Origin of the sequence: Spongiactinospora sp. TRM90649 (assembly GCF_029382225.1) — a bacterium.
In the GTDB taxonomy this organism is placed as follows: Bacteria; Actinomycetota; Actinomycetes; order Streptosporangiales; family Streptosporangiaceae; genus Spongiactinospora.
The window spans coordinates 1-55,922 of record NZ_JARLTC010000025.1 but is presented as its reverse complement, the minus strand read 5'-3'; the positions used below and the strand labels follow the sequence as shown (position 1 = coordinate 55,922).

The following is a 55,922-nucleotide window of genomic DNA, read 5'->3' as shown; positions in this document are numbered from 1 at the left end:
CATCGTGTCCCGGACCGCTGGGCCTCGAACCGTCGCGCGCATCGTGCCGCGATCCGTTGGGCATCGGACCGTTGGGGCCGGGGTGTGCCGCCGAGGGTGGGGCGGGGGGCCCGGGAGTGGGGGTGGTCCTCCTGCGGTGGGTCACTTTGTGTTTGTAACACATCACGTAATGCGATGCTCCGGGTTCTTGGGAAATCCTTGGGGCACTGCCTTCGCCGGAACCGCGAAGGGCCTGCCGGGCGTTATGTCAAGGAGCGGCGGGGTAAATCGCCGGGGGACTCTCTGGAGGTGTCACGATGGCGAAAGTCGCGCGCGGGGCGGCGTTACTGCGGGCCTATCGGGAGGGCAGCCGGGCCGGGTCGGTGGGGCCGCTGACGCGGCTGCGGGCCGTTCCGAGGCTGGTCGGGAGCGTGCTGCGGGGCACCTACCCCGGGATGGCCAAGGGGAAGCTGGCCATGATGGGCCTGGGCGTGGTCTACATGATCTCGCCGATCGACGTCATCCCCGACTTCCTGCTGCTGATCGGCGTGGCCGACGACTTCGGGGTCTTCCTGTGGCTGATGACCTCGCTGCTCGGTGAGAGCGGCCGGTTCGTCGACTGGGAGCGCACCCGGCACGGGGTGCCGGTGAATCAGATCAGGACGCCATGACCGCCGACGCCGGCCGACGCCGACAGCGGCTCCGGACCGTTCCCGGCCGGAGCCCCGGTGCCGCGCGGGCTCAGAGTTCCTCCATGCGCAGCCAGGCCCGGGAGGGCAGGGGGTGCCCGAACAGGCGGGCGGCGTTGCCGTAGGCGACCCGGGCGATGTCGGCGGGCGGCAGGGTGCCGAGGTTGCGCGCGACGGCCCGCTGGGTGTCGGGCCAGGTGGAGTCGGAGTGCGGGTAGCCGCTTTCCAGCAACACATGGTCGAGGCCGACCGCGAGGCGGACCCCCGACAGCGCGTGGTCGTTGAGCGTGCCGAAGTAGAAGTTGCGGCGCAGCACCTCGCTCGGCTTGAGCCCGCCCTCCCAGGAGGTCTCGCCCGCCACGGGGTGGTCGAGCGCGTAGTCGGCGCGCTCGGCGAGCATCGGCAGCCATCCGACGCCGCCCTCGACGATCAGGATGCGCAGCGCGGGGAAGCGCAGCGGCACGCCGGACCACAGCCAGTCGGCGCAGGCGAACATGGCGCTCGTCGGCATCAGGGTGGTGATCGCCTCGATCGGGGTGTCGGGCGACGGCACGGGCGCCCAGGACGCGGCGCCGGTGTGCAGGCACACCACGGTGCCGGTCTCCTCGCAGGCCGCGAGCAGGGGGTCCCAGTGGCCGGAGTGGATCGACGGCAGGCGCAACCGGGTCGGGAACTCGGGGAAGACCACGCCCTTGAAGCCGCGGGCGGCGTTGGCGCGGATCTCCTTGGCGGCGATCTCGGGGTCGGACAGCCAGGGGAGCTGGAGGGCGATCATCCGCTCGGGGTAGGTGCCCGCCCAGACCTCGACGTGCCAGTCGTTCCACGCCTGCAGCACGGCCAGTCCGAGGTCCTGGTCGCGGGTCTTGGAGAACACCATTCCGGCCTGTCCGGCGAGCATGCCGGGGAAGCAGAGCGCGGCCCAGATACCGGCGCGGTCCATGTCCTCGACCCGGGCCTCGATGTCGTGGCAGCCGAGGCGCATGTGCTCGAACCGTACGGGGTCGAGGGTCCACTGCTCACGCGGAAGCCCCGCGCCGACGTCGAGCCCGGCGCAGGGGTAGGTGGCTCCGCCGTAGCGCCACACCTGATGGCCCGCCTCGGTCTCGACGACCTTAGGGGCCAGTTCGGCGTATTTCTCGGGCAGCCTGTCCTCGAACATGTCGGGCGGCTCGATAAGGTGATCGTCGGCCGAGACGATCACGTAGTCGCGCCGCCTCGGCTCCGGGTCGGGAAGCAGCGGCGAAGTCACATGGGAAACCGTATGACGCTGGCATCACACAGAACAAGCTGGGAGGTCTCCGGTTGGTATCCGTTCCTTCACCACTGGGGCCCGATCGCGGCCGGTGAGGGCCCGGACGACCAGGCCTCACGTGATGGGAATCACCGACCGGAGCGGGCTTTGCGCGCTGTGTCGCGGCGCGCGCCCGCCGTCGCGCTGTGGGGGCTGCTGGCGTCGCTCTGTATCGCGTTCTTCGCGGTGACGGTGAACGGGTCACCGGCGCCCGCGCCGATCGGGCGGCTGGAGGCGGACCTCCGGGCGGGCGCCGTGGAGACGTTGGTGGTGTCGGGGGTGTGGCCCGCTTACGGGGATCTGGTCTGGTCCACGGGGCCCACGTCGTGGTGGCGGGTGTTCGGTGAGCCGGAGCCGGAAGTGTGGCGGCCGGAGACGTCGGGGCTGGACGACGCGCGGCTGGACGCGGTCCGCGCGGGGTACTTCGGCCCGCTGGTCGCGGCGGCCGAGGCGGGCGGGCGTCCCTTCCGGGTGGCGGACGAGGCCGCGGGCCGTCCCGGCCCGGATTCGAACGGACGGCTGGCGCAGGAACTCGGCGCGCGAGGCTCACTCCCCGGGGAGGCGGCTCAGGGAGCCGCAGGCGGGGCCGTACGCCCCGTGGAGGTCGTGGAGCGGGCGCCCGGGGGTTCGTGGGCCACGGCGGAGTTGTGGCGCCTCTGGCCGCCGCTCGCGCCGTTCGGGACGGCCGCCGCCGGGGTGACCCTCATGCTGATGCTGTTCGCGCCCGGCGGCCCGCCCCACGCGACCCGCTGGGCGTGGCTGTGGCTGTTCCTGAGCGGCTACGGCATGCCGCTCTACGTCGCGGCCCTGCTGGCGCGGCTGCCGCGCTCAGCCCGGCCGCTCGACGGACGCCAGGGGTTCGTCCTCGCGTTCCTCGCCGTCGTGCCCACCCTCCTGCTGTGAGCGGCGGTCGGCGACCTCGCGGCGGATCAGCAGGAGCCAGCCGCCGATGGCGATGGCGATGAACAGCCACCACTGCACGCCGTACGCGAGGTTGAGGCCGCCGCCCGCGCCGACGTCGGGCGCGGGCACCGGGGCGGGGGCCTTGGCGGGGGCCGGGCTCTGCTCGGTCAGCTCGACGTAGCCGTCCATGATCCGGTACGGCAGGCCCGCCCCGATCGCCGCCGTGTCGATCAGCAGCACCTGGCCGGGCGGCAGGCCGGGCCGGTTGCGCAGGCCGGAGCGTTCTTCGGTCTCGCCGAGCCGGAGGCGTCCGGTGACGGTGACCTGCCCGGTGGGCGGCGGTGGCACCTGGGGCTGGGTGTCGGCGGTCTCGCCCGCCGGAACCCAGCCACGGTTGACGATCACGGCCTGGCCCTGCCCGGTGACGAGCGGGGTGAGCACGTAGAAGCCGGTCATGCCGTCCTGCGGGCGGCGGCGTACCAGGAGCCCGTGGGACGCGTCGAAGGTGCCGGACACCCGCACCGTGCGGTGCTGGTCGGCCTCGCGTACGGCGGGTCCGCCGGGTGCGGCCAGCTCTGCCAGCGGCACGGGGGGCGCGGCGAGGTTGGCGGTGATCCGGTGACTCGAATCGGAGCGCTCCTCGTAGCGTCCGAACTGCCACTGCCCCAGGAACACGAAGGACGGGATGACCAGCAGCACCACCAGGTGCAACACCAGCCATCTAGGGGTCAGCAGGAACCGGTACACGAAATCAGGGTAGGCGCCGGGCCCCTCGCCCCCGGCGTGGGGTCACCTGGCGCGGCGACTCGACCTCGTGGCCGGCGGAGCAGCGCATGCGCAGGTCGACGGGCGCGCCGCAGTCGCGGTGGGTCAGCACCACGGAGGGCTCGCGGCCCTCGATGGCGTAGTGGTCGCCCCACTTCATCAGGGCGATGAGGATGGGGTAGAGGTCGAGGCCCTTCTGGGTGAGCCGGTATTCGTGGCGCACCCGTTGCCCGGGGTCCTGGTAGGGGACCTTGCGCAGCAGGCCCTCCTCGACCAGGCGGGCCAGGCGGGCGCTGAGCACCTGGCGCGGGGCGCCGGTGCCGGTCAGCATGTCGGCGAACCGGCGGACGCCCGCGAACGCCTCGCGCAGGACGAGGAAGGTCCACTTCTCCCCGACGACGGCCAGGGTGGCCTCGATGGAGCATTCGCCCTGGCGGAAGGGCACGTCAGAGGTCGTGGTCGGTGCCATGCCCGCATCGTAGGTCGTCACGCGGCCCGCTCCAATCTCTCTGGGTCTACTTGACATACTCAGATGGTTCGGGCGAGGCTGAGTCAGTGAACGAAACTCAGGTGCGGCCCGTGGCGCCAGGCGACGAGGAGAGGGTCCGCGCGTTCGTCGCGGGACTGTCGGCGGACACCGCGGCGGGGCGGTTCTTCGCGCCGATCTCTCCGACCGGCCCGACCGCGGACGCGCTGGTGCGCGTGATGTGCGCCGTGGACGGCCGATGTGACGCGCTTCTGGCCGTCCGGCCGCGCACCGGGGAGGTGGTCGGCCACGCCATGGGCTTCCGCGAGTCGCCGGACGCGCCGCTGGAGATCGCCGCCGTGGTGGCCGACGCCTGGCAGGGACGCGGCCACGGCACGAGGCTCGTCGAGGAACTGCTCGCCCGCGCGGACGGCGTGACGGGGCTCCGGATGGACGTACGCGCCGACGCCCGCCGGGTGCTCGCGGTGATCCACGCCCGCTGGCCGGACGCGACCACGCGGATGTCGGGCGGCGTGATCGAGATCGCCGTGCGGTTCGCCCCCGTGGAGACCGCCGAACCCGGAGCCGTGCTGGTGAGGGTATAGGTCGGGTCGCGACTGCGGCGTTTGCGGAGCAACCTTCTGCTACTTCACCATTGTGCTCGTGAAGAGTGTCAAGAGCGGACGCGACGGCCGTACCCGGATCATCGACGGCGCGTTGCGCCGTTTCAGCCAGGACGGCGTGTCGGCCACCACGCTCGCCAGCCTCCGGGAGGAGAGCGGCGTCAGCGTCGGTAGCTTCTACCACCACTTCGCCAGCAAAGAGCACGTCTTCGGAGTGCTCTACGCCGAGATCCTGACGATGTACCAGGACGCCTTCCTCGGCGAGCTGATGCGGCACGACGACGCCAGGGCCGGCATCGAGGCCATCGTGACCTTTCACATGACCTGGTGCGGCGACCACCCGGATCGGGCCCGCCTGCTGATCAGCGAGCGTCCGCCGCGCCGCGAGGAGCCGGGGGGCGCGGAGGTGGGCGACGCCCGCCGCGCGTTCTTCCGCAAGGTCGCCGAGTGGTGGCGTCCGCACATGAAGGCGGGGCTGCTCCAGCCGGTGCCCCCGACCATGTGCTACGTGCTGTGGCTCGGGCCGGCCCAGGAGATGTGCCGGCTGTGGTTCGCCGGGGCGCACCACCCGACCGCCGAGGAGATCGCCGCGCTGTGCGGGGCGGCCTGGCACAGCCTGCGGCAGCCGTCCGCCGAGCTCACCTGAAGCGGCACCCGAAGAGACCGGGGCTCAGAAGGAGCACCGTGCCCCGGCCGGTCGCCGCGACCTGGTCGGCACCCGCCAGACCTTCTGGTCCAGCGAGATGTCGAGCCGGAGGTCCTGGCGCCGGCGACGCAGGCCGGGCACGCGAACCCGGTCGTGGACGTCGAAACGCCCGTGACCGGTATATCCGAATCCCAGCTCACCCGGTAGAACACGAAGGTCATCCTGGTTCCCACAGTGCGGACAGGTCCACGCGACGAGGTCTGTCCCACGGTGGTAGTCGTGGCAGGCGCGGAAGTACTCATCGGGCAGGAACCGGGAGTCGCAAGCCAGGCAGGGGATCATCATCTGGGATCCACTCCAAGGTCGTACGGGTGAGATGCGGCCACCGGACCACATGTACAGCGGTCCGCTTGCCGACGGCTTGCAGGCCGCTTTCGCCGTAGTGTGACAGGACCGGCGCTCCCGGTGAAACATGAGCGCGCGAACGCGTTGGCGCGGAGATGAGGGAAAGTGCCAGAGCAGGCGTCCGATGAGGCGTTGGCACGGTTGCGCGACATGCTGACCGGCCACGGATACACCCTCGACGGCGTGCGCGACCGCCTCGGCGACACCGCCGCCGCCGCGCTCGCCAGGGAAGAGCTCATACCGGCCCTGAGGGCCACGCGTGACGGCGATCCGCTCGCCGCCCTGATCCGGCTGTGGTGGCTGGGCACGGCCGTCCCGGAGGGCGCGCTGCCCGCCTCGGACGGGCTGTGGCGCGAACTGGCCGGGGCGGGGCTGGTGGCGGCGGGCGAGGGCGGCGCGCTGCGCGCGACCGTCCATCTCCAGCCGTGGGAGACCGGCGGATACGTCGTGTCCGACCGCAAGGTACGGCCGGGCGATCCGCCGCTGCGGCCCGACCACGTGGTGGGCGCGGGCGGGGCGTCGGCCAACCTGGCCCAGCTCGTCTCGCGGCGGCCCGCCGGGCGCGCGCTCGACCTGGGCACCGGCTGCGGCGTCCAGGTCCTGCATCTGGCGAATGGCCGGGCCGGGCAGGTCGTGGCGACCGACGTCAACCCGCGCGCCCTGGCCATGGCCCGGCTGAGCTGGCGGCTGTCCGGCATCACCACGGGGGTCGAGGCCCGCGAGGGGTCGATGTTCGACCCGGTCGAGGACGAGCGGTTCGACCTGGTGGTGTCCAACCCGCCGTTCGTCATCGCCCCGGCCGACGGCCTGACCTACCGGGCCGCGCGCGCCGACGCCGACGCCTTCTGCCGCGATCTCGTCCGCCGCGCCCCGCGTCACCTCGCGCCGGGCGGGCGCTGCCACCTGCTGGCCAACTGGTTGCACGTCAAGGGCGAGGACTGGCGTGACCGCGTCGGCGGCTGGCTGGCCGAGACCGGCTGCGACGGCTGGGCCGTCCAGCGCGACGCGCAGGACCCCGCCGAGTACGTCGAGCTGTGGCTGCGCGACTCCGCCGAGCAGGGCGGCCCCGGCTACCGCGCGCGCTACGACGCCTGGCTCGACCGCCTCGCCGCGATGGACGTCACCGGCATCGGCTTCGGCTGGATCACCCTGCACGCCTCGGGCACCCTCGATCCCGTGGTGCGGGTGGAGGAGCTGACCCAGCGGGTGGAGCTGCCGGTGGGCGGCTACGTGGACGACGTCCTCGGCTCGATCGCCGCCGCGCACCGGATCGGCGACGACGAACTGCTCGCGGCCCGGCTCACGGTCGCCGACGGCGTCGTCGAGGAGCGGATCGGCCCGCCCGGGGCCGAGGATCCGGCGCGTATCCTGTTGCGTCAGACGCGCGGGCTGTGCCGGGTCGCCCCGGTCGGTACGGCAGAGGCCGCACTCGCCGGCGTCTGCGACGGCGATCTGCCCCTGGGCCCGCTGCTCGGCGCGATCGCCGAGCTGACCGGCACCGAGACGCCCGCCGGAGTGCCCGAAGCGGTCAGGTCACTGGTCGCCGAAGGCTTCCTCCGCGTCCCCTGACCGCGCTCGTATCGGCCGCGAAGGGTGCTCTGACCCGCTGTTTCATCGGCTGTTGATTCGACGTTGACCCTTGCCAGCGACGCTTTCGCCATGGGTACGGACCTTGGGGGGTTCGAGGGCCGTACCTGGGTCCGGCCGGCCGCCGGAGTGAGGCGGCTAGCCGTCGTATGGCGCATCCGGTAATCCGGGCCCCCTAGCGGCATGCGGCGGTAAGGCGGCTGGTCGGGCCGCCTTGCGAGAAAGGGATACGGAGTGACGACGGCCCGGCGGCAACGGGGTGGAACGCAGCCGCCGGGCCCGCGCCGGAAGACCGGAAGATCGGCGAACCGGGAGACAGGACGGGAGCATCGTGATCAACCACGTGCGGATGACACGTCTCGACGACGACCTGTTCGCCGGGCTGGACGACGCTCGCTGCTCAGGTGCCGGCGGTCCCCATGCTCCCGACGGTTCCGGCCTGGTCGACCTGGTTGAGTTCGAGCAGGACGCGCAGGTCACCGGCCTCGGGTGCGCCGAGACGGACGAAGATGTCGTAGCCGCGGCGCAGGCACTCCCGGCTGCGGGAGGCGTCGCCGAGACCGGCGAGGGCCTTGCCGAGGACCGCGAGTGACAGCGCCTCGCCGTACGGGTGGCCGATCTCCCGGCTGACCGTCAGCGCCTGCTCGGCGTGCCGTACGGCGTCGCCGAACCGGCGCGCGGCGATGAACGTCTCCGCGAGCCGGCAGCACACCCGCTGCTCCCAGACCCGCTGGTTACTGGCACGGAAGAAGGCGAGGCACTCGGCATGGTGATGGACCGCCTCGTTCAGCCTGCCGACCTTGGACAGCACGATGCCCAGGTGGTAGCGGGCGCGCGCGGTGCCCGCCCCGCTGCCGATCTCGGTGAAGATGGCCAGGCCCCGCTCGGCGGCGGCGATGGCGTCGTCGGCGTGGCCGAGCCCGAGGTGGTCGCGCACGGAGTAGCTGAGCACCAGGGCCTCACCGGCGGGCGCGTCCATCTCGCGGTAGACCTTCATCGCCGCCTCGAAGTGGGCCAGCGCCTCGTGGTGGCGGCGCTGCCGTCCGGCCACGACGGCCAGGGCGTTCAGGGTCTCGCCGTACACGATCCGTTCGCCGGTCGATTCGGCCAGGTCGAGAGCGGTGCGGAACTGCTCCTCGGAGTCGCCGAGGCGGTCGCCGCCGAACAGCACCCGGCCGAGGATGTAGCGGGCGCGGACCTCGCTGCGGGCGTCGCCCGCCCGGTTCGCGGCGGCGAGCGCCTGGCGGGTGTGGCGCTCCAGCTCCCTGCCGTGGGTGCCGGACTCCAGCAGCGGTTCCATGGCAAGCAGCAGGTCGGCGGCGGGCAGCATCGGACGGCCCGGCGTCGCCGCGGCCTGGGCGATCACCGCGAACAGCGCGTCGGCCTCGACCGTCAGCCAGGCGACCGCCTCGTCGGCGGAGGCGAACGCCCGCCCGGTGGCCGAGACCGTGAAGCCGTCGGAGACCCGGCTGCCCTCGTAGCCGAGCCGGTGGGCCTCCTTGGCGGTGGCCAGGTAGAAGTCGAGCAGCCTGGCGAGGGCCTGCTCGCGGGCCTCGGGGTGCTCGCTGCTCTCCGCCTCGCGCCGCGCGTACAGGCGCAGCAGGTCGTGGAAGCGGTACCGGCCGGGGGCGGGGGCCTCCAGCAGGCTGGCGTCGACCAGCGACTCCAGCAGGTCCTCGGCCTCCATCGGCGCGCGGTCCAGCAGCGCGGCGGCGGCCGCGGCCGAGATGTCGGGGCCGGTGGTCAGCGACAGCAGCCGGAACGCGCGCGCCTGTGCGGGGTCGAGCTGGTTGTAGCCGAGGGCGAAGGTGGCGTCCACGGCCAGCGTGCCCACCCGCAGCTCGTCCAGGCGGCGGCGCTGGTCGGCCAGGCGGGGCACCAGCGAGGCGACCGTCCAGGAGGGGCGGGCGGCCAGCCGGGCCGCCACGATCCGGACGGCCAGCGGCAGGAACCCGCACGCCGCCACGACGTCCATGGCGGCGGCGCGCTCGGCCGCCACCCGCTCGGCCCCGGCGACGGCGGCGAACAGCGACAGCGCCTCGGTCGGCTCCATCACGTCGAGGTCGATCAGCCGGGCGCCCGGCAGGTCGGCCAGCTTGGCCCGGCTGGTGACGATCGCGGCGCAGCCGGGGGCGCCCGGCAGCAGCGGGCTGACCTGCCCGGTGCTGTGCGCGTTGTCGAGCAGGACGAGCATCCGGCGGTCGGCCAGCAGCGAGCGGTACAGCGCGGAGCGTTCGGCGGTGCCCTCGGGGATGATGTCGGGCGGCATGCCGAGGGCGCGCAGGAAGGCGGCCAGCGCGGTGTGCGGGGTGGTGCGCTCGGCGCCGTGGCCGCGCATGTCCACGTAGAGCTGGCCGTCGGGGAACAGGTCGCCGGCGGCGTGCGCGACGTGCACGGCGAGCGCGGTCTTGCCCACACCCCCTATTCCGCAGACGGCCGCCACGGCGACGCCGCCTTCGGGGACGGCCTCGCCCGGTTCGCCCTCACCGGCCAGCAGCGCGCGCAGCCGGTTCACCACCTGGCGGCGGCCGGTGAAATCGCTCACCGCGGCGGGAAGCTGGGCGGGGCGGGGGAGTTCCTCCTCGTCGGCCGGGTCGGCGGGCTCCCCGGCGTCGGCGGCCTCGGCGGGGCGTGCCGCCTCGGCGTGCCCGGCCGTGGGCGGGGCGAGCAGCGTGGGGTCGGCGGCCAGGATGCGCTGGTGCAGGGCGGTCAGCTCGGGGCCGGGGTCCACGCCCAGCTCCTCGATGAGCGCCTCGCGGGTGTCGGTGAAGACGGAGAGGGCGTCGGCCTGCCGTCCGCAGCGGTAGAAGGCCAGCATGAGGTGGGCGCGCAGCCGTTCGCGCAGCGGGTGGTCGGCGGTGAGCGCGATCAGCTCGGAGACGACCTCGTCGTGGCGGCCGAGGCGCAGGTCGAGGTCCATCAGCGTCTCGACGACGGTCATCCGGCGCTCGGCCAGCCGGTCGCGCTGGTGCTCGGCGTACGGGCCGACGGCCCCGGCCAGCGGCTCGCCGCCGGACAGCTCAAGCGCGTCGCGCAGCAGCCCGGCGGCCTCCTCCAGGCGCCCGGCCCGGCGGGCCGTCTCGGCCTGGGCGATGTGCCGGCCGAAGACCGTGAGGTCGAGCGTGCCCTCCGGAAGTCGCAGAGCGTAACCCTTGCCGACCGACGTGAGCAGCTCCGGACGGCTGCGCGGGGAACGATCCGGCTCCAGCACCGCACGCAGCCGCGACACGTACGTGCGCAGCGCGCCGAGCGCCCGGGGTGGCGCGTCCTCGCCCCAGACCGCGTCGATCATTTCCGTCGGGGTGACCGCGCGACCTTCTCTGAGCAGCAGCATCGCCAGAATGGAGCGCTGCAGAGGCGTGCCCAGATCGAGTTCTTCCGCGTCGCGCCACGCCCGCACAGGACCGAGTACGGCGAAGCGCAACCCGGCTTCTGTGCTTTGAACCGCCATGTTGCACGTCCCCGCCGCTAATGGGAAGTTTTACGGCCAAATGATAGATCCTCGCGTGCACAGGCCAAAGGATCGGCCTGGAGCGCGCCCGTGGGATCGGTGTCACTCTTCGTTGATCGGCTGTTGATCTGCCGTTGAACCGGCCGGGTGAAGCTGAGTGCGAAGTCGAGGACATGGCCCCGTTCGACGGGGGCGGTCGTGTTCCCGCATATGCCCTTCATAGACGACGGGGCCCGCAAAACCATGCGGGTCCCGTTCCCGTTTTCCAGGGGGTTCGACCCTCCGGCGAAGGCTTGCAAGTCATATTCAACCGGCCGATAGCGCACTGCAGGTGACCGTCAACGGGGTGTAAGCGCGGTGCAGGCGGGCGGGGTTACCAATATCTCAGCACCCCGGCGACGGGGACGACCGCAAGACAGCCTCTCCCGTCCTCTCTAGGAGATCACGATGCGCCGCACCACCCGCAACCTGCTCGGCCTCGCCGCCGTCACCGCGACCGCCCTGGCGATCGCCCTCCCCGCGACCACCTCCGCCTCCGCCGCCGTCACCGCGGCGCCGGCCTCGGCCACGACCGCCACGAGCTCGTTCGACGACTTCTGGGGCTACTACTACTCGAAGCGGTACGACGGCGACTCGCGCGCCAAGGCCCGTGGCCGCGTCTGGACCGGCGGCGACGACCGCGTGCACGTCTCCGGCAAGCTCTACGACAAGGGCTCGCCGTGGTGGCTGTGCGGCTACGTGCAGGTCAAGTTCGAGAACGCCGACGGCGACGAGTGGATCAGGTGGGCCCGCAAGTGCGGTTCCTCCGGCTACACCAGCTTCCACTTCGCGGGTGAGGACGTCGACAACGCCGCCGTCCGGGTCTGCTACTGGAACACCAAGCAGCACGCCAAGAAGTACTGCGGCCGCTGGGACTACGTCTACGAGGCCGACGAGCACGAGGACGACGAGGTCTGATCCAGGCCCGGCCCGTCAGAAGACCGATCCATCGAATCGGAACGCTCCATCCGATTGAGAAAGGCCCCGCCCGGCGCGCCACGGGCGGGGCCTTTCCGCGTCACCAGAACGTGGCGGGGATCAGCCCGCCCCGGCCACTGCCGGAACGAGGGACGGAACCGGGGTCCGCACGATCTCCGGCTTCCCGGCGAGCGCGTGCAGCGCCTCGGAGAGGTGGTCGAGCGAGGCGGCGATCCACGGCAGCACCACCGGGTCGGTGGAGCGCAGCGCGGCGAGCCGGTGCTCGGTGGTGTCGCCGTAGAGCAGGCTGGTGGCCACTCGGACGCGCAGCGCCCCCGGGTCGTCGCCGAAGGCGTCGCCGGGCAGCACGCCCACGCCGTGCCGGTCGAGCAGCAGCGCGCAGAACTCCCGGACGGTCGAGACGCCCAGGCGGTCGCGCAGGTGGGTGAGGTCCGGGTAGAGGTAGAAGCCGCCCGCGGGCTGGGCGGCCGGCACGCCGGCCCCGGCGAAGCGGGCGTGCACCGCGCGGGCCACGGCCCCGTGCAGCCGGCGGCTGTCGGCCACCCGCTGGACCACGTCGTCGGGCTCGGTGAAGGCGTAGGCGGCGGCCTGCTGGACCGGCGCGGCGGGGCTCGACCAGATCTCGCTGGCCACGGCGAGCATTCGCTCGCGCAGCGGGTAGGCGGCGTCGGGGAGCCGGGCCACGCCGATTCGCCAGCCGCCGAGGGCCAGGTTCTTGCTGAGCCCGGTGGTGATCACCGTGCGCTCTGGGGCGATGTCGGCGGGGCTGAGGTAGTCGGCGGCGGGGTCGTGGACGAGGTCGCGGTAGATCTCGTCGGAGATGATCAAAAGGTCGAGGTCGCGGGCCACCTGCACGAGTTCGCGGATGGTCTGCGGACGGGCCAGGGTGCCCGACGGGTTGTCCGGGAGGGTGACGAGCAGCGCGCCGACGTCGCGGCCCTGGCTCCGGGCCCGCAGGACGGCGTCGCGCACCCCCGCCGGGTCGGGTGCGCCTCCCTCGCCGGGACGGGTGGGCACCAGCAGCGGGCGGGCGCCGACCAGGTCGGCCTGCGCGGCGTAACTGACCCAGCTCGGCATCGGGAGCACGATGTCACCCCCGATCGCGAGCAGCAGGCCGTACAGCAATGGCTTGCTGCCGGGGCCGCAGACCACCAGGTCGGGATCGGTGGCGAGGCCGCGTCGTTCCCAATATCCGGCCGCGGCGACCCGTAGGTCGGGCGCGCCGGCAACGGGTCCGTAGCCGTTGCGCTCCGAGGCCGCGATCAAACGCCGGCGCAGGGCCGGGTGGACGGGGAGCCCGGCCTCGCCGAAGGCGAGGTTAAGGACCCGCTCGCCCGCGCGCCGTCTTCGGTCGATGTCCTCGTTGGCCGCCAAGGTGGCTGACAAGGTCACGTTCACGGGGTGCCTCCTGCTTGGTTATTCGTGCCTTTTCCCAGCGTGACTGGACACAGGCATCAGAACAAGCGAGGCTTTTCGGGGGTAGGCGTAAGGAAGTCTGATGCTTGATTTGCGTAGGTTGGCGTTGATTTGCGAGTTTGCTCGCCGGGGGAGCATCGCCGCGACCGCCATGTCGCTCGGGTACAGTCCATCGGCGGTGTCGCAGCAGCTCGCGGCCCTGGAGCGGCAGGCGGGCACCGCGCTGATCGACCGCACCGCCCGCAGCGCCGAACTGACCGACGCCGGACGCCGCCTGGTCGAGCACGCCGAGCGCATCCTGTCCATGGTCGAGGCCGCCGAATCCGACCTGTCGGCCCACGCCGCGACCCCCTCCGGCCGGGTGATGATCACCGCCTTCCCCACCGGGGCGGTCGCCTTCGCTCCCGCCCTGGCCGCCTCGCTGCGCAGGCACACCGCGCTCACCCTGCGGATGCGGCAGGCCCGCTCCGGCCGGGGGATGCGCGAGGTCGAGTCCGGCGAGGTGGACATCGCCCTCGTGGACGACTGGTACGGCCGCATCCACGAGCGCTCGGCCGACCCGCTGCGGGTCTTCCCGCTGCTGCACGACCCGCTGGTGCTGGTGGTGCCGCGCAAACACCCGATGGCCGATCCCGCCCGGCCCGTGGACCTCGCCGCGCTGCGCGACGAACCCTGGATGGCCACCCCCGAGGGGGAACCGTCCAGGATCGCCGTGGACCGCCTGCTCGCCGACGTCGGCGGCGCGCTGCCGGTGCCCTGGGAGTTCGAGGGGCTCGGCGCGATCCTCGGGCTGGTCGCCAAGGGCATCGGCATCGCCGCCGTGCCCGCGCTGGCGCTGGCCGCCGGGGTGCGCGGCGTCGTCGTGCGGGAGTTCCCCGGCGAACCGCCGGGGCGCGAGATCCTGGCCATCGCCCGCGCCTCCAGCGTCCACCGGCCCTCGGTGTCGGTCACGCTGCGGGCCATGCACGTCGCGTCGCGCCTGCTCGCGGCGGACCTGGCCCCGCTCAGCCTCGCCACGCGGTAGCGTTCCGGCCGTGAGCCCTACCTACGCCATCGAAAACCTGCTGCTGCGCGGCAGCGCCCGGCTGGTCGCCGGGATCGACGAGGTCGGCAGGGGAGCGTGGGCCGGGCCCGTGGCGGTCTGCGCGGTGGTGACCGACCTGTCCGATCCGCCCGCCGGGCTCACCGACTCCAAGCTGCTCACCGCCGCGCGCCGTACCGCGCTGGCGGCCGAGATCCAGGAGTGGGCGCCGGGCATCGGCCACGGCGAGGCGAGCGCCGCCGAGATCGACGAGGTCGGCATGACCGAGGCCCTGCGCCGCGCGGCCCGCCGCGCCCTCGACGCCCTCCCCGAACGCCCTGACGTGGTGATCCTGGACGGCAAGCACGACTACATCGGCTCGCCCTGGCCGGTCCGCTGCGAGATCAAGGCCGACCAGAGCTCGATCTCGGTGGCCGCGGCGTCCGTGCTGGCCAAGGTCCGGCGCGACGCCCACATGGGCACGCTCGGCTTCCCCGAGTACGCCTTCGCCGACAACGCCGGATATCCGTCACCCGTGCACCAGGCGGCCCTGGCCGAGCTGGGCCCCACCCCGCACCACCGGCTGTCCTGGTCCTACCTGGACGACCTGCCGCAGTGGCGGCACCGCAAGAAGCACCGCGACCCGGCCGCCGCGCAGGGCCAGCTCGGACTGTTCGCCGTCTAGCCCCCCACCTCCCGCCGGAGGAACGATGAACCAGACCCGTCAGGCACGCGCCGGAGTGTTTCTGCTGGCCGCGAGGTTCCCCGGCATGACGGCCGGGCAGGTGCTCGCCGACACGGTCGAGGCGATCGTGGCGGCGGAGGCCGCCGGATTCGATGACGCGTGGATCGCCGAGCACCACTTCATGTCCTACGGCGTGTGCCCGTCGGCGGTCACGCTGGCCGGGCTGGCGCTCGGCCGTACCTCGCGGATCCGGGTCGGCACGGCGGTGAGCGTGCTGTCCAGCCGGCACCCGGTGGCGCTGGCAGAGGAGGCGGCGGTGCTGCATCACGCCTCGGGCGGCCGGTTCGTGCTCGGCGTCGGACGCGGCGGGCCGTGGACCGACCTGGAGGTGTTCGGCACCGGGCTCGACCGGTTCGAGAGAGGCTTCCCCGAATCGCTCGACCTGCTGTGCGCCGCGCTGACCCGGGACCGGGTGGGCGCCGACGGCGAGTTCTTCCGGTTCCGCGAGGTGCCGATGTCACCCGGCGGCGACGGCATGCCGCCGCCGCTCGTGGCCTGCACGTCACCCGGGACGGTCGCGCTGGCCGCCGCCCGCGGCCTGCCGATGTTGCTCGGCCTGCACATCGGCGACGAGGAGAAGGCCGCGCTGATCGCCGACTACCGGCGTATCGGAGCCGCTGGGGTCTCCGGGGCCTCCGGCGTCGAGCATGTGGCGGCGGTGGTCGGCCATGTCGCCGACACCACCGAGCGGGCGGTGGCCGAGCTGACGGCCGCCATGCCCGGCTGGCTGGAACCGGGGCTGGCCGGATACGTGCCGGTGGACGGCCGGTCCATTCCCGAACGCGACATCGCCGCCTACGTTGACCTGCTCTGCCGCATCCACCCCGTCGGCTCCCCCGACCACTGCGTCGAGAAGATCACCCGCACCTACCGGCGCACCGGCCTGCGGCACCTCGTCTACATGGTCGAGGGGGGGGGGGGCCCCCCCCCCCCCCCCCCTCGACACCATCGCGCGGCTCGGGGCCGAAGTGCTGCCCCGGGTGCGCCGCGCCTAGCAGTCCACCAGCTCCGGCTTCTGGTTCAGGATCTGCGCCCTGGGCGTGACGAAGTCACGCAGGGCCTCGGTGGCGGTGGGGTCGAAGACGGCGACACGGTGACAGTTCTGGAAGGCCAGGCGCACACCGAAGTGACGCTCCAGCGCGCCGCGCATCGAGTCACTCGCCAGGCACCGCAGGAGCTGGCCGCGGGCGGCCTCGTCCGGCGGCGGTGTCTGGTTGTCGGTGAACGCGGCGCCCGTCCGGTCACGCCGTTCGGCCAGTTCGCTGATCACCGACCACGCGTAGGGGAGCGAGTCGCGGACGCAGGCGATGAACGCCGCGTCATCGACCTCCCCCGCCCTGGCCTGGTCGAGCAGATCGTTGGGAACGGTCAGCGACATTGCTGGGTCTCCTTCCGGAAGGGACTGATTTCGACGCTAGGTAAGGCTGGGTGATCACTCCAGATGGCTACGGGGCGACACTCATGTGCGCGGGCTTGCCGAGCTGTGCCGGAATGGGACGGTTCCGCGCCTGTGCGGGACCGAACACGAACCCCGGATCGACCTGGTCGGCGAGGTCTTCCCCGACCGCGCGGTTGGCCCAGGCGGCGGCGTTGCGCAGGTGGAACTCGACCGCCTGCCGTCCGAACCGGTCCCAGTCCTTCTGCTGGGCGTCGAGGTTGCGCAGCAGGACGGCCAGCGCCGCCACGTTGGCGGGCTCCAGGTCGCCGAGCACGAACGGCCTGCCCTGTTCGAGCGCCCGGACGGCCCTGCTGTGCTGGAACCAGACCAGCAGGTCGTCGCCCACGTGGTCGCGCAGGAACTCGACGTCCTCCTCGCCCTGGACCTTGTTGCCCACGACGGCGACGCGCACGCCGTACTCGGCCGCGTAGTCGCGGTACTGGCGGTAGACGCCCACGCCCTGGCGGGTCGGCTCGGCCACCAGGTAGGTGAGGTCGAACCGGGTGAACAGGCCGGAGGCGAAGGAGTCGGCCCCGGCCGTCATGTCCACCACGACGTATTCACCGTGGCCGTCTACCAGGTGGTTGAGGTACAGCTCGACGGCGCCGACCTTGGAGTGGTAGCAGGCCACCCCGAGGTCGTCCTCGTCGAACGGCCCGGTCACCATCAGGCCGGGCCCCTCCGGGGTGGTCATGGAGAAGCGCTGGTGGATCGGATCGGACGCCTCGGCGATCTTCAGGAGCCGGGAGCCCCGGCCGGGCGGCGTGGTCTTGACCATCGCGTCGGCCGAGGTGATGCGGGGGTTGTCGCCCCGCAGGTACTCCTTGATCTCCTTCAGATGGGTGCCCATCGGGCGCGGGGTCTCCTCGGCGCCGAGGACCATGCCGAGGTGCTGGTTGATGTCGGCGTCGATCGCGACCACCGGCGCCCCGCGGCCCGCGACATATCTCGCGAACAGCGCTGACATGGTGGTCTTGCCGCTACCGCCCTTGCCGACGAAGGCTACGCGCACGCGGAGTCACTCCCCGATCCGACATCGATTATGAAAACCGTTTCTGCAACGGTTGGATGAATCATGCCACGCCGAGGCCGTGCTGTCGTCCCCCTTCGGGTGATCTCGGCGCGCCGCGTCTCCCACGCGGGCGTGTCACCGGCGTGTCGTCAGCGTGTGTCGGCTATTGGGGTCTACGGGAGATACGCCACAACCTGGCGGTCTTGTCCGTCCCGCAGGTGGCCACCACGGTCTGGCGCGGGCTGAAGGCCACCGCACGGACCCGGCCGACGTGACCGACCAGCGGCGGCAGCACCCGCTCACCGCGCGCGTCACCCAGCCACACCGTCGGATCGACCTCCCCATGCGGCTCGGGCCCGTGCATCGCGCCGACCGCCAGGATTTCGCCGTCCCACCCGATCGCCACCTGCCGGTAGTCACCGGCGGGCGTCTGGAAGACGACATCGGGCTGGTGATGGACCACCAGGCGCTCCTCCGGGGACACCAGGGGGATGTTCCAAGCCCGCACGCTCCCGGTGGGGGCGCGCACCACGACATCGGCGAGTCCGTGGGCCGGGGAGTCCTTGGCGAACAGTTGGCAGCCCTGGCCCTGGAAGGTGGCGAGGGTCTTCTCCCGGGACATGTTCCGCAGCCACACCCGCTCCTGGTCGGAGTGCACGGCCAGGAGCTCGCCGTCCGAGGTGAAGATGAGCGGGCTCTGGTCGGGGAACGGGCAGGTGAACCGGGCGATCGACCGGCCGGTGGCGGTGTCCCACAACCGCGCGGTGCCGTCGCTGCTGCTGGTGGCCAGGGTCGCGCCGTCGGGGGCGAAGCGGACGCACATGATCGGGCCTGTGTGATCGCCGAGGGTGGCGGCGCGTTTCATGGTCCGCGTGTCCCACAGCCGGACGATCTCGTCGCGGCTCGTGGTGACCAGCGTACGGCCGTCGGGGGAGAAGACCGGATCCGCGGCGTCGGTGTGCCCCTTCAGGACGGTGATCAGCCGGCTGGTGGCCATGTCCCACAGCCGCACGGTGCCGTCCTGGCTGCCGGTGGCCAGCACGCGCCCGTCCGGGCTGAAGACCACCGAGTACACGTAGTGGGTGTGACCGCCGAGCGTGGCGACCGGCTTCATCGTGGTCAAATCCCACAAGCGGGCGGTCCCATCCAGACTGCTGGTGGCCAGCACCCGCCCGTGCGGGCTGAACGCGACGTTCCAGAGTTCGTCAGGATGCTCGAACACGGCGTAAGCGGCAGTGGCGGTCGCGGTCGTGCTTGTCCTGGACGCCGTACCGGCCGTGCGCGCCGACGCCACAGAGCGCGGCGGAGACTTCAACGCGTTGGCCAACGCCACCAACGCCGGCACCCCCGCCATCGCCCCCACCCCCAACGCCGCCAACAACACCCGCCGCCGCGCCACCACCCGCTCCCCTTCCCCACCACCCCGCGGAGCGGCCCCCACGTCTCCCCCGGCGATGCTATCCGCCTCTCCAACGCGACCGCCCGTAGAACGTGCGCCCCGTGGCTCGGCCTCGGCGTCTCGCCCGGCTACGGCCTCGCCCAGCTCGGTCGCCATGGCGGGTCCGGCCTCCTGGACAGGTACGTCCCTGGGGACGGCGGGCGTGGGTTCCACACCTCGGGTGTCCGCAGTCGCGCCTCTCGCACCCCAGGCGGTCACCGCCGGAGGGTGAGGCGCGGGAGCCGCGCGCCTGTTGGTCGCCGCCGTGGTCTCGGTGCCCCAAGAGACGGCGGCCTCAGATTCCGCACCCCGGGCGTCCGCAGACGTGGTGCCCGCACCCCGGCCGTTCGTGGGCGTGGTGCCCGCGCTCACGGTGTCCGCAGGCATGGGTTCCGTGCCCCAGGTGGCGGTGGCCGGAGATTCCGCGCCCTGGGGGACGGCAGGTCGCCGCTCACCGCCTCCCGCGTCGGCGGTCGGAGGCTCCGTGGCTGAGGGGCTCACGGCTTGGGTATTCGCAGCCGCGCCCCTCCCGTCCCATGCGGTCGCGGTCTGAGGGGGCGTGCTTCGGGGGACGGCGGGCCGGAAGGCGCCGCTGCCCGCGACCGCAGGCGGAGAATCCGGGGGCCGGGCGGCAGCAGGCATGGGCGTGGGAGGGGCTTGCTCAGTGGGGGTGGTCGGGGGCGTTGTGGGGCCCGGGATGGTCAGTTTGGCGATGCGGCGGCGGGCGGAGGTCCACGCGGCTACCTGTTCGTCTGTCAGGCCGCAGGCGGCGACGAAGGCGATCAGTAGTTCCTCGCGTGGCAGGCGGTCGCGTTGGAGGGCGGTGGCGAGCGTGTTGTGCGGCAGAAACCGTCCGGCCGAGGCGGCGCGCTGCGATATCTGCCGAAAGGTGAGTCCTGACCAGGCGCGAAGCTGGCGTAACGACCGGGTGAATTCACTGACCGTGTGCAGTCGTGCCGGATCTGGTGCGGCGTCATCCATTCCGTCACCGCCTCCCCAAGGCGATCGGCTGTTCAAGTATGTCTCGTTCCGGTCGCCTCACCCCCGTTGAGCTGGCCGGATATATGTAGACAAATCTGACCATAGCAGAACGGAGAATTGCATTGCCATACTCCGCTGCTCGGTCAAGACTCGGGTGACAATTGATCGGGACCCATGGCGCGATATCCCGATTTCGAGTCTACGGGAATCGGCTGATGAACTTTCAATTCAAACCGTCCACCGAAAAGGCGTCCGAACGGTTGCGGCTCGCCGAGCACGGCACCCTGCCGCAGGGCGACTGGTTCAGGACGGGCGCGGTCACCCTCCCCAGCGTCACCATCCACCCCCTCCCCAGGTCGCCGCCGCCCACCGGCAGGTGGCCGCCGACCACACCCGCGCGGCAAGATCGTCCTACACGTCTCCTGACCCACCCCCCTCGCCGGTTGACCTTGTCGCGACGTCAACGTTTCTAATGACGGTTGAGCGGCGGTCGACGCCGGGAGTGGCGGGAGGGGATCGGCATGGTCAAGATCGCGCGTGGGCTGCTGTACTTCGTGGTGCCCGGCGAGCTGCTGCTCGTGGTGCTGCTCGTCGCAGGGGTCGCGCCGCCGCGGCCGGTGCTGGTGGCGGCGGAGATCGTCGTGCTGCTCGTGCTGGCGCTGGAGGCGGTGACCGCCTACCGGTTGTTCCGGGCCGGACGGCGGGCGGGCGCCACGCGGCGGGCCGCGCTGACCGCGACCGTCGATCAGATGGTGCCCGGCCCGGTCCGCCTGGTGGTGCTGTTCGAGCTGAAGGGCATGGCGAGCCTCCTCCTCTGGATCGCGCGCCGCCGCCACGGCGTGCCGCGCGGGGCCATCGCGGTGTCCTACGTCAAGGAGCAGGCCACGATGACCCTGCTCATGCTCTTCGCCATGGTCGTGGAGGCGGTCGCCGTGGACCTGATCCTCGTCGCGATGGACGCGCCGGGCCCCGTGCGGTTCACGCTCCTGGCCATCGACGTCTACGGGATCCTGTTCGGCCTGGCCTTCGCCGCCGCCTGCGCCACCCGCCCGCACGTGGTCACGCCGGGCGAACTGCGCGTCCGCTACGCCGCCTACTTCGACGCCCGCGTGCCCATGGCGCTGATCGCCTCGGTGCGCCAGGCCCGAAACCTCAATGAGAACAGCATGGTGCGCGTGGCCGACGGCAGGCTGAGCGTGGTGGTCGGGTCGCAGACCAACGTCGTGGTCGAGCTGACCGAGCCGGTCACCGTCACCCGTCCGCTGGGGCGGCAGGCCGAGGTCCACACGATCCGGTTCTTCGCCGACGACCCCGCCGCCGCCGTACGGGCCCTGCGCGGCGCGGCCGAGCGTCCCGCCTCCGCCGCCGCGCACTGACGGGGGAGGCGTCCGGGCGCGGCGGGCGTCAGCGGCACACGGTGTCGAGGGAGTCGGGGTCCCCAGGGGAGGTCGCGGATTCGCCTACTGTGTCGGAACCCGCCGCCGAGGTCGCGCGCGGCCGGGCCCGGTGCCGGTCGGAGGCGGCGATGGACTGCGTGACCTTGTTCCGGATCAGCCGGTAGTCGGGCGCGGCGGTGTCGATCATCGGCGGGACGAACTGCACGCTGGTGATCGGGGCCTCCTTGACCCGCTCGGACAGGTTGACCAGCTCCGGCAGCAGGTACTGCGGGATGTCGGTGGAGACGGCGCGCTTGGCGGCGTGCGCGAGAGCGTCGAACCCGCGCAGCAGGGTGACCGGGTCGGCCTGCTTGGCGACGGCGTTGAGCAGGCAGCGCTGCCGCGACATGCGGACGTAGTCGCTGCTGTCGGTGCGCGAGCGGCCGAACCACAGGGCGGCCTCGCCGGAGAGACGGCGGGTGCCGGCCGGGATGTGGCCCTCGTTGCGCCTGCCGTACACGATGGGGTCCCTGATGGTGACCGTCACGCCGCCCATGGCGTCGATGAGCTGCGCGAAACCCCGCATGTCGACCATCGCGTAGTAGTCCACGTCCAGGCCGAGGACGCCGCTCACGGTCTCCTTGAGCAGGGTGGGGCCGCGCGAGCCGTTCTGGACGCCGGGGACGATCTCGGGGTGCTCCTCGGCGTACTGGTAGACCTCGTTGAGCAGGCCGGGACTGTGCGGGGGCTCGCCGCTGAAACCCCATGGGAAGCGGGCGCGGGCGGGGCCGGGCGGCATCGGCACGTGCTGCAGGTTGCGGGGGAGGCCGAACAGCACGGTACGGCCGGTCTCGGTGCTGATCGTGGCGAGCGTGATGCTGTCGGTGCGGACGCCGTACCGGTTGGGGGCGGCGTCGGCGCCGAGCAGCAGGACGTTGAGCCTGGTGCGGCCCTTCCAGGGGTCGGGCGTCTGGGCCGCGCCGGGGGCGAACACGCTGGTCACCAGGTCGCTGGAGAGGTAGGCGAGGCGGGCCAGGAGCAGCGTGGGGGTGACGACGATCACGCACAGCAGCACCACCAGGCCGGTCACCAGCGGCCCGCCGCCGTCGGCGGGGCGCACCAGCCGCCAGGAGCCGACGATCACGGCCACCCAGACCAGTGCCACGGCGATCAGCGCGGCGGCGAGTCCGGTCAGCCACCCGGGCTGGACGGCGAGCGTCAGCAGCCGGGCTCGATGACCGGTGACCAGGACGACGGCGGCGATCACGACGGCGAGTTGCAGCGCGAGCAGCCCGAGCCCGGCCCGCCCCCGCCAGGCGACCAGATGCGCCAGCCCCCACAGAACCGCGGACCCTGCGGTGAGCGCGAGCCCCTTCCTGAGCCCGAACTCCCGCCCCCGCACATCCCGACCACGACTCCGACTCCCACGCCGCGTCACCACCCCACGCCCCCGCGCATGCCGCCCCCGCCTCGGCCGTGGTCCCCCCTCGATCCCGGACGGCGCCCCCACCCGCCGCCAATCGCGCTGGTATCCCCCTCCACCGTGCTGCCCATCGGACTGCCCATGCGGCTCCGCGCCGACACGACGACCACGCTCGGATTCCTGCCCCTGCCGCCCTGCCCCAGGCCCCCACCACCGCCTGTCGGGCTGCTCACCCGACGCGTGTCCCTGCTCGGGCTGTGTCCGGGCCGGGGGGTGGTCGACGCCGGGGGGCTCCCCAAGGGAGGAGTCCGTGTCTCGGGGGCCGTGTTCGCCGTTGGAGGGGGCGTGGCCGGCGTGGTCTTCGTTTGTCGGCTCTGGGGTGTCGTGGGAGGGGAGGGGGCGGAGGTCGGGGTTGGTGTCGTCGTCGGTTGGGTCGTAGCGGTTGGGGCGGGGGGTGGGGGGATCGTTGTGGGTGCGGTGGGGGCGGCGGCCGGTGCCGCGTTGGCGGCGGCGGGCGGAGCTGCCGGGGTCGCGCCTGGTCAGGCCGCCGGGTTTGTCGTGGTGGCCGTTGCCTCGGGCGGGGTCTCCGTTGTCGTGCTCGTACCGGTCGTACTTGTCGTGCATGTCGCGACGCCGCCGTCCGGGACGTGGGCCGGGGCCGGTGAATCCGGGGGTGCCCCAGCGCACGCCGTCGCGTCCGTGGCGGTGGCCGTTGCCAGAGGTGTCGCCGCCGTCCTGCTCGCCGTCCCGTTCGTCGGCGCGATCTTCACCGTCGCCGTCGTCCGGCCCGTCGCCCTGTCGGCCGCTGTGTTCGTCACGCATCGCCGCCGCCCCCTCACAACCATGCTCAATGAGGAAGCCCATCACAGGGCTCGCGCTTTCACCCCTGACGTGGGCAAAACCCAAGGTAAAGTTCCCCGCCGCCGCCCCCGCCGAACACCCGATGTTTCACGTGAATCATTGGCCGTTCGGACGAAGGGGCGACGCGAACCACACCTCGGCGAATCCCAGGCGGCTGGCGGTCAGGCGCGTTCTTCGGTGCGGCCCGCCTCCCACCGCGTGTGGAAGGAGCCCTCCTCGTCCACGCGCCGATAGGTGTGCGCCCCGAAGAAGTCGCGCTGCGCCTGAGTGAGCGCCGCGGGCAGCCGTTCGGCCCGCAACGCGTCGTAGTACGCCAGCGCCGACCCGAACCCCGGAGCCGGGATGCCGAGCTTGGCGGAGGTGGCGACCACGCCGCGCCACGCGTCCTGCGCGTCGCCGAGCGCCTCGCTGAAGTGGTCGTCGGTGAGCAGCGTGGCGTTGCCCGGGTCCGCTTCGTAGGCGCCGCGAATCCGGTCGAGGAACCGGGCCCGGATGATGCAGCCGCCCCGCCAGATCGTCGCCATCGAGCCGAGGTCGATGCTCCAGTCGTACTCCGCGCTCGCCGCCTGGATCTGGTTGAACCCCTGCGCGTAGGCGATGATCTTCGACGCGTACAGCGCCTTCTCGACGTCGTCCGGCGAGACCTCGTCCCGCAGGTCGCTCGGGCCGGGCAGGCCGCGTCCGGAGCGGCGCAGATCGGCGTGGCCGGAGACCGATCGGGCGAAGACCGCCTCGGCGATGCCGCTGACCGGGACGCCCAGGTCGAGGGCGGTCTGCACGGTCCAACGGCCGGTGCCCTTCTGCTCGGCCTGGTCCTGGATCACGTCCACGAACGGCTTGCCGGTCTTCGCGTCGGTGTGCGCGAGCACTTCGGCGGTGATCTCGATCAGGTACGACTCCAGCCGCCCCGAGTTCCACGAGGTGAACACCTCGGCGATCTCGGCGGGCGACATCCCGGCGCCCTGGCGGAGCAGGTCGTACGCCTCGGCGATGAGCTGCATGTCGGCGTACTCGATGCCGTTGTGCACCATCTTGACGAAGTGGCCCGCGCCGTCCGGTCCGACGTGGACGCAGCACGGCGTTCCGTCCACCTTGGCGGCGATGCTCTCCAGCAGCGGCCCGAGGGCCCGGTAGGACTCCGCGGAGCCGCCCGGCATGATGCTCGGGCCGTTCAGCGCGCCCTCCTCGCCGCCGGAGATCCCGGTGCCGACGAAGTGCAGGCCGCGCTCGCGCAGCGCCGCCTCGCGCCGCCGGGTGTCGGCGAAGTGGGCGTTGCCGCCGTCGACGATCATGTCGCCGGGTTCGAGCAGGTCCGCGAACTCGTCGATCACCGCGTCCGTCGGCGCGCCCGCCTTGACCATGATGACCAGCCTGCGGGGGCGTTCCAGCGAGGCGACGAACTCCTGCGCCGACTCGGCGGGCACGAAGTGACCCTCGTGCCCGAATTCTTCCACCAGCGCCTTGGTCTTGGCCGTGGTCCGGTTGTGCAGCGCCACGGAATGACCATGCCTGGCGAGGTTGCGGGCCAGGTTGCGGCCCATTACCGCGAGGCCGGTGACCCCGATGACTGCCTTATCCGCCATGTCGGCTCCTTGCCGTCTCTTCGCCGTGTCTCCCGATCATCCTGCATCCTCACCGGGACGCGGCGACGCCCAGGTCCCGGCCCGGCCCGGGTCACGCCGTCAGGTCGACGACCACCTTGATGTCGTCGGGGTCGGGTTCCATCGCCTCGGCGACGTCCGCCAGCGGAATCCGCCGGGTGATCAACCGGCTCAGCCAGGAACGGTCGGCCGCGGCGAGCGCGACGGTGGCCAGTTGGTAGTGCCGCAGGTTGGCGTTCACCGAACCGAAGATCACATTGTTCTCCAGCACGATCTCCCGGCTGATCGCCCCCGCGTCCACCCGCAGGTCGCGCCCGGATGTGGACACGCCCGTGAGGCAGACGATCCCGCCGGACGCGATCTTCTCCATGGCGTCGAACACGAGCCGCCCGGCGCCGGTCGCCTCGATGATGATGTCGGGGCCGGTGTCGCCGACCGCCTCGGCGATCGTCCCCGTGTGGTACTCGGCGCCCAGGGCGCGCACCAGCTCGGGCTTGATCCCTTCGGTGACGCGGTCCAGCACGGCCACTTCCAGGCCCCGCTGCCTGCCCAGCAGGGCGGCGAGCAGGCCGATCGGCCCGGCCCCGGTGACCAGGACGCGGCGGGGTTCGAACCAGGCCCGTGCCCCGATGCGCTCGATCTGGTCCCATGCCTTGGCCAGCACGGTCGTGGGCTCCATTAGCACGCCCAGGTATTCGAGCGCCGGATCGAGCTTGACGGCGTAGCCGGCCTCGATGGTCCACCGCTCGCTGCCGAAGCCGTCGAGCTGTTTGATGCCGCGTTCGACGTAGCGGTTGTTGCGGCACATGTCGAACTCGCCTTGGGCGCAGGCCCCGCACGGCACCGGGTCGGGCCGCCGGACCACGCCGACGACGAGGTCTCCCTCGGTGAATCCGGAGCCCGCGGGGGCCTGGACGACCCGGCCGAGCGACTCGTGGCCGAGGATCAGCCGGTCGTGGCCTTCCGGCGGCCAGCCGTACTCGCCGGAGGCGATCTCCCGGTCGGTGCCGCAGATGCCCAGGGCCAGTCCTTGCACCAGCAGGTCGTCCCGGCCGGGCACGGGATCGGGCACGTCTTCCACCCGCAGCGACCCCTTCTGGCCGGGTTCCACGGTGATCGCACGCATGCCGTCCTCCTGCTCGATGCCCCGTACCTGCGCATTTACCCCTGAGTTCAATGCTTAGGCCCACAGTGCGTCTGGGGTTGATTTGAGGTGCTTTGAGAGGGGTGTCGCCTGCACGGCAGACGAACACCTGAGATACTTGAAGCCAGGGCTTCCCCGCCATGACGGCCATCCGCGCAGCAGTATCCCTCGGGAGGGCCATGAATATCGTCCCTGTTCGCAGCACCCATCAACCAGCACGATCATGAAGGTCCAGACGAAGAGACGCGCCAGAGACGTCGTTCTCGCCCTGACCTACGCCTGCACGGTCCGCGCCCATGAGATGGTCTTCGGCCATCATCCCGACCTGCCCACCCTGGAGCGCGGCACCTCCTGGGAGCCCCGCCTGGTCAGCCGCCACCAGGAACTGGTGGAGATGTTCTCGCGGCTCCTCCTCGTCCGCCTGCGCGCCCGCGTCGATCGCCTCGCCTCGCTGGAGGCCGAGTGCCTTCGGCGTGCCACGGAGGCGACCCTCCCCGGCGCGGTGCTGGCGGCGGGCCGCCACGCTCTCACCTGCCGTCACCCCGCCGTCGTACTGCGGGCCGTCCTCTGGGTCCTCTCCCCGATACGGCGGCGTGAATTCCGTCGCACCCACGTCCTGGCCGCCAAGCTCGCGGCCATGGCCCGCACCACGGTGATCGAGGCCGGGGCGGCCCACGATCCCGTCGTCCGCACCCGGCTGCTCGCCGCCACCCGCTACCAGGCCACGCGAGACGCCCTCGACTTCACCCTCGGCGACCCCTCGCTCGCGGGGCCGCCCGACCGCCTCCTCGCCGAGCTGGACTGGCTCGACACCCATCTCCCTCCGCGCGAGGGACGTTCCTGAGCCGTACCCCCCGGCCCCCGGGGGCGGCTCACGCCCCGCCCGCCCTACCTGAGTAGGGGGGTACTCTCTCGCTCCGCCGCCATCGGCGTCATGGTGTATGCGTTCGTCCGTGTGGGGGACGAGCGTTCCATCCTGCCCGGAGGACGGCATGGCCAAGGAACACGTGGGTGAGATCCGGATCAGCAAGCGGGTCGTCCGGATCGCGCATGAGGTGTACCCGCTGGCGAACATCTCCCGGGTGCAGACCCTCAAGCTGGTGTGGGGCGGCAAGTACGCGACCTACTACCCGCTGAGGGAGATCGCCGCCCTGATCGTGCTGGTCGGTGTGGCCGTGGTGGCGCTCGACGTGGTGCTGCCGGAGCTGGACGTCGACATCGGCTACGACATCGAGGGCGCGGTCCGGCAGTTCATGCCGTACGCGCTGGGCCTGGCGGGGATCCGGGCGGCGTACCTGCTGGTCGTGCTCTTCTACCGGATCGTGATCAGGCGGCCCAGGTACGCGCTGGTGATCGAGGCGGCGGGCACCCAGTACACCGCGCTTTCCGGCAGCGACCACCGGGAGATCCACCGGATCAAGGGCGAGATCGTGTCCGCCATCGAGGACCCGCCGTCCGAGGAGCGGACCATCCACGTCAGCGGGGACCTGGTGGTCGGCGACAAGGTCGGCAGGGACAAGTACCACCAGGACGGGACCGGCAACAGGATGACCTTCAACAGTTAGGCGAGGGAAGGGGCTGGGACGGATGCCGGACTACGTGTTCGGGGACAAGGTCGGACGCGACAAGTACACGCAGAGCGGTAACAACAACACATTCACCGTCAACAACTCGGAAGGCGTGTCCCGGGCGGACCTCGACGCCGCCGTCGCCGAACTGCGCGCCTTCGTCACCCGGCTGACCAGGGACGGCGTGGTCGCCCCCGACGGAACGATCACCGACCCCGGCGCGGTCGTCGCCGCCGTCGAGGCCGAACCGGGCCGCCTGCGCGCACTCGGCACGGCCGTCGCGGGCGGCGCCAAGGACGCGGTCCTGGCCGTCGTCCGGGAGGGCGTCGCCGCGCTGGTGGTGGCCCTGGTCTCCCGCACCTGACCCGCCGCCGGTGCCCGGCGGCGGGCCACAGGCGTGCCGTCCACTCCCGTTCGTCCTGGCCGCTGCGGGCCAGGGTGGTCAGCCAGGCGGCCTCGCTGAACGACCGGCCGATGACATAGGCGGTGAGCGTGTTCAGCGCCTGGTCGGCGCCTTCCAGCGAGAAGCCGCCCTCCTCGAAGACGCCGAGCATGGCCTCGGACAGCCGCAGCACGTTGGGCCCCAGGTAGGCCACCCCGGTCTCGCCGAGCACGACTCACCTACGACTCCGGACGCGGTGACGACTGCCTGGCCGAGTACGTCCGGGCCGCCCGCGAAGTGCCGCTGGACTGCCCGCCCGGCACCGCGCCGTCCTACGGCAGCGCCGGTTACGCGGTGCTGGGCCGCGTCGTGGAGGTGCTGACCGGCCGGACATGGGACCGGGCGCTGAAGGAGCGGGTCGCCACGCTGCCGGACGGCACGCCGTACGTGCTGGTCGGCATGCGCGCCACCCCCATGGTCGGCCCAGCCGGCCTGAGAGCGGTGCTCTTGACGAACGACGCTCACATAAGAGAGCATTGCTCTCGAACGTGAGGAGTGCTGACATGGAGAAGCTGTTCTACCGGGGACCGTCGCTCGACGCGCTGCAGGCCGAATACGCGTTCCGGGGACGGATCGACGAGGCGGCGCCGGTGCGCTCCGAGTCGAGCGTGATCGTGGACGCCGACCCGTGGACGGTATGGTCCGTGCTCGCCGACCTGCGCCGCTGGCCCGAGTGGACGCCGGGTCACCGCGTGCTGGAACTCGGCGACATCGCCCCCGGCGAGCCGTTCGTGTGGCGGCTCGGGGGAGTCAAGATCAGGTCGAGGTTCGCCGTCGTCTCACCCGGCAGGGAACTGACCTGGACCGGCGTGTTCCTCGCTTACCAGGCGGTGGACCGGCAGACCCTCGAACCGCTCCCCCGCGGCCGGACCAAGGTGACCATCCGGGAGTCGCTGGCGGGGCCGCTGGTGCCCCTGATCTTCTCCTCGGCGAAGCTCCGCGCCGCGCACGAGAGTTATCTGAACGCGCTCAAGAACGCGGTGACGCGTATCCCGCAGACCGGATAAGTGGTTACCTGTCACAGTATGGAAATGCGATGCACGCAATGCGACGGGCAGGAGCTGGAACCGGGGTTCATCGAAGACAACGGGGAGGCGTCACAGGGATACGCGCGCTGGATTCCCGGCATTCTGGAACGCGGGCTGTTCGGCGGCGCGCGGCGCATGGGTAAACCCCGCTGGATAGTCGACGCCTTCCGCTGCGTGCGGTGCTCCCATCTTGAGCTGTTCGTCCGCCCCAAGGACTGAACCCCTCACGGCGACGGCGGCGGGTCGACCATGAGATTGATCGCCGTCTCCGGCGGCACCTGCGTCGACGGCAGCGGCGTCTGATCGGTGATCGTCCCCTCCTTGCCGGTGGCGAGCGGCCGGCCGTCCGGGGCGTTGACCCTGACGTCGGTCAGGCCGAGCTGCTTGAGCAGCGTCCGGGCCGTGGCGCTGTTCATCCCGCGCACCTCGGGCACGGTGATCCCGCCGGTCGCCCCGGTGGTTCCGGGCGGTGCCTGCGTGGGCTGCGTGGGTTGAGTGGGCTGCGTGGGCTGCCCGGTGAAGGGCGACGGGTCGGGGGTGGACGGCTGCTCGGAGGAGGTCAGCTCACCAGGCCCGCCCACGGTGGGCGGGTTCGGAATGCCGCCGGTGAAGACGATGGCCAGGGCCCAGCCGACCGACAGCAGCGCCATCACCACCCCGATGATCAGCAGCGCGATGGACAGATGCCTCGGCATCGTTCGCGGCGGAGGCGACGGCGGCGGAGGGGGCGGCGGGGGCCACGGGTAGTGGCCGGGCTGGGGGTAGCTCACGATGCCTCCACTGGTGTCCGGAGGCCGGGTGCCGGACCGGGCCTCCCTGCGCTCCCCCTGATGTGGTCACCTGGTTCCAAGCCTGGCACATCTCCGCGCCGGACGCGTCGGCGGGTTCAGCGCCATCGCGCGTCGAGCAGCCCGCCGTACGCGGCGCGCAGTTCGGCGGGATCGACGCCCAGGGCGTCGTGCAGCACCGCCTCCGACCGCCGGTCGGCGTCGGCCCGCGCGGCGCGGACGGCCGTGATCGTCTCTTCGGCGAGCGTCCGGCTGTCGAGTCTCAGCGCGCGGGGCGCGAACTCGACGCCCAGCACCCGGCCGCGCGCGTCCACCGTGGCCGAGACCGAGCCGCTCGGCCCTGCGCCGGTGCCGGTGATCTCGTCGATCTCGGCCTGCGCGGGCGCCACGCGGGAGAGGACCGTCTCCGCGTCACGCGCGGCCTGGAGCACGTCGGTGACCAGCGCGGACAGTTCGCGGTGGCCGAGCCGCAGGGCGCGCGGGTCGAGGTGCAGATGGCTGATGTCCGCCTGGCCGTCGGCGGTGGCCCGCGCGAGCCCGCCGGGGCTCTCCGCGCGCCCGGTGACCTCACCGAGCCGGGCCTGCGCCTCCCGCAACCGGAGCAGCGACTCCTGCCCCTGCCGCAGGACCTCCTCCAGTAGCGCCGAATCGCTCGAAGAACCGGACTCCGGCAATGACATTCGGTGCTCCCCGCGTTATCGGCAATGGCCTATGCGGTTAATGTTACATAAACAGGTTGATGTACCACTTGCTGGCTAGCATCTGCGCGGTGGGCACCAATTTCCAGATCGACCATCAAGAAGTGTGGCAAAACGCCCAGCAAATGAGCGCACACGGCGAAGACTACGTCGCGGCGCTCGCGCGTTTGAGGGAACGCGGAGCGGGCGGCGCCGCCTGGGGCGACGACGGTCTGATAGGTGAATTCACCATGGCGTACGGCGACTGCCTGCTGACCGGGATGACGGCCCTGACCGGGCTCGGCGCGGTGATCGGCGACACCGGCGGCGCCCTGGGGGCGGTGGTCGCCCGCACCCGCGCGGCCGAGGAGGGAAGCCGTCCCGATCCCGGTGCCATGACCGGGCCGATCTAGGAGCCCGGCGATGGGAGTGACGCGCTCTACTACTACGCCGGGTTCCTGGCCGATCAGGGCCGGGAGGACGAGGCGCTGGCCTACTACCACCAGGCCGCCGACGCCGGATCGGACGCCGCCTACGACGAACTCGGCGAGATCTACCGGCGACGGGGCGACCTCGCCGCCGCCGAGGACAACTTCCGCAAGGGCATCGAGGCGGGCTGGATCAGCGCCGTGCTCCGCTACGCCCGCATGCTCCGCCAGGAGGGCCGCGCCGCCGAGGTGGCCGCCCTGGTGCCGGTGGCCGTGGAACTCGACGCCACCCCCGAAGATCTCGGGGAGCTGACCGGCGAGGGGTGAGCCCTAGCGGCGGATGGCGCGGCCGGGCAGCGCGGACAGCACCAGCTCGCCGTCGGCGACGACCGCCTCCCCGGCCACGAACACGTGCCGGTAGCCCGTGGACGGGCGGGTGCTGGCCTCGTAGGTGGCCTGGTCGCTGACGGTGGCCGGGTCGAACACCACCAGGTCGGCGTCGCAGCCCGCCTGGACGCGGCCCTTGCGCCGCAGCGCGGGCACCGAGTCGCCGAGCACCCGCGCGGGCAGCAGGGTGGCGCGGGACACCGCGTCGAGCAGGCTCAGCGCGCCGGTCTCGCGGACGTAGTGGCGCAGCACCTTGGAGAACGTGCCCGCCGTGCGCGGGTGGGTGACCGCGGCCGGGGGCAGCGGCCAGGCGTAGGGGTCGGCCACGCCGGAGGTCCAGGTCAGCGGCATCGCGTCGGAGCCGATCACGGTCGAGTCGGCGAGCAGCGCCCGGTCGAGGAACGCGTGGTCGGCGGGCACCTGGTCGTCGAGCATGTGGATGATCGCCAGGCCGCCGGGGTCTTCGGCGCGCAGCTCGGCCAGCCGGACGGCGTCGGCCACCCGCTCGCCGGTGCGGGCGTAGACGATCGACCGGGGCGTGATGCCCCAGTTCGCCAGGCGCTCGGGGGCCAGGAACGATGCGCCGATGCCGGTCATGCCCGCGCCGTACGGGTACGCCTCGGTGGAGACCCGCGCGCCCTCGGCGCGGACCCCCTCCACCAGGCCGAGCACCCGGTCGATCTGCCGGATCGAGGTGCTGTTGATGTGGCAGTAGTGCATGTGCGCGCCGGTCTCGGCGGCCACCCTGGTCAGCTCCACGGCCCCGTCGATCAGGATGTCGGGCACGCGTTCGACCAGCTCACGGGCGTGCGTGTAGGTCGGCACGCCCGCCGACGCGGCCAGCGCGGCCACCGCGGCGTACTCCTCGTGGGCGACCCCTGGCGCGTAGCCCATCAGCACGCCGATGCCGAGCGCGCCGTTGGCCAGTTCGCTGCCGAGCAGTTCGAGGATCTCGTCGAGGGCGCGGCCCCGGGCGGGGGCCTGCCAGCGGGGGTCGCCGACGCGCCGCAGGGTGGCGGTGAGCCCGCCGCCGGGGGGCATGCCGCCGATCACCGCCATCCTGGCCTGGGCCCAGGAGGCGGAGAAGCCGAAGTTGAGCGGACGGCCCTCGTCGGTGGCCTCGCCGTACGCCTCGGCGACGGGCGTGGCCCCGGCCTCCAGCTCCAGCGCGGTGGTGACGCCGTCGAGCGCCTGCAGCCGGTGACCGGCGAGGCTCTGCGCGTGGCTGTGCATGTCGATCCAGCCGGGCGCCACGGCCAGCCCATGGACGTCGAGCGTGCGGCGGCCGTCGAGAGGCGTCGTGGAGACCGCGGTGATGAGGTCTCCCGTCACCCCGACGTCGGCCACGGCGTCGTGGTTCGTCTCCGGATCGAGCACTCGCCCGCCACGGAGCACCAGATCGTGCGTCTCGGCCACCGGCCGATCATATCTGGGCCGGGCGGCCGGTTCGGGGTATGACAGGGGGGCGACGGACTTTCCGAATCGGCGAAATATGCGTGACTCGATGATGAGGAGGCCGCGGATGGCGGCGTTGCGCAGTTATGTGGCGGGGGCCTGGCACGCCCCGCCCGAGCCCGGAGGCACCCCGCTGCTGGACGCGGTCACGGGTGAGGAGGTCGCCGTCGTCGGCGACGCGCACGCGTTCTGGGAGCCCGCGCTCGACTACGGACGCCGCACGGGCGGGCCCGCGCTGCGCGAGCTGACGTTCCACCAGCGCGCCGCGCTGCTCAAGTCGCTCGCGTCCTACCTGCGCGAGCACCGCGAGGAGCTGTACGGCCTGTCGCTGCGCACCGGGGCGACCCTCGCCGACGCCCGCTTCGACGTGGACGGCGGCATCGGCGTGCTGTTCTCCTACTCCTCCAAGAGCCGCAGGGAACTGCCCAACGACACGATCCACCTGGACGGCGGCGTGGAGCCGCTGGGCAAGGGCGGCACGTTCGCCGCCCAGCACGTCTACGTGTCCGCGCCCGGCGTGGCGGTGCAGATCAACGCGTTCAACTTCCCGGTGTGGGGGCCGCTGGAGAAGTTCGCGCCCGCGTTCGTGGCCGGAATGCCGACGCTGATCAAGCCCGCGAGCCAGACGGCCTACCTCACCGCGCGCCTGGTGGAGCTGATCGCCGAGTCCGGGATCCTCCCCGAGGGGGCGCTGCAACTGGTCTGCGGCGGCCCGGGGGGCCTGCTCGACCTGCTCACCGAACAGGACATGGTGGGCTTCACCGGGTCGGCGGCCACGGCCGCGCGGCTGCGCGCGCATCCGGCGGTGGCCGAGCGGTCGATCCGCTTCAACGCCGAGGCCGACTCGCTGAACTGCTCGATCCTCGGGCCCGACGCCACGCCGGGCACGGCCGAGTTCGACCTGTTCGTCGGCCAGCTCGTCACCGAGGTGACGGTCAAGGCGGGGCAGAAGTGCACCGCGATCCGGCGGGCGCTGGTCCCGGCGCCGGTGCTGGGCGACGTGGCGCAGGCCGTCGCGGACGCGCTGGCGGGGGTGCGGGTCGGCGACCCGGCCGATCCCTCGGTGCGGATGGGCGCGCTGGCGAGCCTGGCCCAGCGCGAGGAGGTCCGCCGCGCGGCCGGTCTGCTGGCCCGCGCGGGCAAGGTCGTGTACGGCGACGCCGAGCGCGTCGAGGTCGTCGGCGCCGACCCGGAGCGCGGCGCGTTCATGTCCCCGCTGCTGGTGGTGGCCGACGACTCCGGCCGTGCCGAGCCGCACGAGGTGGAGGCGTTCGGCCCGGTCAGCACGCTGATCCCGTACTCGACGGCGGAGCAGGCCGTGGAGCTGGCCGCCCGGGGCCGGGGCAGCCTGGTGGGCTCGGTGGTCACCGCCGACGAGAACTTCGCCCGGCTGACCGTGCTCGGCCTGGCCCCCTGGCACGGGCGGCTGTTGGTGCTGGACTCGTCGTCGGCGGGGGAGTCCACGGGCCACGGCTCGCCGCTGCCGATGCTGGTGCACGGCGGACCCGGCCGCGCGGGCGGCGGTGAGGAGCTGGGCGGGATCAGGGGAGTGCTGCACCACATGCGGCGCACCGCCGTCCAGGGCGGCCCGGCGGTGCTTGCGGGCGTCACCGGCCGGTGGGTGCCGGGCGCGCCGAGAGAGGTCACCGTGGTGCACCCGTTCCGCAAGCACCTGGAGGAGCTGCGGCCAGGCGACACGGTGGTGGCGGGCCCGCGCCGGGTGGAACTGGCCGACATCGAGCACTTCGCGGAGTTCACCGGCGACACCTTCTACGCGCACACGGACGAGGAGGCGGCCCGGGCGAACCCGTTCTTCGACGGGCGGGTGGCGCACGGCTATCTGGTGGTGTCGCTGGCGGCCGGGCTGTTCGTGGACCCGGATCCGGGGCCGGTGCTCGCCAACTACGGGCTGGAGAACCTGCGGTTCCTGACCCCGGTCTATCCGGGCGACGACCTGACGGTCACCCTCACCGCCAAGCATGTCGATCCGCGTGAGGGCCTGGCGTACGGCGAGGTCAGATGGGATGCCGACGTGACCAAGCAGGACGGCTCGTCCGTCGCGAAGTACGACGTGCTGACCCTGGTGGCCAAACGCGACCCGTGAGCCGGGGTCAGGGCTCGTCGTCGGGCCCGAGCAGCAGTGCGGCGATCCGCCGGTAGTAGGGCTCGATGTCGTCGTGGCCGGCCTCGGCGAGCGCCGGGGAGCGCACCACCGACCTGGACACGCTGATGCCGAGGATGAGGGCCCCGAGCAGCTCCGCGCGCAGCCTGGCGTCGGGGCCCTCGACCAGTCCGGCGAGGTTCGCGAGGAACCCGTCGCAGATCTGCTCGCGCATCATCCGGTGCGCCGGCTCGTGCGTCGAGGAGCGCAGCATGGCCACGAAGGGGTGTTCGCCGCCGGTCTCCGCCCGGTTCTGTGACAGGACCGAGCGCAGCAGCAGATCGGGCAGGTCGGCCGCGTCGCCGTCGAGCAGGCTCGCGCCCTCCTGCCGGCCGGCCTTGGCCGCCTCGTCGAAGAGGCCCTGTTTGGAGCCGAAGTACCGGAAGATCAGCGTCGGATCGACGCCGGCGTCGCGGGCGACGTCGCGCACGCTGGTGGCCTCGTAGCCGGAGCGGGCGAAGCGGATCCTGGCGGCGGCCAGCAGCGCGGCCCGCGTGGCGGCGCGGTCGCGCCTGCGGGACGGCGGGGCTTCCACGCGGCCTGCGCCCGGCGGGTCTTCCAAAGGGGCCTCCTCTCTTCGGTCATCGACCGTTGACATGTTAGCCGCAGCGGTTTAGGTTCGCCGCTGACCGAGGACCTGCTCAGCCGGGTGTGAGCCGGGACGGCGGCTCGCGCGGCAGCAGCTCGTCGGCGCGCAGCGCCAGCAGCACGTCCGGGCGGACCAGCTCGGCCGCCGACTCCGCGCCGAGCAGGCCGAGGATGCGCCGCACCCGGTAGCTCACCGTGTTCTCGTGGATGGACAGCCGCTGCGCGGTGACCCGGGTGGAAAGCCCGCTGGTGAGGAAGACCCGCAGCGTCTCCACGAGCGCCGGGCTGGCCCGCAGCGGGGTCAGGATGGTGTCGCGCAGCAGCCGCGCGTCGATCGGGTTGCCCAACAGCAGCACCTCGGGCACCACCCGCTCGAACGGCACCACCGCGCGGTCGGCGCCCATCCGCAGCCCCGCGCTCAGCGCCGACATCGCCTCCCGGCAGGACGCGCCCGCCTCGCCCAGCCGGGGACGCGGGTTTCCCAGGCCGACCACCAGCCCCTCCGGCACTCCCGGACGGGTGGCGGCGCGGGCGAACGCCTCGGGGATGCCCGGGGTGTCGGCCAGCACCAGCAGCAGCGTGGGGCCCTTGCCGCCGACCAGCAGCCGGCTGCGCAGCCGGGGCGTCACCGCGTCCAGGATGATCCGGTGCGCCCTGGTCAGCGCCAGCGGGCCCGCCCGCTCCGGCAGCCCGATCGCCGCCGCCAGGTGCGGCACCTGGGCGGGCACGCCGACCAGCCGGGCCCGCTCCTCGACGTCGGCCGGGTCCATCGGCTCGCCCCCGGCCAGCCGGGACACCAGGTCGGTGGCGATCTGGTCGAGGTGGCCCGCGCTCTCGGTGCGGGTCGTCCGATAGGCGTCGATGGTCGCCTCGATCATGGTGTCCGTCGCGGCGGCCAGCCGGTGGGACAGGTCGATCAGGCTCGCGGTGTCGAGGCGCGGGCCGACGGCGGCGAACCGTTCGAGCAACTCGCGCTCGGCGGCGTGCCAGGAGCCGACGACCCCCTCCACCGGCACGCCCTGGATCGCCCGGCGCTGCCCGAGCGCCGCCGCCGGGGCCAGATCCTCCCCGCGCGGGACGCGCCGCGCGGCCACCGCCGTGACCAGCGCCCGCACGTTCAGCGCGACGACCTCCGCGAGGTCCTGGACGTCCATCCTGGCCGTGTCGTAACCGGGCAGATGACCCCAGACCGCCGACACGAGGGTGGCGGCGATATCGTCGGTCTGACGGAGGAGTACCTGAGCACGTTGTGCCAGATCCACAAACGCCTCCCGTGCAGATTCACGTTGGTCCACGTAGTTAGGCCGCGAGTGACTGCCTGACTATGGATTATCACAGGCCGACGCGGAGGAACGCTCATGACCGAAGTGGCGGCGAGCAAGCACGGGCTCGCCACCGACCTCGACGACCACGCCCTGGAACCCGTTCCGAGGGAACGTCGCAAGTCGCTGATCCAGATGATCATCGTTCAGATCGGCTGGAACATCAGCGTCAGCAGCTTCCTGGTCGGCGGCGTGGTCGGCGGCGGCACCACCTTCGGGGAGGGAATGGCGGCCATCCTGGTCGGCAACCTGGTCCTCGTGGTGGTCTCCGCCCTGGTGGGGCTGGTCGGCTACCGCACCGGCCTGTCGAGTTACCTGGCCGCGCGGGCGGTGTTCGGACGGCACGGCGCGGTAGTGGTGTCCCTGCTGCTCGGCGTGATCGCGATGGGCTTCATCGGCGTCCTGATGGACACCTGGGGCGGCGCGGTGAACAAGCTCATCCCCGCGATCCCCTCCTGGGTGTTCGTGCTGGTCTTCGCCGTCGCGATCACCTCGACCTCCATCTTCGGCATCAAGGGCCTGGCCAGGTTCTCCGCCGTCGCGGTGCCCATCGAGATCGGCATCGCGCTGGTCGCGCTCTTCGTGATCGGCGGCCAGGCGGGCGGTTTCGGCGACGTTATCGCGCACGTCCCCGCCGTGCCCATCGGCTTCGCCACCGCGGTCGGCGCGGTCATCGCCACCTGGGTCACCGGCGCGGCGCTGATCGGCGACGTGTCCCGCTACGCCACTCGTCCCCGCGACGTGATCATCTCCAGCTTCTGCGGGTTCGTGGTCGGCGCGGGCGTCTTCGAGGTCATCGCCACGGTTTCCGCCATGAAGGTGGGCAACAGCAACTTCGTGCTGGTCATGCAGGGCCTCGGGCTGCTGGCCCCGGCCGCCGTGATGCTCGTGCTGGCGCTGTGGAACACCGCGGACAACAACCTCTACTCCGCCTCGCTGGCCTTCACCAACGCGTCGAACTCGCTGCGCTGGCGGGTGCGCAAGCCGGTGTGGAACATCGTGTCCATCATCATCGCGGTGGCGGTGGCGTTCGCCGGGCTGGCCGACTCGTTCCTGACCTTCCTCAACATCATCGGGGTGGTCGCGCCGCCGTTCGCGGGGGTGATGATCGCGCACTTCTGGGTGATCGCCCGGCGCGAGTCCGGACGGGACCTGCTGGCCACCGCGCCCGCGTTCCGGGTGGAGGCGCTGATCGCCTGGCTGGCCGCGGCGGTGCTCTCGAAGTACACGGACGTGCTGCTGGCCGACGCGATCGAAGGACTGGTCTACGGGTTCGTCTGCTACGCGCTGCTCGGGCTGGGCGTGGCGGCGATGAAGCGGGGGCAGCGGGCGCCCGCCGTACAGGGAGGGGACGTCAGATGAGGTTCGGGCTCGGGGTGCCCACCGGGACCGAGGGGCTGATGTACCCGGTCCCGTACGCCGACGCCGAGCAGGCCGTACGGCTGGCCGTCGAGGCCGAGCGGCTCGGATTCGACTCGGTGTGGGGCAACGACCACGTCACCACGCAGGCGTACGTGCGCGCGGAGTTCGCCGAGCCGCCGCGCTACTACGACCCGTTCTCCTACCTCAGCTACGTCGCCGCCGTCACCGAGCGGATCCGGCTGGCGACCGCGATCATGGTGCTGCCGTTCCGCAACCCGGTCGTGGCCGCCAAGCAGGCCGCCACCCTCGACCGGCTGTCCGGCGGGCGCGCGGTGCTCGGCGTCGGCATCGGCGCCTACCGGGAGGAGTTCACCGCGATGAACCCCGGTACGCCGATGAACCGGGGCGAGCACGCGGCCGAGGCCATCCAGGGCCTGCGCGCGCTGTTCACCGAACGCCGGGCCAGCTACCAGGGGCGCTGGGTGAACTTCACCGACGTGGAGTCGTTCCCCAAGCCGGTGGACCGGCTGCCCATCCTGTCCGGCGGCAACGCGCCGGGCTCCAAGACCCGCGCCGCCCTGTACGGCGACGGCTGGCTGCCCGCCTGCCTGACCCCGCAGGAGGTCGGCAAGGGCATCGCCGAGATCCGCGCCCAGGCCGACGCCGCCGGACGCGGGCCGCTGCCCGCCGACTTCGAGGTGGCGCTCCAGGTGGCGGTGTGCGTCGCGCCGACCGAGGAGGAGGCGTGGCGCAGGTTCCGCGCCTCGCAACTGCACGCGCACATGGTGTCGCTGTCCAAGACCACGCTCAAGGACCAGGGCGTGGACGACCTGGCTGCGCGCAACCTGATCGGCACGCCGCGACGCGTGGCCGAACGGGTCGAGGAGTATCGCGCGGCGGGGGTGAACACCCTGGCGGGGCTGCTGTTCGCGGCCAACACCGTGGAAGAGACGCTCGACGCCATGGCGGAGTTCAGCGAGGTGATCATGTGAAGGAGAGTGTGATCGAGACCCCGGCCGCCGTCGCGGCTCCCCAGGTGGACGAGCGGGACCTCACGGCGCGGCGGCTGGCCCGGCTGCGCGCCGCCCTGGAGGCGGCCCCCTTCGACGCGGTCGTGCTGACCACCCCCGAGAGTGTCTTCTACGCCACCGGATACCGTGCGGTGGCCGGGGCGCTGTTCCGGGCGCACCGGATGGCCGCCGTCGTGACCGGCGACGACCTGTGGCTGGTCTGCCCGGCCGCCGACACCGCGCCCGCCGCGGAGCTGGGCCTCCCCGAGGACCGCCTGATCCCCTTCGGGCGCTTCTACTTCGAGTCCGCCAACGGGTCGCCGCTCGCGCTGGCCGCCGACCGGCACCCCGGCGTCGAGGCCGCCCTCGCCACGGCCCTGCGCGCGGCGGGCCCCGGCCTGACCCTCGGCGTCGAGGGCCCCGCGGACGGCCTGCTCGACGTCCCCGCCGCCGACGCCACCGGCTGGATCACCGAGGTGCGCGGGGTGAAGCTGCCCGGCGAGGTGGAACTCCTCCGTTACGCGGCCCGGCTCGCCGTGGCCGGGGTGGAGGCCGCGCTGGCCGTCGCCGCCCCCGGCGTCACCGAACGCGACCTGGCCCGCACGGTCGCCGAGACCATGATCGCGGGGGGCGCCGAGCCGCGCTTCCTGGTGGTGACCACCGGACCGCGCTCCGCCCTCGCCGACGCGCATCCGGCCGACCGGGTGTGGCAGCCGGGCGAACTGGCCAGGTTCGACGTGGGCTGCCAGTACGCGGGGTACTGGTCAGACATCGGCCGCACCGCCGTACTGGGCGAACCCGACGCCACACAGGCCCGGCGCTACGCGGCGATCCTGGCCGGGCTCGACGACCAGCTCGCGGCGGCCCGGCCAGGCGTCACCGCCGAGGAGGTCTTCGACGTGGCGATGCGCGGCGTCCGCGCGGGCGGCGTCGACCCGTACCGCCGCCAGCACTGCGGGCACGGCATCGGCACCGCCGTCTACGAGGCGCCGATCATCGCCCCGGGCGCGGCCACGCCGCTCGCCCCCGGCATGACGTTCTGCTTCGAGACCCCCTACTACGAGATCGGCTGGGGCGGGATGATGGTCGAGGACACGCTCGCCGTCACCGCCGACGGCGTCGACCTCTTCGTCGAATCCCCGCGCGAGCTGACGGTGGTGAGCGCGTGAGCGGCCACTACCTCGGGCGGCTGGCCTGCCTGCGCTGCGGCGCCGAGTACCCCGACCCCGGCACCGAGCTGATGGGCCGCGGCTGCCCGTCGTGCGAGCGCGACGGCGTGCCCGCCAACGTGCTCCCCGAGTACGCCCTGCCCGCCGGGGCCGGGCTTCCGACAGACGCGGGCCAGCCGGGCCTGTTCCGGTACCGCGCGCTGCTTCCCCTCGCCCCCGAGACCCCCGTGGTGAGTCTGGGGGAGGGCGGCACTCCCCTCGTCGCCCTCCCCCGGACGGCCGCCCGCCTCGGCGTCGGCTCGGTCCACGTCAAGGACGAGACCCGCAACCCCACCTGGTCCTACAAGGACCGGCTCGCCGCCGTGGCCGTGACCAAGGCCGTCGAGCTGGGCGTCGAGGCCGTGGTGGTGGCCAGCACCGGCAACCACGGCGCGGCCATCGCCGCCTACGCGGCGCGGGCCGGGCTGCGCTGCGTGGTGCTGACCGTCGCCTCCGTGCCCGCCACGATGAAGACGCTCATGCAGGTCTACGGCGCGGACGTGGTGGCGCTTTCGAAGCCGTCCGACCGGTGGGCCCTGATGCGCCGGCTGGTCGAGGAGCGCGGCTGGCTGCCTATGTCCGGGCACGCGAACCCGCCGGTCGGGTCCATCGGGTACGGCATCGACGGCTACAAGACGATCTCCTACGAGATCGCCGAGCAGTTCGGCGGCGTGCCCGACCACGTCGTGGTGCCCGTCGCCTACGCGGACGGGCTGGCCGGGATCTGGCGCGGGTTCGCCGACCTGGTGGCGCTCGGGGTGACCGACCGGATGCCGAGGCTGGTGGCGGCCGAGCCGTTCGGGCCGCTGCGCGATGCGCTGGCGGAGGGCGCCGAGGTGGCGGGGCCGGTGCCGGTCACGCCGTCCGTGGCCTTCTCGATCGCCTCGCCGTTCGGCACCTACCAGGGGCTCGCGGCGCTGCGGGCCACCGGCGGCACGGCCGTCCGGGTCGCCGAGGACGACCGGATCCTCGACGCGCAGCGGCGGTTCGGCCGCGAGGCCGGGCTTTACCTGGAGGCGTCCACGATCACCGGCCTGGTCGCGCTGGAGGAGCTGACCGCGCGCGGCGAGATCGCCACCGACGCCTCCGCCGTGCTGATCGGCACCTCCACCGGATTGAAGGACGTCGGGGCCACCGCGGCCACGTTGCCTCCTGTGCAGGTCATCGAGCCGACCCTGGCCGCGCTCGACAAGGCTGTGGATCGGGCACGCGAGTGAGGCTCGCGTTCTCCATCTCCGGAGCCCGTACGGCCGGCGCCGCCGTACGGGCCGCCCGCGAGGCCGAGGCCGCCGGGTGCGACACCGTGTGGATCACCGAGGACTACTGCGAGCGCGGCGCGTTCGCGCTCGCCGGCGCCATCGCCGCCGCGACGAGCCGGGTCCGGATCGGCATCGGCGTGATCAACCCCTGGACCCGGCACCCCGCGCTGATCGCGATGGAACTGGCGGCGCTGGAGGAGATCAGCGAGGGCCGCGCGGTGCTCGGCCTGGGCGCGAGCAACCCGCGCTGGATGACCGACCAGCTCGGCATCCCCTTCGACCGCCCGATCGGACGGCTCACCGAGTCGGTGGACGTGATCCGCGCGCTGATGACCGGCGAGCCGGTGCACCACGAGGGCGAGCACTTCCGGGTGGACGCCCGGCTCGCCTTCACCCCGCCGCGCATCCGCCCGCCGATCGTCCTCGGCGTCAAGGGACCCCGGGCGCTGGCCATGGCCGCCGGTCGCGCCGACGGCCTGTTGCTGTCCATCCTGTCCTCCGCCCCCTACATCGCCTCGGTGCGCGAACACGTCGGGCCGAAGGTGGAACTGGCCGCCTACGTGGGGCTGTGCGTCGACGACGGGAATCCGGCGGCGGCGCGCGACCGCGCTCGTCCCGGCGTGGCGACCTACCTGGGCGTGCACGGCGACCACGAGATCACCAGGATCCCGGGGCTGGATCCGGACCGGTGCGCGGCGTTCCGCGAGGGCTGGCGGTCCGGCACGCCCAGGACCGACCTGGTGGACGACGCGCTGCTCGACCTGTTCACGGCGGCGGGCCACCGCTCCGACGCGGCCCGGCATCTGTCCGGCCTCGCGGCGGCCGGTCTGGACGTCGCGGTCATCCGGGACGACCTGGAGACCGACCCGGGCTTCCTCCTGGAGATCGCGGCCGGTCTGCTGCCGCGGGCTTCCTGAACGTACGGGTCTGACCTGGGGTGACCTGGGCTGACCTGGGCTGACCCGGGGTTCGCGGGATCGGCGAGCCTGCCCGGTTTCGGGCTCGGTGCCGGGTTACCATCGCCGGGTTCGGCCGCTCGCGGGGGAGCCGGCCGGCGCCGGGGGCGGGGGCGTAGGTGATCTGAGCGGATGCTGCTTGCCGTGGCCGCCTTCTTCGCCGCGGCCGTGCTCGCCCCGGCGGCGGTACGGGTGCTCGGACTGCCCGCGTTCTGGCTGGTCGCGCTGGTTCCGGCGGCGGTCACGCTGTGGGCGCTCGCCGTACCGACGCCGCGGAGCGAGGCGATCGCCTGGGCGCCCGGCCTGCAGCTCTCCCTGGCCTTCCGGATGGACCCGCTCGCGCTGGTGATGACCCTGGTGGTCGCCGGGATAGGCGCGCTGATCCTGGTCTACTGCGGGCGCTACTTCATCCCGGGCGAGCAGGGGCTCGCCCAGTTCGCCGGGGTGTTCACCGCGTTCGCCGGGGCGATGCTCGGCCTGGTGCTCGCCGACGACCTGATCCTCCTCTACGTCTTCTGGGAGCTGACCACGGTCTTCTCCTACCTGCTGATCGGCTTCGACGCCGAGGACCGCACCAGCAGGCGGGCCGCGATGACCGCCATCGTGGTCACCACGGCGGGCGGGCTCACCATGCTCGCCGGCCTGATCACGCTCGGCCTGGCGGCGGGCACGTTCCGGCTCTCGGAGATCCTGGCCGCGCCGCCCGCCGGAACGGCGGTCTCGGTGGCCCTGGTGCTGATCCTGGTGGGGGCGCTGACCAAGTCGGCGCTGGTGCCGTTCCACTTCTGGCTGCCCGGGGCGATGGCCGCGCCCACCCCTGTCAGCGCCTACCTGCACGCGGCGGCGATGGTCAAGGCCGGGGTCTACCTGGTTGCCAGGCTGGCCCCGGCGTTCGCCGGCGACCCGGTGTGGCGGCCGATCGTGCTGGTCTTCGGCCTGGCGACGATGCTGGTCGGGGCCTGGCGGGCGCTGCGCAAGTACGACCTGAAGCTGCTGCTGGCCTTCGGCACGGTGAGCCAGCTCGGGTTCCTGGTGGTGCTGGTCGGCGCGGGCACCCGGGCAGCGGCCCAGGCCGGGCTGTACATGCTGGTGGCGCACGCGGTGTTCAAGGCGGCGCTGTTCATGGTGGTCGGCGTCATCGACCACGGCACCGGCACCCGCGACCTGCGCAAGCTGCACGGGCTGGCCAGGGCGATGCCGGTCACGTGCGCGGCCGGATGCCTGGCGGCGGCGTCGATGGCGGGCATACCGCCGCTGGCCGGGTTCGTCGGCAAGGAGGCCGCGTTCGGGGCGTTCGGCGGCGACGGCCGGGTGCTCGCCGTGATGGTGGCCGGGACGGCGCTGACCGTCGCCTACAGCCTGCGGTTCGTCTGGGGCGCGTTCGCCACGAAGAAGATCCCCGGCAAGCTGGTCGTGATCGACAAGGTGCTGCCCGACCGGCCGCCCACCGAGGTCGTCACCGACCTGCGGCCCGACGCCTGGCGTCCGGTCAGCGAGGTCCACCCGCCGGTGGCCGGGCTGGCCTGGCCGGTGGTCGTGCTCGCCGTGCTGAGCCTGCTGCTCGGGGTGGCCGTGCCGCTGGTCACCCCGGTGTTCGCCGCCTACGCCGCGGCCTTCCCCGCCGGGCCCGACGACTCCTCGCTCGCGCTGTGGCACGGGTTCACGCTGCCGCTGCTGCTCTCGGTGGTCGCGCTGGCCGCCGGGGCGGCGTTGTTCGCCGCCCGCCGTCCGGTGGCCTGGGCGCAGGCCATGCTGCACCCGAGGGTGGACGCCGAGCGCAGCTATCGGCTGATCATGCTCGGCGTGGACCACGCCGCCGACCAGGCCACCCGGTTCACCCAGCGCGGCTCGCTCCCCGTCTACCTGCGGTACATCCTGTTCGCGCTGCTGCTGCTCCCCGGCGGCGCGCTGATCTCCGGGCTGCCCTGGACGGGCGGCCTGCGCCCCTGGTACGTCCCCGCCGAGATCATCGTGGCCGGGCTGGTGTGCCTGGCCGCGTTCGCCACCACCCTGCAGACATGGCGGATGCCCGCCGTCATGTGCGCGGCCGTCACCGGCACCGGCACGGCCACCATGTTCGTCCTGCACGGCGCGCCCGACCTGGCCCTCACCCAGTTCCTCACCGAGGTGGTCACGCTGGTGGCCTTCGTGCTGGTGCTGCGCAGGCTGCCGCCGCGGTTCGTGGAGCGTCAGTACGGCGGGCTGCGCCGGTTCAACGCGGCGCTCGCCGTCGCCGTCGGCGTGGCGGTCGCCGTGATGGGCCACGCGGCCATCAACGCGCGCAGGGCCGCGCCGATCTCCGCCGCCTACCCCGAGGCCGCCGCCGAGGCGGGCGGCACCAACATCGTGAACATCGCCCTGGTGGATTTGCGCGCCTGGGACACGATGGGGGAGAGCTCGGTGCTGCTGATCGCGGCGGCCGGGGTGACCGGGCTGATCTTCGTGCGCCGCCGTCCCCGGCTGGTGCGCGCCCACGAGGCCACCGGCGGCGCCTGGGCGCTGCCCGGCCAGGCCGGCTTCAGCGAGCCGGAGGACGTGCGGCCGGGCACCACGTGGCTGCGCGGCAGCGAGACGCTGGCCCCGGAACGCCGCTCGATCATGTTCGAGGTCGTCGCCAGGGCGCTCTTCCACCCGATGCTCGTGCTGTCCGTCTACCTGCTGTTCAGCGGGCACGGCACCCCGGGCGGCGGGTTCGCGGCCGGGCTGGTCGCCGGGCTCGCGCTGACCGTCCGCTACCTCGCGGGCGGACGCTACGAGCTGGCCGAGGCGATGCCGGTCGGCGCGGGCGTGTGTCAGGGGGCCGGGCTCGCGCTGATCGTGATCGTCGGCCTGGCGGGGCTCGCGCTGACCGGCAGCGTGCTGCGCGAGGCGCTCTTCGACTGGCACCTGCCGGTGCTAGGCGATGTCCACTTCGTCACCTCGCTGATCTTCGACATCGGCGTCTACCTGGTGGTGCTCGGCGTGGTGCTCGACATCCTGCGCGCCATGGGCGACGAGCTGGACCGCCAGGTAGAGGAGAGCGGCGAGGAGGTGATCACCCCGTGATCGGCGCCGACCTGGTGGTGATGGCCACGGTCGCGACCCTGGTCGGCACCGGGATCTTCCTGCTGCTGGAGCGCAGCCTGACCAGGATCGTGGTCGGCGTGGTGCTCGTCGGCAACGGCGTCAACCTGTTCATCCTGCTGTCCGGCGGCGTCACCGCCCGCCCGCCCATCCGGGGCCTGTTCGGCTCCGAGCCGATCAGCGACCCGCTGCCGCAGGTCATGGTGCTCACCGCGATCGTGATCACGCTGGCGCTGGTGGCGTTCCTGCTGTCGCTGGCGCACCGGGCCGTCCAGCTCACCGGCGACGACGAGGTGCGCGACGACGAAGAGGACCGCAGGGTCATCTCCCGGGTCGAGCGCGAGCTGGCCCGGCACCGGGTCCGCGAGGAGCTGGAGCGGACCCGCAGGATCCAGGCCGAGCACGGCTTCCGCGCCGGACTGCGGGCGCGGCTCGGGCTACGCGGGACCGTCCGCAAGGAGCGCAGACGCCTGCGGCGCAGGATGCGCGAGGAGTGGGAACGCCAGATGGCCGCCGACGATCCCGAGCGCGCCATCGACACCACGATGGGCGATGACTCGCCGTGAACAACGTCCTGGTCCCGCTGCCCGTCGTGCTGCCGCTGCTCGCGGCCGGGCTCCGGCTGGCTCTCGGGCAGCGGATCATCCACGTGCAGCGCGGCATCAGCGTCGCGGTCATGGCGGCGGTCGTGGTGATCGCCGCCGTGCTGGTCTACCAGACCGACCAGTACGGCCCGCAGACCATGCACCCCGGCGGCTGGCCCGCCCCCATCGCGGTGATGCTCGTCGTGGACCGCCTGGCCGCGCTGATCCTGCTGGTCTCCTCGGTGATCACGCTGTCCGTGCTCATCTACGCGATCGGCCAGGGCGCCGCCGACAACGACGAGACCACCCCACTGGCGATCTTCCACCCGTCGTTCCTGGTGCTGCTCGCCGGGGTCGCCGACGCCTTCATGGCGGGCGACCTGTTCAACCTCTACGTCGCCTTCGAGATGTTGCTGACCGCCAGCTACGTGCTGATCACCCTGGGCGGCACCCCCGCGCGGGTGCGGGCCGGGATGACCTACGTGGTGGTCAACCTGCTGTCGTCGGTGGTCTTCCTGCTGGCGGTGGCGCTCGTCTACGCCGCCACCGGCACGCTCACCATGGCGCAGATCGCCACCCGCCTGGAGGCGCTGCCGCCCGACGTGCGACTGGTGCTGCAACTGTCGCTGCTGGTGGCGTTCGGCATCAAGGCGGCGATCTACCCGCTGTCGGCGTGGCTGCCGGACAGCTATCCCACGACGCCGGCGCCGATCACCGCCGTGTTCGCCGGGCTGCTCACCAAGGTCGGCATCTACGCGATCATCCGCACCCAGACGCTGCTGTTCCCCGGCGGCGGGCTGACCGTGCTGTTGCTGGTGGCGGCGGCCTTCACCATGCTGGTCGGGATCCTGGGCGCGGTGGCGCAGACCGACATCAAGCGAATGCTGTCCTTCACGCTGGTCAGCCACATCGGGTTCATGGTGTTCGGGATCGGGCTGGCCTCGCGGGAGGGCATCGCCGGGGCGATCTTCTACACCGCGCACCACATCACCGTGCAGACGACGCTGTTCCTGGTGACCGGGCTGATCGAGCGGCGCGGGGGGAGTACGTCGCTGGAGCGGCTGGGCGGGCTGGCGCGGGTGGCGCCGCTGGTGGCGGTGTTGTTCTTCATCCCCGCGATGAACCTGTCCGGGATCCCCCCCTTGTCTGGATTTATTGGGAAATTGTGGTTGCTGCGGGCGGGGGTGGCGGCGGGGACGCCGCTGGCGTACGCGCTGGTCGGCGTGGCGCTGCTGACCAGCCTGCTCACCCTCTACGCGATCTGCTGGGTGTGGAACCGGGCTTTCTGGGGCGACACCGGCAGACTCCCCGAACGCGGCCAGATCATCGAGGGACGGCGTGGCCTCAGCGGCACCGGCATCGTCGCCACCGCCGCGCCCGGCTCGATGGCCGGGACCACCGCCGCGCTGATCGCCTTCGCCACCGCGTTCACCGTGGCCGCCGGGCCGCTCGTCGCCTACATCGACCGGGCGGCCGGGGAGCTCCTCGACCGCGCCCCCTACATCACGGCGGTGATGTCTTGATCGTGCCGGGGGTGCCATGAAGATGGCCGGGCCCGTGGTCGGGATGGCGGTGGTCTGGGTGCTGCTGTGGGGCAGTCCGACGCCCGCCAACGTGCTGTCCGGGCTGGCCGTCGGGGTGCTGGTCACCGGGTTGTCCCGGCTGCCCGTCGTCGGCGCGGGCGCCCGTCCCCGGCTCGGCGGCTGCCTGCGGCTGCTCGGCTGGTTCACCATGGACGTGGCCCGCTCCGGGGCGCGTGTGGCCTGGCAGGCCGTCCGGCCCGGGCCGCCGCCGGTCAACGCGATGATCGCGGTGCCGCTGCGCACCACCAGTGACCTGACCATGGTGGTCACCGCCATGGCGCTGTCCGCCCTGCCCGGCAGCCTGGTCATCGAGGTGCGGCGGTCGAACCAGACCCTCTACGTGCACGTGCTCGGCATCGAGGAGCAGGGCGGCCTGGACAAGGCCCGCGCCGACGCGCTCGCCCTGGAGAAACGGGTGATCCGCGCGATCGGCACGGCACACGACAGAAGCGAGGTCCTGTGACAGTCGTTGTGGTGGTCTGCGGCGCGATGATCGGCGTGGCCGCGCTGCTGGCGCTGATCCGGCTGATCACCGGCCCGACCCGGCTGGACCGGGCGCTGGCGCTGGACGTGCTGATCGCGGTCACCGTGGTCGGCATCGGCCTGGAGGCGTCCTTCCACCGTTACACCGCCACCCTGCCGATCCTGCTGGTGGTGTCGATCGTCGGATTCGTCGGGTCCGTGTCCGTGGCCCGCTTCTCGTTGCGGAGGAACAGCGAGTGACGGTGCTGAACGGGATCATGGACGTGCTCGCCGCCCTTTTCCTGCTCATCGGAGCGATCTTCTCGCTCACCGCCGGCATCGGCCTGCTGCGCTTCCCCGATCTGCTGTCCCGCCTGCACACCGGGGCCAAACCGCAGGTCATCGGGTTGATAGCCACACTCGTCGCGATCGGCTTGAGCACGCGGACGCCGTCGGACATCGGCATCCTCGTTCTCGTCGCGATATTTCAGCTCATGACCGCCCCGGTGGCCGCCCACATCGTCGGCCGCGCCGGCTACCGCTCCGGCAGGATCCGCGAAGACCTGCTCGTCGTGGACGAACTGAGCCGCGACCTGTCCAACCCCGGCTGATCTGTTGGTCGCGGTGGCTTGGGGGCCGGGACGGCTCAGCCCATCGGCAGCCGGTCGCCCCACGGCGGATTCGCGCCCGCGACCGAGCACGTCAGCGCCGCGACCCTCGCCGCGAAGCCCACCGCCTCCCGCACCTGCTCGATCGACAGGCCGGGGAGGCGCCCGCCCAGCAGGCCGTCCTGCCCGAGCGCGTGCAGCAGCCCCGCCGTGAACGCGTCGCCCGCCCCGACGGTGTCCACCACCGCCACAGGGAACCCGGGCACCACGACACGTCCCCCGCGCAGCGACGCCACCGCCCCCTGCGCGCCCTTGGTCACCACCACCAGCGTCACCCCGGCGGCATGCCACTCGTCGCACGCCCGCTCGATCGACATCCCCGGATACAGCAGCGCCAGATCGTCCTCGCTGAGCTTCAGCACGTCGGCGATCGCGCACCAGCGCGGCATCCGCGCCCGCAGATCGTCCAGCGACACCAGCGGCAGCCGCACGTTGGGATCGATCGACACCGTCACCCGCCTGCGCGCCGCCGCCGCGAACTCCTCGATCACCCGCCCACCCGGCGTACGGCCCAGCGCGATCGACCCGGTGTGCAAGCACACCGAGGAGTCCAGCGCGTCCGGCGGCAACTCCTCCGGCGTCCACTGCCAGTCGGCCGTGGCCTCCGCGTGGAACGAGTACGCCGCCCTCCCGCCGGAGTCCAGCGTGGCCACGGCCAGCGTGGACGGCTCGACGGCCCGCACGCTCCGCGTCAGATCCACACTGGAGGCCGCCAGGCGCTCCCGGAAGGCCCGCCCGAACACGTCATCCGCGATCCGCCCCATGAACCGCGTCCGCGTACCGAGCCGCGCCAGCGCCACCGCTGTGTTCGCCGGACTCCCGCCAGGATGGACACGCAGGGTCAGCGCCCCGTCGGACCGCGGCCCGGAGGCATCGGGAAAGGCGTCGGCGACGTTCTCCCCGAGGACGGTGACGACCCCTGCGGCCATGCGTGCTCCCCTGCGCTCTAACAATGGACCCCGACCACTCTGGCACAAGCGTCACAAGCACTCTCACCTCTTTCTTCCCTCACTTCCGCGCTCCTCGCCACGAATTCCCCCTACCGTCCCCCCGGATCCCCGCCCGTCCCTTTTCAGAAAGCGTTGTCCCATCACCTGCGAGTTCCCTTTCCGCGCATACGCCGGCCCCGGCCTGCCGTACCACACCGCACGCACACCCTGTGCCGGCCCGAGGGCCGTACCCCGCACCGCCGGAGGACCGCGCTACCACTGAGTGCCGCGCTGTCGCGCGCCCAATGGGCCTCGCTTCGCTCGGACGAGCTTTCCTAGGCCGGGCTTCGCCCGGCGCTCGCGCCCCCAGCCGGCCACCTGGACATCAAGAGCCATTACGCCACCGCCAAGCTGTATGCCAGACTCCCGCCGTCGCACCCGGTGCCACCCACCAGGCCGCTTCCTGTCTGTCCTCCGCACCGGCCGTTCCGGCCTGCGACCAGCGCATCCCGTATGCCGTGCCCAGCCGTCGTGCTCGCCGTCGTCCGCTGCCGCCGTGGTGCGCGCTGTCGCGCGCCTTATGGGCCTCGCTGCGCTCGGACTGCTCTTCCCCAGGTCGGGCTTCGCCCGACGCTTGCGCCGCGCCCTCGTCGCCTGGACAGCTCAAAGACGCCACCACTGATCGCACCTCGCCGGAGGCTGGAATCCCACGCTGGATGGACCCACCTGGCGTGCGCGCCATCGCATCTGGCGTTACTCACCTGGCCGGTGGTCTGTCCGCGCCGAGGGCCCTGATCAGGGCAGACATGGACGAGGACGGGTTGTCGTCCGGGGACTGCGTCTCGTTGCGCACATGGCGTTTGGTCAACTGGTCGGCGCGCTGGGGACGATGTCTCGCAGGGGCGTTGTAGCGCTCCGCGGCGATCCGTTTGCTGGAGCGTCCGTCCAGGTGGCGGCTTCTGCGGTCGGCCGCGTAGGTGTTCAGGAAGCCCGTCTGATCCTCGAAGTGCAGGATCAGCCACAGTTCGAAACAGGGATTCGAGATCGCCGGCTTGATGCCATGCTCGCCGGCCAGATGAACGGCCTGCTCTCGGTTCGGGTGGAGTGGCCATTCGACGTCGAATACGCACCGGCATTCATCGACTTCGTCATCGCGGCTGCGATCGACGGCCCGTCGTGCCAATGTCAGCGGCACGCCCTGCGGCGGGTCGATCTCGATTTCCGCCGACGTGTTCGCACGGATCTCCGGAAGGCGTTTCAACGATCCGATGTAGTGCGGTTCGGGACGCCTCGCCTGCGCAGAATATGACGACCGTCTTCCGCTCCGGGCGCTTGGCCGCCGTATGCCGCAGGTCCTTTCCCGTTGCCCTTCACGCCCGCATACCGCCACCTCCCTCGGCCGGCTGAGGGAGGGCGGCAGGGGAGGAGCGTCCCGGACGGGTGACCCGTCTTGGGCTTGCGCGGCGCCTTCGCTAAGGTCCGGGGATGTCCTCCATCCGGTCCGTCGTTTCGCTGCTGTCCAGACAGGTGTGTCTTCGAATTCCGCTTCTGGTCGGCATGATCGTTCTCGCCGGTTTCATCGGTGCCGTGCTCGCCTACTTCCTTCCTTATGGCAGCAAGTCGCCTACGCTCGAACGCGGCACTGTTGTGGGCGTAACCGCCGACGCGTCGCAGATCGCCTTTCATCCTGATGGAGCAACTGGACTCCCCCGTGACGAGGGCCACGGATACGTGGTCAGCGACGTGGAGTGGATTGACCGTGAAGGACAGCGGCACAGTGGCGGCATCCCGCCCTGCATCAAGCCCGGCACTCAGGGGCAGCACGTTGAGTTGGCAACCATCCGGGTTCGCACCGAATCCGGCGGTTACTCCACAATCGTCGCCTGGGTTCAGTGCTTGTGACACGGCTCGCGCTCCAGGAGTCAGGGTGGAGAGTGGACGATCTCTCGCATCGGACGTGAGGGACCCATCCTTGCTTTGCCGGAGGACGGACCCCTACCAGCGCTGATCTGAAACCGTGATCGCGAAGTGCCACGGGAGTACTTGCCCGATCAGGCCCAGCGCGCGATAGAGATCCTCAAAGACAGGTGTCCGTCTGCGGCGGCCGCGCGCTCAAGCCTTGGTCGCGGCCGGGCTTCGAGGCTTCCGGGGCTTCCGATGGGGTCGAATCGGAGTGGGTGGTGGCCTCTCGGCAGCAGTGGACGAAGTCGCGGATGATGGGGTCGGTGTCGGCGTCCGGTGGCCAGGCGACGGCGACCTCGCTGGGGGTGACGCCGGTGACGGGGCGGTAGACGACGCCGGGGCGGGTGTAGAAGCGCGCGGCCGAGGCAGGGGCCAGGGCGATGCCGTAGCCGTTGGCGATCGCCTGGAGCCAGTCGTCGGGCTGGTCGGTGGTCGCGCCGACGCGTGGGGGCCTGCCGTCGCGTTCGTCGGTGGCCAGCCAGTAGTCGCGCCACGCGCCCGTCTCCGGTGGGGCCGCGACGAACGGCTCGTCCAGCAGTTCGTGGAAGGCCACTCGCGCACGCGCGGCCAGCGGGTGAGCGGCGGGCATCGCGACCCAGCGTGGTTCGGTCAGCAGTACCCGCACGCGCCAGGCGTGCTGGCCCGGGAACGGCAGGCGCAGCAGTGCCACGTCCGCCTCGCCGTCCGCCAGGCCCGCCGTCGGGTCGGACCAGGTCGCCTGCCGCATCTCCACGCGCCACCCCGGCCGGACGCTCCTGAAACGGGCGACGATGTCCTGTGTCGCCTCGTTCGCGGCGCTCGCCAGGAATCCGGCCCGCAGTACTCGTGCCGCCCGGCTCGCCGCGCCCTTCGTCTCGCGCGCCGCCCGGTCGAAGGCCGCCAGCAGGGCCGGTGCGCGTGCCGCGAGCGCCTGCCCCGCCTCGGTGAGCGCCATTCCCGCGCGCGAGCGCGTGAACAGCTCGACTCCCAGCCGTAGTTCGAGCTGCCTGACCTGCTTGGTCAGCGCGGGCTGGGACACGAAGAGGCGCTGGGCGGCGCGGGTCAGATTCCCCTCCTCGGCGACCGCGACGAAACAGCGCAGCAGCCGGGTGTCGACATCCATTCCAACAGGTTATAGATGCAGCTATTGGACGCGGCGTCGAGGGCTTGGCGAAGCTGGAGATCACGGTATGCCGGGCACATCATCGGACCAATGGGAAGGAACCACTCAGGTGTTCATCGCCTACGTCGTCGTGACGGTCGTCACTGCCGCAGGGAACCTCAGTGCGGCCGTCGCCGACTTCGCTCGCAAGAAGTGGATCCTCGAAAACATGACCGCCTACGGGATCCCGCACTCATGGATCATCCCGCTGGGCTGGGCCAAGGGCCTGGGCGCGGCCGGGCTGCTGGTGGGCTTCGCCGTCCCGCCGATCGGACTGGCCGCCGCGATCGGCCTCCTGCTGTATTTCGCCGGAGCCATCGCCACCGTCGCCCGCGCCCGCTACCACAGTCACCTGATCTACCCGTCGATCTTCCTTCTTCTCGCCGCCGCCACCCTCGTGCTCCACCTCGCGGCCGCCCGCTGACGCGGTGCGGCCGGGGGAGACGCGGATCACATTCCCCCGATGTCACATCCTGCGGGGCCGGCGGGTCAACGCTGTGAAGGATCGACACGAGAAGGAGATCATCATGGAAGCCCGGCTGAACTACTTCGCCAGTCCGTTCGCGGCCAAGGTCATGAAGCGCGTCAACGCGGTGGGCGCGGCGCTGTCGGAGACGACGGTGCCGGTCCTCACCCTGGAACTGATGCGGCTCCGCGCCAGCCAGATCAACGGCTGCGGCTACTGCGTCGACATGCACACCAAGGACGCCATGGAGGCGGGGGAGACCGCGCAGCGGCTTCACCTCGTCGCCGCTTGGCGCGAGGCCACGGTCTTCACCGACGCCGAGCGGGCCGCCCTGGAACTCGCCGAAGAGGGCACCCGCCTCGCCGACGCCGCCGGTGGCGTCAGCGACGAGGTGTGGGCGAACGCCGCCAAGCACTACACGGAGGACGAACTCATCGCGCTGGTAGGCGTCATCGCGCTCATCAACGCCTACAACCGCATGAACGTCATGGTCCGGCAGCCCGCCGGCGACTACGTCCCCGGCCAGTGGAGCTGACCACTCCTCTCGGGCCATCGGCTCCGGAGGGCGGCTCGCCCCCTACGGCGAGCCCCCTCCGCCCGCCCCGTCCCCTTTGACGGCGTCTGCCCTTCCGTAGATGAGGAGTCGGCCGACTCGGCCGCGGAGTGATCGAACCGGTGAGACGGTTGGTCGCGTAGGCTTCGCGTGGTGAGGTGGACCTTCGCGTTCGACGTGGGGGAAACGATCGTTCGCGACGACCGATACTGGGCGTCCTGGGCTGATTGCCTGGATGTGCCCCGCCATACCTTGTCTGCGCTTGTCGGAGCCGTCGTTGCTCAGGGACGCGACAACGCCGATGCGATCCGGTTACTGCGTCCCGGAATCGACCTCGCCGTTGAGTACCGCGCTAAGGAAGCCGCAGGCAAGGGGGAGGTTCTGGAGGAGATCGACCTCTACCCGGATGTGCGCTCCACGCTGACGGCGTTGCAGGACGCGGGCCATCGCGTCCTGATCGCGGGCAATCAGACCATCCGTGCGGGCGAACTGCTGCGCGCGCTGGATCTGCCCGCCGACGCGATCGCCACATCAGGCGAGTGGGGCATCGCCAAGCCGGACCCCGGATTCTTCCGCCACGTGCTGGAACTGGCCGACTCCCGCCCACAGCACGTCGTCTACGTCGGCGATCATCCGGCTCATGACACTCGACCGGCGCGGGCAATGGGGCTCCGCACGGCGCATATCCGGCGCGGCCCATGGGGCTTCCTGTGGGCCGATAGTTCGGATGCGGCCGACGCCGATTGGCAGATCAGTTCACTGGTCGAGCTTATCGACATCGGGCATATATCGGAAAAGTAGACCTGGTCCCTCAAGTTTGAGGAGAGGTTCTCTCCCAGCGAGCGCTCTATGCCGATATATTCCAAGCGGTCGGCGTTCGAACTGGAGCCATAATGCCTGCTGACGCCCGTAGTGGGATAGGTAAGCGTATTTCGTATCATCGTCGTGTCGCCCGCATGACACAGGAACAGCTAGCTGATGTCGCGAACATTCACATTGGTACTCTCCGGAAAATCGAACGTGGAGCGCGCGGAGCCGGGGATAACGTCATTGCGGCGATCGCCACCGCGCTTGGTATCGATCCGTCCCATCTGGTTGCCGATCGCGCCGAGGCCGGTACTCCGATACGGCGAGCTCTTCCGGCCATCTCCGCGGCCATCGCCGCCTACGATCTGCCGGAGGACGGCCCAGTACGCCCCATCAGTGATCTCACCGAGGCGGTCGGCGCCGTACAGAGGTGGCGCCTGGCGTCCCAGTACGGGCAGATCACCTGCCTCGTGCCCGGCCTGCTCACCGAACTTTTTCGCGCGATGGCGACGTCGCCCGGTAAGAATCCGAACACTCCGGCGCTGGTGGTGTCCGCATGCCGATCTGCGGACGCGGTGGCCTACAAATTCGGTGCCCATGATCTTTCCGCGCGTCTCATCGATGTCATGCGATGGGCCGCCGGATACACGAGCGACGACCTGCTCGACGCGGCCATCGCCTACGTCCGCACAGAGACCTTCTTTGCCGCTCAGGCGCATGTGGCCGGAATGCGGGCACTTGAAACGGCCCTAGGAGCTGTTTGAGGTTCGGATCTAGGTGAGGTCCGGTGGCGGGCCGGCCGTGGCTGGTAGAACCTCGGATGTGG

Annotated in this window: 52 protein-coding genes and 3 pseudogenes; 35 read left to right on the top strand and 20 right to left on the bottom strand. The window is 72.0% G+C overall.

Annotated elements, in window-relative coordinates:
• Window positions 1–296: 296 nt before the first annotated feature.
• Complete coding sequence (locus tag P3X83_RS26020) at window positions 297–650, top strand: YkvA family protein (RefSeq protein WP_277307839.1); 354 nt, start codon at window positions 297–299, stop codon at window positions 648–650.
• Between the two features lie 70 nt (window positions 651–720).
• Here the strand turns inward: P3X83_RS26020 and P3X83_RS26015 are convergent, their stop codons facing one another.
• Window positions 721–1,917: an amidohydrolase family protein gene (locus P3X83_RS26015; protein WP_277307838.1), complete on the bottom strand. Its 1,197-nt coding sequence runs from the start codon at window positions 1,915–1,917 to the stop codon at window positions 721–723.
• A 150-nt stretch (window positions 1,918–2,067) separates the two neighbouring features.
• Here P3X83_RS26015 and P3X83_RS26010 point away from each other — a divergent pair, with 150 nt between their 5' ends.
• Window positions 2,068–2,862 (top strand): hypothetical protein, encoded by a 795-nt coding sequence (locus P3X83_RS26010; protein ID WP_277307837.1) that lies wholly within the window; start codon window positions 2,068–2,070, stop codon window positions 2,860–2,862.
• On the opposite strand, the gene P3X83_RS26005 is transcribed toward P3X83_RS26010, so the two are convergent.
• Window positions 2,788–3,609 (bottom strand): SURF1 family protein, encoded by an 822-nt coding sequence (locus P3X83_RS26005; RefSeq protein ID WP_277307836.1) that lies wholly within the window; start codon window positions 3,607–3,609, stop codon window positions 2,788–2,790. The genes P3X83_RS26010 and P3X83_RS26005 overlap by 75 nt on opposite strands.
• Before the next feature lie 4 nt (window positions 3,610–3,613).
• Window positions 3,614–4,096, bottom strand: coding sequence for a helix-turn-helix domain-containing protein (locus P3X83_RS26000; RefSeq protein ID WP_277307835.1), 483 nt, complete (start codon window positions 4,094–4,096; stop codon window positions 3,614–3,616).
• A gap of 86 nt (window positions 4,097–4,182) precedes the next feature.
• Between P3X83_RS26000 and P3X83_RS25995 the strand changes: the two genes are divergently transcribed.
• The 3 genes from P3X83_RS25995 (at window position 4,183) to P3X83_RS25985 (ending at window position 7,336) form a co-directional block, all read left to right on the top strand.
• Window positions 4,183–4,698 (top strand): GNAT family N-acetyltransferase, encoded by a 516-nt coding sequence (locus P3X83_RS25995; RefSeq protein WP_277307834.1) that lies wholly within the window; start codon window positions 4,183–4,185, stop codon window positions 4,696–4,698.
• A 58-nt stretch (window positions 4,699–4,756) separates the two neighbouring features.
• Window positions 4,757–5,362, top strand: coding sequence for a TetR/AcrR family transcriptional regulator (locus tag P3X83_RS25990; RefSeq protein ID WP_277307833.1), 606 nt, complete (start codon window positions 4,757–4,759; stop codon window positions 5,360–5,362).
• A 555-nt stretch (window positions 5,363–5,917) separates the two neighbouring features.
• The gene (locus P3X83_RS25985) at window positions 5,918–7,336 is read left to right on the top strand and encodes a methyltransferase (RefSeq protein WP_277307964.1); all 1,419 of its coding nucleotides are present in this window, start codon (window positions 5,918–5,920) and stop codon (window positions 7,334–7,336) included.
• A 418-nt stretch (window positions 7,337–7,754) separates the two neighbouring features.
• Here the strand turns inward: P3X83_RS25985 and P3X83_RS25980 are convergent, their stop codons facing one another.
• Window positions 7,755–10,805: an AfsR/SARP family transcriptional regulator gene (locus P3X83_RS25980; RefSeq protein WP_277307832.1), complete on the bottom strand. Its 3,051-nt coding sequence runs from the start codon at window positions 10,803–10,805 to the stop codon at window positions 7,755–7,757.
• Between the two features lie 447 nt (window positions 10,806–11,252).
• On the opposite strand from P3X83_RS25980, the gene P3X83_RS25975 reads away from it, so the two are divergent.
• Window positions 11,253–11,762 (top strand): hypothetical protein, encoded by a 510-nt coding sequence (locus P3X83_RS25975; protein WP_277307831.1) that lies wholly within the window; start codon window positions 11,253–11,255, stop codon window positions 11,760–11,762.
• A 120-nt stretch (window positions 11,763–11,882) separates the two neighbouring features.
• Here the strand turns inward: P3X83_RS25975 and P3X83_RS25970 are convergent, their stop codons facing one another.
• Complete coding sequence (locus P3X83_RS25970; protein ID WP_277307830.1) at window positions 11,883–13,181, bottom strand: pyridoxal phosphate-dependent aminotransferase; 1,299 nt, start codon at window positions 13,179–13,181, stop codon at window positions 11,883–11,885.
• Window positions 13,182–13,281: 100 nt separating this feature from the next.
• Here P3X83_RS25970 and P3X83_RS25965 point away from each other — a divergent pair, with 100 nt between their 5' ends.
• The 3 genes and pseudogenes from P3X83_RS25965 to P3X83_RS25955 all read left to right on the top strand — a co-directional run.
• Window positions 13,282–14,223 carry a LysR family transcriptional regulator gene (locus P3X83_RS25965; RefSeq protein WP_277307829.1) on the top strand — a complete coding sequence of 314 codons (942 nt, stop codon included), beginning with the start codon at window positions 13,282–13,284 and terminating at the stop codon, window positions 14,221–14,223.
• 10 nt (window positions 14,224–14,233) lie between these two features.
• Entirely contained in the window at window positions 14,234–14,905 is a 672-nt protein-coding gene (locus tag P3X83_RS25960) for a ribonuclease HII (protein ID WP_277307828.1), read from the top strand.
• 25 nt (window positions 14,906–14,930) lie between these two features.
• Window positions 14,931–15,797: pseudogene (locus tag P3X83_RS25955) on the top strand (LLM class flavin-dependent oxidoreductase); the annotation flags it as partial.
• A gap of 159 nt (window positions 15,798–15,956) precedes the next feature.
• Here the strand turns inward: P3X83_RS25955 and P3X83_RS25950 are convergent.
• The 3 genes from P3X83_RS25950 to P3X83_RS25940 all read right to left on the bottom strand — a co-directional run bounded on the left by P3X83_RS25950 (window position 15,957) and on the right by P3X83_RS25940 (window position 18,637).
• Window positions 15,957–16,343 carry an SCO5389 family protein gene (locus tag P3X83_RS25950; protein WP_277307963.1) on the bottom strand — a complete coding sequence of 129 codons (387 nt, stop codon included), beginning with the start codon at window positions 16,341–16,343 and terminating at the stop codon, window positions 15,957–15,959.
• 67 nt (window positions 16,344–16,410) lie between these two features.
• Window positions 16,411–17,415: an ATP-binding protein gene (locus P3X83_RS25945; RefSeq protein ID WP_277307827.1), complete on the bottom strand. Its 1,005-nt coding sequence runs from the start codon at window positions 17,413–17,415 to the stop codon at window positions 16,411–16,413.
• 163 nt (window positions 17,416–17,578) lie between these two features.
• Complete coding sequence (locus tag P3X83_RS25940) at window positions 17,579–18,637, bottom strand: WD40 repeat domain-containing protein (protein WP_277307826.1); 1,059 nt, start codon at window positions 18,635–18,637, stop codon at window positions 17,579–17,581.
• Between the two features lie 1,718 nt (window positions 18,638–20,355).
• Between P3X83_RS25940 and P3X83_RS25935 the strand changes: the two genes are divergently transcribed.
• Window positions 20,356–21,210 (top strand): hypothetical protein, encoded by an 855-nt coding sequence (locus P3X83_RS25935; RefSeq protein ID WP_277307825.1) that lies wholly within the window; start codon window positions 20,356–20,358, stop codon window positions 21,208–21,210.
• A gap of 28 nt (window positions 21,211–21,238) precedes the next feature.
• On the opposite strand, the gene P3X83_RS25930 is transcribed toward P3X83_RS25935, so the two are convergent.
• The 3 genes from P3X83_RS25930 to P3X83_RS25920 all read right to left on the bottom strand — a co-directional run bounded on the left by P3X83_RS25930 (window position 21,239) and on the right by P3X83_RS25920 (window position 26,221).
• Window positions 21,239–23,455 carry an LCP family protein gene (locus P3X83_RS25930; RefSeq protein ID WP_277307824.1) on the bottom strand — a complete coding sequence of 739 codons (2,217 nt, stop codon included), beginning with the start codon at window positions 23,453–23,455 and terminating at the stop codon, window positions 21,239–21,241.
• A 200-nt stretch (window positions 23,456–23,655) separates the two neighbouring features.
• Entirely contained in the window at window positions 23,656–25,077 is a 1,422-nt protein-coding gene (gndA, locus tag P3X83_RS25925; RefSeq protein ID WP_277307823.1) for an NADP-dependent phosphogluconate dehydrogenase, read from the bottom strand.
• A gap of 91 nt (window positions 25,078–25,168) precedes the next feature.
• Complete coding sequence (locus tag P3X83_RS25920) at window positions 25,169–26,221, bottom strand: glucose 1-dehydrogenase (RefSeq protein ID WP_277307822.1); 1,053 nt, start codon at window positions 26,219–26,221, stop codon at window positions 25,169–25,171.
• A 241-nt stretch (window positions 26,222–26,462) separates the two neighbouring features.
• Here P3X83_RS25920 and P3X83_RS25915 point away from each other — a divergent pair, with 241 nt between their 5' ends.
• The 3 genes from P3X83_RS25915 to P3X83_RS25905 all read left to right on the top strand — a co-directional run bounded on the left by P3X83_RS25915 (window position 26,463) and on the right by P3X83_RS25905 (window position 28,171).
• On the top strand, window positions 26,463–27,083 hold the full coding sequence (locus P3X83_RS25915; protein WP_277307821.1) for a hypothetical protein: 621 nt from the start codon (window positions 26,463–26,465) through the stop codon (window positions 27,081–27,083).
• A 148-nt stretch (window positions 27,084–27,231) separates the two neighbouring features.
• The gene (locus P3X83_RS25910; protein ID WP_277307820.1) at window positions 27,232–27,804 is read left to right on the top strand and encodes a DUF6232 family protein; all 573 of its coding nucleotides are present in this window, start codon (window positions 27,232–27,234) and stop codon (window positions 27,802–27,804) included.
• Window positions 27,805–27,826: 22 nt separating this feature from the next.
• Complete coding sequence (locus tag P3X83_RS25905) at window positions 27,827–28,171, top strand: hypothetical protein (protein ID WP_277307819.1); 345 nt, start codon at window positions 27,827–27,829, stop codon at window positions 28,169–28,171.
• A 67-nt stretch (window positions 28,172–28,238) separates the two neighbouring features.
• Here P3X83_RS25905 and P3X83_RS25900 read toward each other — a convergent pair.
• Window positions 28,239–28,403 (bottom strand): annotated as a pseudogene (locus P3X83_RS25900) (TetR/AcrR family transcriptional regulator C-terminal domain-containing protein); the annotation flags it as partial.
• Window positions 28,404–28,435: 32 nt separating this feature from the next.
• On the opposite strand from P3X83_RS25900, the pseudogene P3X83_RS25895 reads away from it, so the two are divergent.
• The 3 genes and pseudogenes from P3X83_RS25895 to P3X83_RS25885 all read left to right on the top strand — a co-directional run.
• A pseudogene (locus tag P3X83_RS25895) lies at window positions 28,436–28,741 on the top strand (serine hydrolase domain-containing protein); the annotation flags it as partial.
• Window positions 28,742–28,752: 11 nt separating this feature from the next.
• On the top strand, window positions 28,753–29,256 hold the full coding sequence (locus tag P3X83_RS25890; RefSeq protein WP_277307818.1) for an SRPBCC domain-containing protein: 504 nt from the start codon (window positions 28,753–28,755) through the stop codon (window positions 29,254–29,256).
• A 24-nt stretch (window positions 29,257–29,280) separates the two neighbouring features.
• Window positions 29,281–29,496 (top strand): hypothetical protein, encoded by a 216-nt coding sequence (locus P3X83_RS25885; RefSeq protein WP_277307817.1) that lies wholly within the window; start codon window positions 29,281–29,283, stop codon window positions 29,494–29,496.
• Between the two features lie 5 nt (window positions 29,497–29,501).
• Here P3X83_RS25885 and P3X83_RS25880 read toward each other — a convergent pair whose 3' ends face one another.
• Together P3X83_RS25880 and P3X83_RS25875 are read right to left on the bottom strand one after the other, a co-directional pair.
• Window positions 29,502–30,047 (bottom strand): PASTA domain-containing protein, encoded by a 546-nt coding sequence (locus P3X83_RS25880; protein WP_277307816.1) that lies wholly within the window; start codon window positions 30,045–30,047, stop codon window positions 29,502–29,504.
• Between the two features lie 116 nt (window positions 30,048–30,163).
• A complete protein-coding gene (locus P3X83_RS25875) occupies window positions 30,164–30,745 on the bottom strand; it encodes a YbaB/EbfC family nucleoid-associated protein (protein WP_277307815.1) in 582 nt (193 codons plus the stop codon).
• Between the two features lie 89 nt (window positions 30,746–30,834).
• On the opposite strand from P3X83_RS25875, the gene P3X83_RS25870 reads away from it, so the two are divergent.
• Both P3X83_RS25870 and P3X83_RS25865 read left to right on the top strand, forming a co-directional pair.
• Window positions 30,835–31,155: a hypothetical protein gene (locus P3X83_RS25870; RefSeq protein ID WP_277307814.1), complete on the top strand. Its 321-nt coding sequence runs from the start codon at window positions 30,835–30,837 to the stop codon at window positions 31,153–31,155.
• A 216-nt stretch (window positions 31,156–31,371) separates the two neighbouring features.
• Entirely contained in the window at window positions 31,372–31,497 is a 126-nt protein-coding gene (locus P3X83_RS25865; protein ID WP_277307813.1) for a hypothetical protein, read from the top strand.
• A 3-nt stretch (window positions 31,498–31,500) separates the two neighbouring features.
• On the opposite strand, the gene P3X83_RS25860 is transcribed toward P3X83_RS25865, so the two are convergent.
• Window positions 31,501–32,973 (bottom strand): amidohydrolase family protein, encoded by a 1,473-nt coding sequence (locus tag P3X83_RS25860; protein WP_277307812.1) that lies wholly within the window; start codon window positions 32,971–32,973, stop codon window positions 31,501–31,503.
• Window positions 32,974–33,079: 106 nt separating this feature from the next.
• Here P3X83_RS25860 and paaZ point away from each other — a divergent pair, with 106 nt between their 5' ends.
• Window positions 33,080–35,116: a phenylacetic acid degradation bifunctional protein PaaZ gene (paaZ, locus tag P3X83_RS25855; RefSeq protein WP_277307811.1), complete on the top strand. Its 2,037-nt coding sequence runs from the start codon at window positions 33,080–33,082 to the stop codon at window positions 35,114–35,116.
• Between the two features lie 7 nt (window positions 35,117–35,123).
• On the opposite strand, the gene P3X83_RS25850 is transcribed toward paaZ, so the two are convergent.
• Both P3X83_RS25850 and P3X83_RS25845 read right to left on the bottom strand, forming a co-directional pair.
• Complete coding sequence (locus tag P3X83_RS25850; RefSeq protein WP_277307810.1) at window positions 35,124–35,735, bottom strand: TetR family transcriptional regulator; 612 nt, start codon at window positions 35,733–35,735, stop codon at window positions 35,124–35,126.
• Between the two features lie 79 nt (window positions 35,736–35,814).
• A complete protein-coding gene (locus P3X83_RS25845) occupies window positions 35,815–37,023 on the bottom strand; it encodes a helix-turn-helix domain-containing protein (RefSeq protein ID WP_277307809.1) in 1,209 nt (402 codons plus the stop codon).
• 96 nt (window positions 37,024–37,119) lie between these two features.
• Between P3X83_RS25845 and P3X83_RS25840 the strand changes: the two genes are divergently transcribed.
• From P3X83_RS25840 to mnhG, 11 genes are all read left to right on the top strand, one after another.
• Window positions 37,120–38,445, top strand: coding sequence for a cytosine permease (locus P3X83_RS25840; RefSeq protein WP_277307808.1), 1,326 nt, complete (start codon window positions 37,120–37,122; stop codon window positions 38,443–38,445).
• Complete coding sequence (locus tag P3X83_RS25835; protein ID WP_277307807.1) at window positions 38,442–39,437, top strand: TIGR03619 family F420-dependent LLM class oxidoreductase; 996 nt, start codon at window positions 38,442–38,444, stop codon at window positions 39,435–39,437. Before P3X83_RS25840 ends, P3X83_RS25835 begins: the two co-directional genes overlap by 4 nt.
• A complete protein-coding gene (locus P3X83_RS25830; protein WP_277307806.1) occupies window positions 39,434–40,624 on the top strand; it encodes a Xaa-Pro peptidase family protein in 1,191 nt (396 codons plus the stop codon). Before P3X83_RS25835 ends, P3X83_RS25830 begins: the two co-directional genes overlap by 4 nt.
• Entirely contained in the window at window positions 40,621–41,880 is a 1,260-nt protein-coding gene (locus tag P3X83_RS25825) for a pyridoxal-phosphate dependent enzyme (RefSeq protein ID WP_277307805.1), read from the top strand. The genes P3X83_RS25830 and P3X83_RS25825 overlap by 4 nt, the downstream gene beginning before the upstream one ends.
• Window positions 41,877–42,839 carry an LLM class flavin-dependent oxidoreductase gene (locus P3X83_RS25820; RefSeq protein ID WP_277307804.1) on the top strand — a complete coding sequence of 321 codons (963 nt, stop codon included), beginning with the start codon at window positions 41,877–41,879 and terminating at the stop codon, window positions 42,837–42,839. The genes P3X83_RS25825 and P3X83_RS25820 overlap by 4 nt, the downstream gene beginning before the upstream one ends.
• 171 nt (window positions 42,840–43,010) lie before the next feature.
• Entirely contained in the window at window positions 43,011–45,923 is a 2,913-nt protein-coding gene (locus P3X83_RS25815; RefSeq protein WP_277307803.1) for a Na+/H+ antiporter subunit A, read from the top strand.
• Complete coding sequence (locus P3X83_RS25810) at window positions 45,920–46,507, top strand: Na(+)/H(+) antiporter subunit C (protein ID WP_277307802.1); 588 nt, start codon at window positions 45,920–45,922, stop codon at window positions 46,505–46,507. Before P3X83_RS25815 ends, P3X83_RS25810 begins: the two co-directional genes overlap by 4 nt.
• On the top strand, window positions 46,504–48,048 hold the full coding sequence (locus P3X83_RS25805) for a Na+/H+ antiporter subunit D (protein WP_277307801.1): 1,545 nt from the start codon (window positions 46,504–46,506) through the stop codon (window positions 48,046–48,048). The genes P3X83_RS25810 and P3X83_RS25805 overlap by 4 nt, the downstream gene beginning before the upstream one ends.
• Before the next feature lie 22 nt (window positions 48,049–48,070).
• Entirely contained in the window at window positions 48,071–48,571 is a 501-nt protein-coding gene (locus P3X83_RS25800) for a Na+/H+ antiporter subunit E (RefSeq protein WP_277307800.1), read from the top strand.
• The gene (locus P3X83_RS25795; protein WP_277307799.1) at window positions 48,568–48,831 is read left to right on the top strand and encodes a monovalent cation/H+ antiporter complex subunit F; all 264 of its coding nucleotides are present in this window, start codon (window positions 48,568–48,570) and stop codon (window positions 48,829–48,831) included. The genes P3X83_RS25800 and P3X83_RS25795 overlap by 4 nt, the downstream gene beginning before the upstream one ends.
• Window positions 48,828–49,181, top strand: a complete 354-nt coding sequence (mnhG, locus tag P3X83_RS25790; RefSeq protein WP_277307798.1) for a monovalent cation/H(+) antiporter subunit G — start codon at window positions 48,828–48,830, stop codon at window positions 49,179–49,181. Before P3X83_RS25795 ends, mnhG begins: the two co-directional genes overlap by 4 nt.
• Before the next feature lie 35 nt (window positions 49,182–49,216).
• Here mnhG and P3X83_RS25785 read toward each other — a convergent pair whose 3' ends face one another.
• Window positions 49,217–50,167 (bottom strand): carbohydrate kinase, encoded by a 951-nt coding sequence (locus P3X83_RS25785; protein WP_277307797.1) that lies wholly within the window; start codon window positions 50,165–50,167, stop codon window positions 49,217–49,219.
• 757 nt (window positions 50,168–50,924) lie between these two features.
• On the bottom strand, window positions 50,925–51,557 hold the full coding sequence (locus P3X83_RS25780) for an RloB family protein (protein WP_277307796.1): 633 nt from the start codon (window positions 51,555–51,557) through the stop codon (window positions 50,925–50,927).
• A 95-nt stretch (window positions 51,558–51,652) separates the two neighbouring features.
• Here P3X83_RS25780 and P3X83_RS25775 point away from each other — a divergent pair, with 95 nt between their 5' ends.
• Window positions 51,653–52,069 carry a hypothetical protein gene (locus tag P3X83_RS25775; protein WP_277307795.1) on the top strand — a complete coding sequence of 139 codons (417 nt, stop codon included), beginning with the start codon at window positions 51,653–51,655 and terminating at the stop codon, window positions 52,067–52,069.
• Window positions 52,070–52,244: 175 nt separating this feature from the next.
• On the opposite strand, the gene P3X83_RS25770 is transcribed toward P3X83_RS25775, so the two are convergent.
• The gene (locus P3X83_RS25770) at window positions 52,245–53,231 is read right to left on the bottom strand and encodes a LysR family transcriptional regulator (protein ID WP_277307794.1); all 987 of its coding nucleotides are present in this window, start codon (window positions 53,229–53,231) and stop codon (window positions 52,245–52,247) included.
• A gap of 109 nt (window positions 53,232–53,340) precedes the next feature.
• On the opposite strand from P3X83_RS25770, the gene P3X83_RS25765 reads away from it, so the two are divergent.
• The 4 genes from P3X83_RS25765 (at window position 53,341) to P3X83_RS25750 (ending at window position 55,860) form a co-directional block, all read left to right on the top strand.
• A complete protein-coding gene (locus P3X83_RS25765; RefSeq protein WP_277307793.1) occupies window positions 53,341–53,694 on the top strand; it encodes a DoxX family protein in 354 nt (117 codons plus the stop codon).
• 103 nt (window positions 53,695–53,797) lie between these two features.
• Window positions 53,798–54,271 carry a carboxymuconolactone decarboxylase family protein gene (locus tag P3X83_RS25760; RefSeq protein WP_277307792.1) on the top strand — a complete coding sequence of 158 codons (474 nt, stop codon included), beginning with the start codon at window positions 53,798–53,800 and terminating at the stop codon, window positions 54,269–54,271.
• Window positions 54,272–54,442: 171 nt separating this feature from the next.
• Window positions 54,443–55,090 (top strand): HAD family hydrolase, encoded by a 648-nt coding sequence (locus P3X83_RS25755; RefSeq protein WP_277307791.1) that lies wholly within the window; start codon window positions 54,443–54,445, stop codon window positions 55,088–55,090.
• 92 nt (window positions 55,091–55,182) lie between these two features.
• Complete coding sequence (locus P3X83_RS25750; protein WP_277307790.1) at window positions 55,183–55,860, top strand: helix-turn-helix transcriptional regulator; 678 nt, start codon at window positions 55,183–55,185, stop codon at window positions 55,858–55,860.
• The last annotated feature ends 62 nt before the right edge of the window (window positions 55,861–55,922 follow it).

Excerpts from the sequence above, each read along its gene's own strand:
- P3X83_RS26020 (WP_277307839.1), top strand. The coding sequence starts at position 297 with ATGGCGAAAGTCGCGCGCGGGGCGGCGTTACTGCGGGCCTATCGGGAG.
- P3X83_RS26000 (WP_277307835.1), bottom strand. The coding sequence starts at position 4,096 with ATGGCACCGACCACGACCTCTGACGTGCCCTTCCGCCAGGGCGAATGC.
- P3X83_RS25985 (WP_277307964.1), top strand. The coding sequence starts at position 5,918 with ATGCTGACCGGCCACGGATACACCCTCGACGGCGTGCGCGACCGCCTC.
- P3X83_RS25980 (WP_277307832.1), bottom strand. The coding sequence starts at position 10,805 with ATGGCGGTTCAAAGCACAGAAGCCGGGTTGCGCTTCGCCGTACTCGGT.
- P3X83_RS25975 (WP_277307831.1), top strand. The coding sequence starts at position 11,253 with ATGCGCCGCACCACCCGCAACCTGCTCGGCCTCGCCGCCGTCACCGCG.
- P3X83_RS25965 (WP_277307829.1), top strand. The coding sequence starts at position 13,282 with ATGCTTGATTTGCGTAGGTTGGCGTTGATTTGCGAGTTTGCTCGCCGG.
- P3X83_RS25950 (WP_277307963.1), bottom strand. The coding sequence starts at position 16,343 with ATGTCGCTGACCGTTCCCAACGATCTGCTCGACCAGGCCAGGGCGGGG.
- P3X83_RS25935 (WP_277307825.1), top strand. The coding sequence starts at position 20,356 with ATGGTCAAGATCGCGCGTGGGCTGCTGTACTTCGTGGTGCCCGGCGAG.
- P3X83_RS25930 (WP_277307824.1), bottom strand. The coding sequence starts at position 23,455 with ATGCGTGACGAACACAGCGGCCGACAGGGCGACGGGCCGGACGACGGC.
- gndA (WP_277307823.1), bottom strand. The coding sequence starts at position 25,077 with ATGGCGGATAAGGCAGTCATCGGGGTCACCGGCCTCGCGGTAATGGGC.
- P3X83_RS25920 (WP_277307822.1), bottom strand. The coding sequence starts at position 26,221 with ATGCGTGCGATCACCGTGGAACCCGGCCAGAAGGGGTCGCTGCGGGTG.
- P3X83_RS25915 (WP_277307821.1), top strand. The coding sequence starts at position 26,463 with ATGAAGGTCCAGACGAAGAGACGCGCCAGAGACGTCGTTCTCGCCCTG.
- P3X83_RS25910 (WP_277307820.1), top strand. The coding sequence starts at position 27,232 with ATGGCCAAGGAACACGTGGGTGAGATCCGGATCAGCAAGCGGGTCGTC.
- P3X83_RS25905 (WP_277307819.1), top strand. The coding sequence starts at position 27,827 with ATGCCGGACTACGTGTTCGGGGACAAGGTCGGACGCGACAAGTACACG.
- P3X83_RS25890 (WP_277307818.1), top strand. The coding sequence starts at position 28,753 with ATGGAGAAGCTGTTCTACCGGGGACCGTCGCTCGACGCGCTGCAGGCC.
- P3X83_RS25885 (WP_277307817.1), top strand. The coding sequence starts at position 29,281 with ATGCGATGCACGCAATGCGACGGGCAGGAGCTGGAACCGGGGTTCATC.
- P3X83_RS25875 (WP_277307815.1), bottom strand. The coding sequence starts at position 30,745 with ATGTCATTGCCGGAGTCCGGTTCTTCGAGCGATTCGGCGCTACTGGAG.
- paaZ (WP_277307811.1), top strand. The coding sequence starts at position 33,080 with ATGGCGGCGTTGCGCAGTTATGTGGCGGGGGCCTGGCACGCCCCGCCC.
- P3X83_RS25840 (WP_277307808.1), top strand. The coding sequence starts at position 37,120 with ATGACCGAAGTGGCGGCGAGCAAGCACGGGCTCGCCACCGACCTCGAC.
- P3X83_RS25835 (WP_277307807.1), top strand. The coding sequence starts at position 38,442 with ATGAGGTTCGGGCTCGGGGTGCCCACCGGGACCGAGGGGCTGATGTAC.
- P3X83_RS25815 (WP_277307803.1), top strand. The coding sequence starts at position 43,011 with ATGCTGCTTGCCGTGGCCGCCTTCTTCGCCGCGGCCGTGCTCGCCCCG.
- P3X83_RS25800 (WP_277307800.1), top strand. The coding sequence starts at position 48,071 with ATGGCCGGGCCCGTGGTCGGGATGGCGGTGGTCTGGGTGCTGCTGTGG.
- P3X83_RS25785 (WP_277307797.1), bottom strand. The coding sequence starts at position 50,167 with ATGGCCGCAGGGGTCGTCACCGTCCTCGGGGAGAACGTCGCCGACGCC.
- P3X83_RS25775 (WP_277307795.1), top strand. The coding sequence starts at position 51,653 with ATGTCCTCCATCCGGTCCGTCGTTTCGCTGCTGTCCAGACAGGTGTGT.
- P3X83_RS25770 (WP_277307794.1), bottom strand. The coding sequence starts at position 53,231 with ATGGATGTCGACACCCGGCTGCTGCGCTGTTTCGTCGCGGTCGCCGAG.
- P3X83_RS25760 (WP_277307792.1), top strand. The coding sequence starts at position 53,798 with ATGGAAGCCCGGCTGAACTACTTCGCCAGTCCGTTCGCGGCCAAGGTC.
- P3X83_RS25750 (WP_277307790.1), top strand. The coding sequence starts at position 55,183 with ATGCCTGCTGACGCCCGTAGTGGGATAGGTAAGCGTATTTCGTATCAT.